At 40.9% G+C, this 57,671-nt stretch carries 48 protein-coding genes (2 of these 48 running past the window's edge); 25 read left to right on the forward strand and 23 right to left on the reverse strand.

Annotated features, from left to right (window positions below; all coding sequences use genetic code 11):
* The 7 genes from gldM to sucD all read right to left on the reverse strand — a co-directional run.
* On the reverse strand, positions 1-994 hold the 5' portion of the coding sequence (gene gldM / locus L0657_RS01050; protein WP_235148471.1) for a gliding motility protein GldM. 599 nt of this gene lie to the left of the window's left edge; the window shows 994 of its 1,593 coding nt (coding positions 1-994); its start codon is at positions 992-994; its stop codon lies off the left edge, out of view.
* Between the two features lie 93 nt (positions 995-1,087).
* Positions 1,088-1,903: a gliding motility protein GldL gene (gene gldL, locus L0657_RS01055; RefSeq protein ID WP_235148472.1), complete on the reverse strand. Its 816-nt coding sequence runs from the start codon at positions 1,901-1,903 to the stop codon at positions 1,088-1,090.
* Between the two features lie 115 nt (positions 1,904-2,018).
* Entirely contained in the window at positions 2,019-3,089 is a 1,071-nt protein-coding gene (locus tag L0657_RS01060; protein ID WP_235148473.1) for an SUMF1/EgtB/PvdO family nonheme iron enzyme, read from the reverse strand.
* Between the two features lie 368 nt (positions 3,090-3,457).
* Positions 3,458-4,432, reverse strand: a complete 975-nt coding sequence (locus L0657_RS01065) for a type IX secretion system membrane protein PorP/SprF (protein WP_235148474.1) — start codon at positions 4,430-4,432, stop codon at positions 3,458-3,460.
* Between the two features lie 135 nt (positions 4,433-4,567).
* Positions 4,568-5,350, reverse strand: coding sequence for a uroporphyrinogen-III synthase (locus L0657_RS01070; RefSeq protein ID WP_235148475.1), 783 nt, complete (start codon positions 5,348-5,350; stop codon positions 4,568-4,570).
* 42 nt (positions 5,351-5,392) lie between these two features.
* Positions 5,393-6,574 carry a DUF4271 domain-containing protein gene (locus L0657_RS01075; protein WP_235148476.1) on the reverse strand — a complete coding sequence of 394 codons (1,182 nt, stop codon included), beginning with the start codon at positions 6,572-6,574 and terminating at the stop codon, positions 5,393-5,395.
* 64 nt (positions 6,575-6,638) lie between these two features.
* On the reverse strand, positions 6,639-7,517 hold the full coding sequence (sucD, locus tag L0657_RS01080) for a succinate--CoA ligase subunit alpha (RefSeq protein ID WP_235148477.1): 879 nt from the start codon (positions 7,515-7,517) through the stop codon (positions 6,639-6,641).
* A 104-nt stretch (positions 7,518-7,621) separates the two neighbouring features.
* Here sucD and L0657_RS01085 point away from each other — a divergent pair, with 104 nt between their 5' ends.
* Together L0657_RS01085 and azu are read left to right on the forward strand one after the other, a co-directional pair.
* On the forward strand, positions 7,622-8,224 hold the full coding sequence (locus tag L0657_RS01085) for a hypothetical protein (protein ID WP_235148478.1): 603 nt from the start codon (positions 7,622-7,624) through the stop codon (positions 8,222-8,224).
* Between the two features lie 101 nt (positions 8,225-8,325).
* Positions 8,326-8,820, forward strand: a complete 495-nt coding sequence (gene azu, locus L0657_RS01090) for an azurin (RefSeq protein ID WP_235148479.1) — start codon at positions 8,326-8,328, stop codon at positions 8,818-8,820.
* A 76-nt stretch (positions 8,821-8,896) separates the two neighbouring features.
* Here azu and L0657_RS01095 read toward each other — a convergent pair whose 3' ends face one another.
* On the reverse strand, positions 8,897-9,442 hold the full coding sequence (locus tag L0657_RS01095; protein ID WP_235148480.1) for a TlpA disulfide reductase family protein: 546 nt from the start codon (positions 9,440-9,442) through the stop codon (positions 8,897-8,899).
* A 202-nt stretch (positions 9,443-9,644) separates the two neighbouring features.
* On the opposite strand from L0657_RS01095, the gene L0657_RS01100 reads away from it, so the two are divergent.
* Complete coding sequence (locus L0657_RS01100) at positions 9,645-10,991, forward strand: tetratricopeptide repeat protein (RefSeq protein ID WP_235148481.1); 1,347 nt, start codon at positions 9,645-9,647, stop codon at positions 10,989-10,991.
* Positions 10,992-11,166: 175 nt separating this feature from the next.
* Here L0657_RS01100 and L0657_RS01105 read toward each other — a convergent pair whose 3' ends face one another.
* Genes L0657_RS01105 through L0657_RS01115 form a run of 3 tightly spaced genes read right to left on the reverse strand, consistent with a single transcriptional unit; the run spans position 11,167 to position 12,828 of the window.
* Positions 11,167-11,877 carry a superoxide dismutase gene (locus L0657_RS01105; protein ID WP_235148482.1) on the reverse strand — a complete coding sequence of 237 codons (711 nt, stop codon included), beginning with the start codon at positions 11,875-11,877 and terminating at the stop codon, positions 11,167-11,169.
* Between the two features lie 25 nt (positions 11,878-11,902).
* Entirely contained in the window at positions 11,903-12,517 is a 615-nt protein-coding gene (gene recR / locus L0657_RS01110) for a recombination mediator RecR (RefSeq protein WP_235148483.1), read from the reverse strand.
* 35 nt (positions 12,518-12,552) lie between these two features.
* Positions 12,553-12,828, reverse strand: a complete 276-nt coding sequence (locus L0657_RS01115) for an ATP-dependent Clp protease adaptor ClpS (protein ID WP_235148484.1) — start codon at positions 12,826-12,828, stop codon at positions 12,553-12,555.
* A gap of 107 nt (positions 12,829-12,935) precedes the next feature.
* Between L0657_RS01115 and L0657_RS01120 the strand changes: the two genes are divergently transcribed.
* The 4 genes from L0657_RS01120 to L0657_RS01135 all read left to right on the forward strand — a co-directional run bounded on the left by L0657_RS01120 (position 12,936) and on the right by L0657_RS01135 (position 16,459).
* Positions 12,936-14,393 carry a sodium:solute symporter gene (locus L0657_RS01120; RefSeq protein ID WP_235148485.1) on the forward strand — a complete coding sequence of 486 codons (1,458 nt, stop codon included), beginning with the start codon at positions 12,936-12,938 and terminating at the stop codon, positions 14,391-14,393.
* Between the two features lie 94 nt (positions 14,394-14,487).
* Positions 14,488-14,976: a GtrA family protein gene (locus L0657_RS01125; protein ID WP_235148486.1), complete on the forward strand. Its 489-nt coding sequence runs from the start codon at positions 14,488-14,490 to the stop codon at positions 14,974-14,976.
* Positions 14,977-15,243: 267 nt separating this feature from the next.
* Positions 15,244-15,822 carry a hypothetical protein gene (locus tag L0657_RS01130; protein WP_235148487.1) on the forward strand — a complete coding sequence of 193 codons (579 nt, stop codon included), beginning with the start codon at positions 15,244-15,246 and terminating at the stop codon, positions 15,820-15,822.
* A gap of 238 nt (positions 15,823-16,060) precedes the next feature.
* Positions 16,061-16,459, forward strand: coding sequence for a hypothetical protein (locus L0657_RS01135; RefSeq protein ID WP_235148488.1), 399 nt, complete (start codon positions 16,061-16,063; stop codon positions 16,457-16,459).
* Positions 16,460-16,531: 72 nt separating this feature from the next.
* On the opposite strand, the gene L0657_RS01140 is transcribed toward L0657_RS01135, so the two are convergent.
* The 7 genes from L0657_RS01140 to galE form a co-directional block, all read right to left on the reverse strand.
* Positions 16,532-16,897 carry an MGMT family protein gene (locus L0657_RS01140; protein WP_235148489.1) on the reverse strand — a complete coding sequence of 122 codons (366 nt, stop codon included), beginning with the start codon at positions 16,895-16,897 and terminating at the stop codon, positions 16,532-16,534.
* Positions 16,854-17,450 carry a DUF3109 family protein gene (locus L0657_RS01145; protein ID WP_235148490.1) on the reverse strand — a complete coding sequence of 199 codons (597 nt, stop codon included), beginning with the start codon at positions 17,448-17,450 and terminating at the stop codon, positions 16,854-16,856. Before L0657_RS01145 ends, L0657_RS01140 begins: the two co-directional genes overlap by 44 nt.
* Before the next feature lie 15 nt (positions 17,451-17,465).
* On the reverse strand, positions 17,466-19,691 hold the full coding sequence (locus tag L0657_RS01150; protein ID WP_235148493.1) for a LysM peptidoglycan-binding domain-containing protein: 2,226 nt from the start codon (positions 19,689-19,691) through the stop codon (positions 17,466-17,468).
* A 35-nt stretch (positions 19,692-19,726) separates the two neighbouring features.
* On the reverse strand, positions 19,727-20,371 hold the full coding sequence (locus tag L0657_RS01155; protein ID WP_235148495.1) for an O-methyltransferase: 645 nt from the start codon (positions 20,369-20,371) through the stop codon (positions 19,727-19,729).
* Positions 20,372-20,465: 94 nt separating this feature from the next.
* Positions 20,466-21,332, reverse strand: a complete 867-nt coding sequence (rfbA, locus tag L0657_RS01160; RefSeq protein WP_235148499.1) for a glucose-1-phosphate thymidylyltransferase RfbA — start codon at positions 21,330-21,332, stop codon at positions 20,466-20,468.
* Between the two features lie 103 nt (positions 21,333-21,435).
* The gene (rfbB, locus tag L0657_RS01165; protein ID WP_235148501.1) at positions 21,436-22,491 is read right to left on the reverse strand and encodes a dTDP-glucose 4,6-dehydratase; all 1,056 of its coding nucleotides are present in this window, start codon (positions 22,489-22,491) and stop codon (positions 21,436-21,438) included.
* Positions 22,488-23,507, reverse strand: a complete 1,020-nt coding sequence (gene galE, locus L0657_RS01170; protein WP_235148503.1) for a UDP-glucose 4-epimerase GalE — start codon at positions 23,505-23,507, stop codon at positions 22,488-22,490. Before galE ends, rfbB begins: the two co-directional genes overlap by 4 nt.
* A 213-nt stretch (positions 23,508-23,720) precedes the next feature.
* On the opposite strand from galE, the gene L0657_RS01175 reads away from it, so the two are divergent.
* Positions 23,721-24,575 carry a transglutaminase-like domain-containing protein gene (locus L0657_RS01175; protein ID WP_235148504.1) on the forward strand — a complete coding sequence of 285 codons (855 nt, stop codon included), beginning with the start codon at positions 23,721-23,723 and terminating at the stop codon, positions 24,573-24,575.
* Here L0657_RS01175 and L0657_RS01180 read toward each other — a convergent pair.
* The gene (locus L0657_RS01180; RefSeq protein WP_235148506.1) at positions 24,572-25,207 is read right to left on the reverse strand and encodes a 4'-phosphopantetheinyl transferase superfamily protein; all 636 of its coding nucleotides are present in this window, start codon (positions 25,205-25,207) and stop codon (positions 24,572-24,574) included. The two genes, L0657_RS01175 and L0657_RS01180, sit on opposite strands and share 4 nt — an antisense overlap.
* Before the next feature lie 184 nt (positions 25,208-25,391).
* Here L0657_RS01180 and L0657_RS01185 point away from each other — a divergent pair, with 184 nt between their 5' ends.
* From L0657_RS01185 to folB, 3 genes are all read left to right on the forward strand, one after another.
* A complete protein-coding gene (locus L0657_RS01185; RefSeq protein ID WP_235148507.1) occupies positions 25,392-26,294 on the forward strand; it encodes a WD40 repeat domain-containing protein in 903 nt (300 codons plus the stop codon).
* Positions 26,295-26,396: 102 nt separating this feature from the next.
* The gene (locus L0657_RS01190; protein WP_235148508.1) at positions 26,397-27,368 is read left to right on the forward strand and encodes a DivIVA domain-containing protein; all 972 of its coding nucleotides are present in this window, start codon (positions 26,397-26,399) and stop codon (positions 27,366-27,368) included.
* A 6-nt stretch (positions 27,369-27,374) separates the two neighbouring features.
* Positions 27,375-27,725, forward strand: a complete 351-nt coding sequence (gene folB, locus L0657_RS01195; protein WP_235148509.1) for a dihydroneopterin aldolase — start codon at positions 27,375-27,377, stop codon at positions 27,723-27,725.
* A gap of 150 nt (positions 27,726-27,875) precedes the next feature.
* Here folB and L0657_RS01200 read toward each other — a convergent pair whose 3' ends face one another.
* Complete coding sequence (locus L0657_RS01200; protein WP_235148511.1) at positions 27,876-29,093, reverse strand: saccharopine dehydrogenase family protein; 1,218 nt, start codon at positions 29,091-29,093, stop codon at positions 27,876-27,878.
* 227 nt (positions 29,094-29,320) lie between these two features.
* Between L0657_RS01200 and L0657_RS01205 the strand changes: the two genes are divergently transcribed.
* Positions 29,321-29,803: a DUF456 domain-containing protein gene (locus L0657_RS01205; RefSeq protein WP_235148512.1), complete on the forward strand. Its 483-nt coding sequence runs from the start codon at positions 29,321-29,323 to the stop codon at positions 29,801-29,803.
* A gap of 132 nt (positions 29,804-29,935) precedes the next feature.
* On the opposite strand, the gene L0657_RS01210 is transcribed toward L0657_RS01205, so the two are convergent.
* From L0657_RS01210 to L0657_RS01220, 3 genes are all read right to left on the reverse strand, one after another.
* The gene (locus tag L0657_RS01210) at positions 29,936-31,351 is read right to left on the reverse strand and encodes an efflux RND transporter periplasmic adaptor subunit (protein ID WP_235148515.1); all 1,416 of its coding nucleotides are present in this window, start codon (positions 31,349-31,351) and stop codon (positions 29,936-29,938) included.
* A gap of 59 nt (positions 31,352-31,410) precedes the next feature.
* A complete protein-coding gene (locus L0657_RS01215) occupies positions 31,411-32,907 on the reverse strand; it encodes a TolC family protein (protein ID WP_235148516.1) in 1,497 nt (498 codons plus the stop codon).
* A 112-nt stretch (positions 32,908-33,019) separates the two neighbouring features.
* Positions 33,020-34,255 carry a nucleoside recognition domain-containing protein gene (locus L0657_RS01220; RefSeq protein ID WP_235148517.1) on the reverse strand — a complete coding sequence of 412 codons (1,236 nt, stop codon included), beginning with the start codon at positions 34,253-34,255 and terminating at the stop codon, positions 33,020-33,022.
* Positions 34,256-34,504: 249 nt separating this feature from the next.
* Here L0657_RS01220 and L0657_RS01225 point away from each other — a divergent pair, with 249 nt between their 5' ends.
* From L0657_RS01225 to L0657_RS01285, 13 genes are all read left to right on the forward strand, one after another.
* On the forward strand, positions 34,505-34,978 hold the full coding sequence (locus tag L0657_RS01225; RefSeq protein WP_235148518.1) for a hypothetical protein: 474 nt from the start codon (positions 34,505-34,507) through the stop codon (positions 34,976-34,978).
* Positions 34,979-35,133: 155 nt separating this feature from the next.
* A complete protein-coding gene (locus L0657_RS01230) occupies positions 35,134-36,153 on the forward strand; it encodes a FecR family protein (protein WP_235148521.1) in 1,020 nt (339 codons plus the stop codon).
* 214 nt (positions 36,154-36,367) lie between these two features.
* Positions 36,368-39,988, forward strand: a complete 3,621-nt coding sequence (locus tag L0657_RS01235; protein WP_235148523.1) for a SusC/RagA family TonB-linked outer membrane protein — start codon at positions 36,368-36,370, stop codon at positions 39,986-39,988.
* A gap of 51 nt (positions 39,989-40,039) precedes the next feature.
* Entirely contained in the window at positions 40,040-41,497 is a 1,458-nt protein-coding gene (locus L0657_RS01240; protein ID WP_235148525.1) for a SusD/RagB family nutrient-binding outer membrane lipoprotein, read from the forward strand.
* 58 nt (positions 41,498-41,555) lie between these two features.
* On the forward strand, positions 41,556-44,615 hold the full coding sequence (locus L0657_RS01245; protein WP_235148528.1) for an amidohydrolase family protein: 3,060 nt from the start codon (positions 41,556-41,558) through the stop codon (positions 44,613-44,615).
* A 391-nt stretch (positions 44,616-45,006) separates the two neighbouring features.
* Positions 45,007-48,039 (forward strand): amidohydrolase family protein, encoded by a 3,033-nt coding sequence (locus L0657_RS01250; protein ID WP_235148530.1) that lies wholly within the window; start codon positions 45,007-45,009, stop codon positions 48,037-48,039.
* Between the two features lie 21 nt (positions 48,040-48,060).
* Positions 48,061-49,614, forward strand: coding sequence for a M20/M25/M40 family metallo-hydrolase (locus L0657_RS01255; RefSeq protein WP_235148532.1), 1,554 nt, complete (start codon positions 48,061-48,063; stop codon positions 49,612-49,614).
* A gap of 333 nt (positions 49,615-49,947) precedes the next feature.
* The gene (locus tag L0657_RS01260) at positions 49,948-52,914 is read left to right on the forward strand and encodes an amidohydrolase family protein (protein WP_235148537.1); all 2,967 of its coding nucleotides are present in this window, start codon (positions 49,948-49,950) and stop codon (positions 52,912-52,914) included.
* Between the two features lie 240 nt (positions 52,915-53,154).
* Positions 53,155-53,715, forward strand: a complete 561-nt coding sequence (locus L0657_RS01265) for an RNA polymerase sigma factor (RefSeq protein WP_235148538.1) — start codon at positions 53,155-53,157, stop codon at positions 53,713-53,715.
* 98 nt (positions 53,716-53,813) lie between these two features.
* Positions 53,814-54,629, forward strand: a complete 816-nt coding sequence (locus L0657_RS01270; protein WP_235148540.1) for a helix-turn-helix transcriptional regulator — start codon at positions 53,814-53,816, stop codon at positions 54,627-54,629.
* Positions 54,630-55,118: 489 nt separating this feature from the next.
* On the forward strand, positions 55,119-56,183 hold the full coding sequence (locus L0657_RS01275) for a glycosyltransferase (protein WP_235148542.1): 1,065 nt from the start codon (positions 55,119-55,121) through the stop codon (positions 56,181-56,183).
* An 18-nt stretch (positions 56,184-56,201) separates the two neighbouring features.
* Positions 56,202-57,443 carry an amine oxidase gene (locus tag L0657_RS01280; RefSeq protein ID WP_235148544.1) on the forward strand — a complete coding sequence of 414 codons (1,242 nt, stop codon included), beginning with the start codon at positions 56,202-56,204 and terminating at the stop codon, positions 57,441-57,443.
* A gap of 7 nt (positions 57,444-57,450) precedes the next feature.
* A protein-coding gene (locus tag L0657_RS01285) for a PIG-L deacetylase family protein (RefSeq protein ID WP_235148546.1) crosses the window boundary here: on the forward strand, positions 57,451-57,671 show its 5' portion. Its footprint extends 523 nt past the window's final position; only the first 221 of its 744 coding nucleotides appear in the window; the start codon lies at positions 57,451-57,453; its stop codon lies off the right edge, out of view.

Below are 57,671 nucleotides of genomic sequence, written 5' to 3' on the forward strand. Positions count from 1 at the left end.
GATAAGTAGGTTTTACTACAAAATATTCTTGTCTCAAATTGACAGTAGTGTCACGTCCTGATGGGGTAGGAAAAGAGATCGATCCGGATAATTCACGGCGAGCAATACCTTCAGCATTGTATCCACCGCCCTGTGCTGTGAACTCAATTTTACCAACACCATTTTCAACTTTCACACCTCCACCATTCAAACTCATACGAGGCGTTATACCGCTAGCCGAAGCAGCGATAAACATATCCCCTTTGAATTTAGTACCGGCAACAACTGTTTTTGCATCAGCACTGATCATAGCAAGAATTCTGTCAAACTTAATATCAGCTGCACCAACTTTGCTGGCCAGATAACTCAAAACTTCACTTTCCATTCTTCGAATGTCTGTTTGCTTCTGGCTTAATACAGCAAGGGCAGCAGCGACAGGAGTTTGTGCAAAATTTAACTCAGCAAAGTCTTTGTTCTTCTGATCAACACTTGTCTTAGTAATCGGATCGTCCTTGCCATCCAAAGCAAGTGATTGGAATTTTGTCGGCGATAACTGGCTCAGCTGACCTGTGAAGGTATCGAGGCTCTGCTTTAATTTATAAGCCTTACCGTTTTTCTGTCCACCGATCATCAACTCCGCAACTTTTCCTTCTTCCTCTGGATTCTTGATTCCGCCTTGCTCATTTAATCCTCCACCAGCATTGGTGATAATTTCCTGTTTAAGACTGTTTATTTCATTAATAATATTAGCCGAGTTCTTCCGTACCTCATCAGCTTGTTTCATCACAGCAACGTCAGCTCCACGATTTCCTGCTTTTTCAACAGCTGCCTTAATTTTAAGTACGGTTTCCTGGTTTATTTTATTGGCTGCTCCGGAAGAAAGTTCCAAAGAATTGTTCAGTAGCATGAATTTTTCTATAATGGCTGAACTTACCTGCAACGCGAGCATTGCCGTAAGCACCAGATACATCATTCCAATCATCTTCTGACGGGGTGTTTCTTTTCCACCTGCCATATTGTTCAGTAATCAGTTATCAGTGATTAAATAGTTAAGATAACAAACAAGAAGTGCCTTTAAGGGTTTACAACTCAGTTTGCCTGGATGAAATTATGCGTTTCCGCGCATTGCAGTCAACATGTTACCATAGATTCCGTTCAGCGACGAGATATTTGTAGTCAGTTTTGACATCTCATTTTTAAACACTTGTGATTCTTTGGTAGCATCAGCCATATTTTCCATAGCAGCAGTAAGGTTGCCATAGAACGCATTCATCGCTTTCAGATGTTTTGTTGTGTCCTGAAGTTCAAGTTCATAAACAGCATTTAAAGCACCCATGTTTTTTGTGATCTGCTGAAACTGGTCTCGATATGCCTGCGCATCTTTCGTAGCATCAGCCATAGATGACATCGCTGTAATTGCAACACCGTAAGACTTGTTCATATCATTCATAGCAAGAGAAGCCGATTTTACGTTTTTAGCGTAATCATTTGTGGCTACTGTTGCGTCAGTCAAATCTGTAATCTTGCCGACAGTGTCTGAAAGGTTTCTGAATCCTTTACCAAGGCTGTCAAATACATCAGGAGAGATCTTCGCATTATCAAGCATGTTATCCAATTTAGCAGTGATGCCGCTTCCTGTTGCAGTAGTTCCGCGTGTGATCGCCGGACCATTGTAATCATCAGAAAGTTCAGGATATACACGTGTCCAATCAGGATCTGGATTAGTAGATTGAGTTAGTGTTTGTAGTGCGTATAATAAAAAGATACCAACTTCTGTTCCCAAACCCAGCGTAAGCATTTCACTACCTCCATCCCAGTGTTGGATTTTAAATAAAGCTCCTAAAATAACAACTGCAGCACCCGCGCTGTATATTGTTGGTACTAGTTTATCCCATAAAAAACTAGATCCGTTACTCTTAGCCATACGAATTGAAATCGGTTATAGTGAATAGTGATTATTAAAAATTGTTGTATTATTAAAACGATGACGCAAAGAAAACACAGCGATACAAAGCTGCAATTTCTTTGCGTAAGATCTTCTAGCGACGTGCACGTCCACCAGCACGGCCATTTACATTATCCATAACACAACGGAAGCCGATAAATGCTCTGCGTTCTGTTTCGTACTCAAATGTACGTGTACCTGTCTGTAAGAAGTATGCAACATCTTTCCATGACCCTCCTTTAACTACTTTCCGAGGCTCGTCCGGATTATCATATCTTGGGTTCATATCCCAAACAATTGCAGTTGCATTATCAGTAAAAGCATCAAGCGTCCATTCCGCCACGTTTCCGGCCATGTTATACAAGCCAAAGTCGTTTGGGTTATATGCATTTGCAGGACCAGTGTAAGGATATCCATCGGCGTCATAATTTCCACGCTGTGGTTTAAAGTTTGCCAAAAAGCAACCTTTTGTGTTCATTGTGTATGGATTACCCCATGGATATTTCGCTACTGCACGACCACCACGCGCTGCCCATTCCCATTCAGCCTCGCTAGGAAGACGGAAACCTGTAGAGTTAAACATTCCTTCTTTATTCTGGAAGTCGTGGTAAAGGTTTGTACGCCATTTAGCGAAGTATTGCGCTCCTAACCAACTCACGCCTACAACAGGGTAAGTATCGAAGCCTGGGTGCTGATAGTAATATTCTACAAATGGATCTCCGTTAGAATAGGCAAAATCTTTTTTCCATGCAGTCGTATCGGGATAATACTTAGTCATTATTTCTTCTTCCCCCAAAACGGATACGGAGTCAACAAGAAGTGCGTTAACGAATTGACGATATTCATTGTTTGTGATCTCGGTATCGTCCATAAAGAAAGAACTGATAGTCACGCGTCTGTTCATATTATTCATGGACGCAGCCATATCTTCATCCGCCTGCCCCATTGTGAAAGAACCCGAAGGGATCATCACCATTCCGGCAGGTGTTGTTTGTTTAAAGCCTTTGCGCGCGGTCGCCGTAATTTCCCCGTTCGAAATACCGACGTCTTCTTTTCCTCCCTTGCCAAATTTATTTTTGATAAACCCGCAACTTTGCATCAGCATAAGAGCAGCTATCAAAAGCAAACTTTTGACTCCATCCCGATAGATCACTTTAACATTCATAGTGGTTTTGATATTTGAAAGAATAAATGTTAGCCTAAAAACGTCAATCGATTAATATATAGTATACTTAAAATAAAAACAAAAGTAACGGGCATTCCAAATGAATTCATGAAGGCTAAGCGCTTTCAGTAGATTTGAGATACATCATTCGTTTTATTCGACTTAACGTAAGAATGCTGGTTGTTGGTATAACACTCTAAAATTTTACAAATATAAATCAAAGTTTTGCAAACTGAACGACATGTATCCAACCGTATTTTTAAAAAAATGATAAATTAAAACGCGATTCCGCCGTGAAATTGCAATGTTTTGCTTTTTGATTGGATATTATTTTGATCACCTCACGGGTGTAAAATTCATAGCCCGGACTAAAATCTGAAACGAGGAGTTCTGATAATGGTTTTCTTTCCAAATTGCGGAGAAGGAAGTGCGTAAGATAACATTACTTCAAAAGAAGATGGAGATTTTATTTTATTTCCACCAATGACCATATCATATGCACCCGATAAACGTAAAGATTGGTCAGCTAATAGATAAATACCTCCCATTAAAATGAAGTAGGTATCCTGCTGCCTGTAAGTTGCACCCGCCCAATACCTTTTGTTAAATGTTACGGTTGCCCCACCTTCGACAGAAACCGTAGTAATATCTGACTTGACCAAAACAATAGGTTGAACGTCCAATAAGTACCCGACCTCAATATTTACACCTGCGTTCAAATAAACTGTTTTCGGTAATGGATTTGTCGCGTTTTCTGAGCCAAGTTGGTACTTTGGCTCCAATAGATGGTTTAAAGAAGCACCAACGTAAAAGGCGTCACTGACATAACGGGCACCCACTGCAAAGTCGGGATTCATTTCAGAAACGGTACCTGTTTGAATTAACGGATCATCTGGATCACGAGCTCGTAATTTTCCATAATCAAGTGACTGGCGGAAAAGACCCGCACTAGCGCCGATATGCAGATTTCCACCGGCAAGTGGAAAGTGATACGAAGCGGAAAGTTTGAAATCCTGATCGTTTCTTGGACCACTTTTGTCATTCAGCGCATAAAATCCTATACCGAAGTTTTTAATCGGCATGCTGTATGAAAACATTTGCGTTGAGAGAGCTCCGCCATCATCTTCATTAGTAGCCTGATAGCCTGCGTATTGAGAGCGGTGGGTAAGACTGAATTTGGTGAGCCCGTCAGAACCAGCGGCCGCAGGATTAAGATAAAGCTGATTCAACGAAAATAAACTGAACTGGGCATCTTTTTGAGCAAATGCACCAGGAGATATAAGTAATATTATACCTACTAAACAGCACCATTGTATGTTACGGTAGATAAACGTTAAGGTCATGCGTATAGATTTTATTTATAAGAACACTTGAGTACTTCAGAGGTTTATTTCAATAACGCATATTCACGAAAAAAATTGACATAATAATAAAAAAGGCCGGGAAATTTTCCCGGCCTTTTTTTGGAGTAAAATGTGTTAGATGTTATTCGCTTTACGAATGTATAATTCCAGAGCTCCGGTCATTGATGGAGCGTTAGGCAAAGGCGCTTGAATATCAAGAATTAAACCTGCGTCTTCTACAGCTTTCGCAGTTGTGGGGCCGAAAGCAGCGATACGGGTTACGTTCTGTTTGAAATCCGGGAAGTTATCCAATAAGGACTTAATTCCCGAAGGACTAAAAAATGCAATAATATCGTAATAAACGTCTTCCAGGTCAGAAAGATCTGAAGAAGCTGTATGATACATAGTAGCTTCGGTGAATTGAAACTCTTCTATATCAGCAAATTCCGGTATTTCATTTTTACGCACATCAGAGCAAGGGTACAAGAATTTTTCTTTCTTGTGTTTACGGATCAGCTCAATGAGCTCAACCGCTGTTTTCGTACCTGCAAAGATCTTACGTTTTCTGATTACGATATACTTCTGCAGATAGTTCGCTGTCTGTTCTGATATACAGAAATATTTCATCGTGGCAGGAACTTCTAAGCGTCCCTCAGCACAGATTCTGAAGAAATGGTCAATCGCATTACGGCTTGTGAAGATCACTGCCGTATGATCCAGGATGTTAATCTTTTGCTTCCGGAAATCCTTATAAGAGATTCCGTCAATCTGGATAAATGGCCGAAAATCCACTTTTATACCATACTTCTTAGCTATCTCAAAATAGGGTGAATTTTCGTCGGCCGGCCTTGATTGGCTTACCAGAATACTGGTAACCTTTTTGAGCCGATCCTGATCAAATTTGATGGTCTCACTCATGTATAATTCTCATTAGTTTAATTTCAAAATGATCCCTGAAACTTACATAGCGAACTTTATGCCGATAATCAACGGGATTATTTCGATGACGCAAAGGTACGAAAATAAATAGAGATTTATAAATGATGTTGGCGGCTTAGTAACTATATATAATGTAATGAATCGAATTCCGTAAAAAATCAGGAAGGGCAATAGTATATACGGCCGTAGTGGAATGAGCCATCTTGCATTGTCTATGCTTAGCATAAAAACAAGAAGAAACAGCGCAACATAAAAGTAGTATGAAGATTGTATTATTTTTAGGAACAGGGTATCTACAAGTTTATCGAGGTTAAGCATTTCCCCCACTAAAACCATAAAGATAAACTTGCCGTAAGTCAGTAAAAAAAAGATCAGTGAAAGCATTAAAAAATCTCCCAGATATTGGATTGTGTTCGTTTCTTCTGACAGAATTGTGGAAACCGAAAAGAGATTTACTTTATTATGCGAAAAAAACATCAGCACAAAACTCATCAGCATAGATACTGTTATGATAAGAAATATCACATTGTTGCTGTATGGTTTATTTAATTTTGAAAGCTGCTCTCTGGGATCGTTGTTGAAAAATTCCAGCGGGTTAATTACCCTTGAAAAAGCCATTGGATTAAGATTGAAAACCCAAACATTCAGGATCAGAATGATCAGCATGGCCAGGATAGAAAAATTTCCAAAAGGCGAAAAATTAATTGGCTTTATGTTGATTAGTGTCGAGGCAGTCTTTTCGAGTGTCTCGGTATAATCCCGCTGTTTTTTATTACATATTAAAACGCTTTTGTCATCGATACCCGCGTTTCCATAAACTGAGAGCAATAACTCTTCTTTTTTATAAATGCGGAAAAGGCTGTCGATATTTAATTCAAGCCATTCGTCTTTAACCAGTTTTTTCTGAAGGGCGCCTTCGAGAAAGAGATAACTTTCATTTTCAGCTTTTACAAGTAAAAAATATCTACGGTTTTTAAGCAGATCAACATACAAACTTACCGATCGTGTGCCTTCATTAATACCTTTTGAAAAAGGAACATAGTTTTTATACTGGTTACTATATACAAGCCAGTCATTCTGAAAATCATAAACAGGGAAAAACTGTTCGGGTGGCAATGCCTTTTCGGCTGCCCGGGCAGCGGTGCCGGTGAAAAGGAATGCCGAAAGAGCGATCAGAAAAAGCAGTGAAAAAATTGACTTCATTGCTACAAGAAAGGGCGGGGTTTCCCCAGCCCTTTCGTAAAAATATTATATTGTGATATGCTTATTACTTTCTTCCTAATGCCATAAGCATAGTTTCGCCGATCAATGCAGGAGATTCCGCTACAAAAATTCCGGATTCTTCCATGATACGGATTTTTGCCTCAGCAGTATCGTCAGCTCCACCAATGATCGCACCGGCGTGGCCCATACGACGTCCTTTTGGAGCAGTTTTACCAGCAATAAATCCTACAACAGGTTTTAGGTTACCGCTTGCTTTGATATAATTCGCAGCATCAGCTTCCATGCTTCCACCGATTTCACCAATCATCACAATCGCCTCTGTTTCAGGGTCATTCATAAGCAATTCAACAGCTTCTTTGGTTGTAGTTCCGATGATCGGGTCACCGCCAATACCGATTGCAGTTGTTTGTCCAAGACCTGCACGTGTCAGCTGATCAACGGCTTCGTACGTTAATGTTCCGGATTTGGAAACAATACCAACTGTTCCTTTTTTGAATATGAAACCTGGCATGATACCGACTTTACATTCTTCGGCAGTAATAACGCCCGGACAGTTTGGACCGATCAAACGAACATTTTTACCTTGAAGATATTGTTTCGCCTGCATCATATCCTTCGTAGGAATACCTTCAGTTATACAAACGATTACGCCAATACCTGCGTCAGCAGCTTCCATAATAGCATCAGCGGCAAAAGCCGGCGGTACGAAAATGATCGCTACGTCGGCGCCTGTAGAACGCACAGACTGTTCAACAGTATTAAACACAGGTCTGTCAAGGTGGAAAAGTCCTCCTTTGCCTGGCGTCACACCGCCAACTACATTAGTTCCGTACTCGATCATTTGCTGGGCATGAAAAGAACCCTCAGAACCCGTAAATCCCTGAACTATAATCTTAGAATTTTTATTAACTAAAACGCTCATGTTGGTAAATCAGTTTTTTTGGTAAAAGTAGCTCGAAAAGGACGAAGTAGCAAAATGAAACTATAATTTGTAAATTGCTTTATCGATAATATTTAAAATTGCCCATGAATATACTGACGAATTCCCATATCTTTTCTAATCTGGTTTTAAGTATAGCTTCTGCATTTGTCTTTTTGAAATATTTCAAGTCTCAGTCTTTAAACAGCAGGTTATTATGGGGCATCTTTTTATTCAGTATATCCATTAATGCTGGTATAGAACTGCTTGTTTTCGCGGGTTGGAAAAAGCTAGAATTCCTGCATTCGATTACACAATCAGCCGGGATGACTTTGGGTGCAATTTGTCTTGTTGTCGCCTCATATAGTTTAATTATGCGTTATCCGATTAGTAATCTGGTATTGATATATACCGTTTCGATCGGCCTTACACTTTTTATCAGCATCCTTTTTTATAAGGTGGAGTACGTAGCGCTGATCATTCAGCCTTTCTGCATAATCATAACGCTCTGCACCTCGTGTCTCGGACTTGCTTATCGTTACAAAAGTGCTTTGTGGGTCGTTTTCGCAATGACACTTCTGGCCATTGCTGCAAAGTCACAAAACATTCCTCTTCCCATGCATCCGCTGGATTTAAACCACTACATAATCGTTTTAGCGCTTGTATGTGTAGGGAAAGCTGTCAGAGATCAGTACAAAATCCTTTTTTGACATTTAATATTCAAACAATTGTTAATGGATTGTTTTTTTATTGTTCCATACACTAACTTGCACCAGTTAATTTTAACAATAAAGTTTATCCATATCCTAATATGAAAATGATTAAGTCCAGCGTATTGCTTCTTGCCGCAGTTATGGCTTTCGGAGCAGTTTCTGTAAGCCCGTTACAGGCAAAATCCCTAGGTACTTCAGAAGTTCGCGATGTTAAGCAGGCAAAAGCTATCGTGATCAAAGGTAGCGATGCGATGCAGTTTGATGTGAAGGAAATTAAAGTGAAAGCCGGACAAAAGGTAAAGCTTACTTTAACTCACTCTGGTAAACTTGCCAAGGCTGCGATGGGTCACAACTTCGTATTGCTGAAAACAGGTACAGACATTGCTTCATTCGCTTCTAAAGCAGCTGCTGCAAGAGAAACTGAATATATCCCTAAGTCGGAGGAAGCCAGCATCATTGCTCATACTAAATTAGTTGGTGGCGGGGAAAGTGATACAATTGAGTTTACTGCTCCTAAAAAAGGAACATACACTTACATCTGTAGCTTCCCAGGTCACTATGCATTGATGAAAGGCACTTTCATTGTAGAATAGTCTTGACAATATTATAGTAAAAAAACGAGGCCCGGATTTTTCCGGGCCTCGTTTTTTATGTCGTTGCGGTCTTGGTTTAAATTTCCGCCAATTGTTTTTCAATAAGATCGATTACCTCCGGACGATCCCACTGTGATGCTCCGATTTCCTCTGCCAGGACTTTTCCGTTATAGATAATGTATGTCCGTGGAATGGCGTTTCCGTCCAGTGCAGGCGGATACGGTCCTGCAAATTGGTAAAATGGAAGTTCATATCCTTTGCGCGCTATGAATGGATTTACCGTTTCAGCATCTTCATCGGAAACGATATAAAAGTCAATTTTATCGTTATCCTTATATTGGTTATATAACTTTTGAATCCCTGGCATTTCCATATTACATGGTCCGCACCAGGTTGCCCAAACATTCAGGAAAACAAGCTTGTTTTTATCCATAGAAACCGGATTCCCTTTCAGATCTGTGAGTGATGTTAAATATACAGAAGTGTTGTTCTGTTTATCTAAAACGGCATTTCCTGTCTCCGATGGCAACTCATCTTTAGGAGCGAAGAGGGCGAAATAAATAGCGATGAATGCCAATATTGATAATCCAAATACTAATATTTTTTTTGGTATACTACCCATGGTGAATGATTGTAATGGTTTAACATAGCGAGTGTTAGAAAGAACTCTATGTGTAAAAGTAAGAATATTATAACAGATATTAATTCTACATATTGTTGTCTAAAAAATACTGCACCCGTTTGTGATGCTCAAACGGAATTTGAATACTTTTATGCGATTATTGAATAACCAAAAATCCTTCGTATTGAAAAACTATACATTCATGAACTTTAAACTTGTACCTGTTTTACTTTTAACTGCTGTTTTATTTTTCCCTATTTTCGGTTTCGGGCAACGGTCTGCCGCAGAGTATTTTGAAGAAGGAAACGCAAAAGCCCGGGCCAGTGATTTTTCCGGCGCTTTGCAGGCTTATAGCGTCGTAATATCCATTAATCCTGAACATGCGCCAAGTTTTTTCAACCGGGGTCTTGCCAAAGCCAATTTAAAAGATCACCGAGGTGCTATTCTGGATTATGACCGCGCCATTGAAATCAATCCCAAGGAAGCACTTTATTATCAAAGCCGCGGTGTGAGCAAAAGTATGCAGGACGACTATCGCGCTGCCATTCAGGATTACACACGAGGAATAGAATTAAATCCGGATGATTCAAAATCTTACTATAACCGCGGTGTAAGTTATGCCAAACTAAATAATCACCGTAACGCCATGGTGGATTTGGACAAGGCATTGACACTTGATCCGAGTGATGTGTCGGCATATTATGCCAGGGGAAATTGCAAGCAATATTTACACGAGTATGCCGGCAGTCTGGCAGATTTTTCGAAAGTCATTGAGATGAGTCCGAAACGTGCAGGAGCTTATGCGGGAAGAGGTGCTGCCAAAATCGAACTGAACGACTTTCAAGGTGCTGCCGCAGATTTTACAAGAGCAATAGAACTGAGTCCAAATGAAGGTAATTATTACGATAAAAGAGGTTTTGCCAAAAATAAAATAGAAGATTATAAAGGAGCTATTTCTGATTACGATAAAACGTTGCAGCTGGAACCGGAAAATTTTCAGGCATATTATGGCAGAGGTTATTCAAAAAATAAACTGAATGATCAAAAAGGAGCGATTCTGGATTTGACGAAAGCGATTGAGCTCAAAAATACTTATGTCGCCGATCCGAAGAAAATTCAGTATACGGGCCCGATTACTAAAACGATTTTGGATGAGTTAAGAAATCAGGTGAAAGAACATGTAAAAATAGATGTTCTAACAGCCGAACGCTCAGAAGCGTATTTTGTTCGTGGAATCAGCAAATCGAAAAGTGGAGATAGCAGAGGTGCGTTGCTGGATATCAGTACAGCAATTGAATTGAACCCAACTTATGCAGATGCTTATTTTTCCCGCGCACTGATAAAATCTTCGATCGGAGATCAAATGGGCGCGGTACTGGATTTTAGCAGTTCAATCAAGTTAAAGACGAATTTTCCTGAGGCGTTTTATCTGAGAGGTATAATTAAACACAGTCTCGGAGAAGTAAATGAAGGCTGCCTTGATTTGAGCAGATCGGGAGAGCTTGGATACATGCCGTCTTATAAGGTGATCAGCACTTACTGTAATTAATTGTTAAGGGTTAATGGGTAATGATTAAGGGTTAATTAATAATTGTTAATGATAAATTGTCAAGGGTTAATGACTGTCTAATAAATATCAATGTTCTGCCGAGGAAAATTGTCCCTTATCCTAGGTCTCAATACTTAACAATTGATCATTAACCCTTGATCATTAACAATTAATATTACGCTTTTTTCATATTGTCTGCTACCTTATCCCAGTTTACGACATTCCAGAAAGCAGCGATATAGTCCGGGCGTTTATTTTGGTAGTGCAGATAATAGGCATGTTCCCATACATCCAGCCCTAAAATTGGTGTCCCCTTAACTTCGGCAATATCCATTAGCGGATTATCCTGGTTTGGCGTAGAGCTTATTTCTAATTTTCCACCTTTTGCCGTCAACCAGGCCCAGCCGGAGCCGAAACGTGTTGTTGCTGCTTTCCCAAATGCCTCTTTAAATTTATCAAAAGAACCGAACTGGGCATTAATTGCATCCGCAACAGCGCCTTTGGGAGCTCCGCCTTTTCCAGCGCCCATTACTTCCCAGAAAAAAGTATGGTTCCAGTGTCCTCCACCGTTATTGCGGATTGCAGCTGGCGCTTTTCCGGCAACTTTAATGATATCTTCAAGCGACTTTTTTTCGTATTCTGTGCCCTTTACTGCGTCATTTAGGTTTTTCACATAAGCAGCATGGTGCTTGCCGTAGTGAATTTCCATGGTCATTTTATCAATGCTTGGTTCCAGTGCTCCAAAATCGTAGGGCAGGGGAGCTTGTTTGAAAGGGGCAGTTTCAATTAATATTCCTGATGCAGTTTCTGCGAATGCATAATCAGCAAGTGCACCAACCGCCAAAGTACTTCCGGCCAGGGTGCGCAAAAAATCTGTTCTATTCATAGTTGATATGATTTTAAATATACAATCAATCGTAAGCCACCCGGCTGACGATACTGCGTCCAAGTGTTATTTCATCAGCATATTCAAGATCTCCGCCGATCGGGATTCCCCTTGCGATCGTACTCACTTTTACTGCGCTGGGTTTGAGCTTTTTTTGTAGATAAAAAGCAGTCGTGTCACCTTCCATTGTCGGACTTAGTGCCAGAATTATTTCCTGGACCTTTTCGTCTGCCGGAGCATTCTCAATTCTTTTCAACAAAGAATCAATATTCAGATCGGATGGACCAATACCTTCAAGTGGTGAAATAATTCCTCCTAAAACATGGTATAAACCTTTGAACTGGCTCGTGGCTTCAATAGCAAGAACGTCCCGTGTGTCGACAACAACGCAGATAATGGATGGATCTCTTTTGGGGTTTTTGCAGATGTTGCATAACGCTTCATCCGAAATATTGTGGCATTGAACACAATAACAAGTCTGGGTGCGCATTTTTAAAAGCGCTTCTGAAAGTCCGCGGGTTTGTTGTTCATCCCGTTTCAGCAGATGTAATGCTAAACGTAATGCTGTCTTTTTACCAATCCCGGGAAGCCGGGAAATTTCACTGACTGCATCCTCAATAAGACGGGACGGATAATTCATGTGTAGCAATAATGTAAGTAACCGGCGGTTTGTGATTAATGAATTTCTGCTGAAATACCTCTCCTGCAAATTTCATTCCTCATACCCGTCAGCTCGTCATATTCACCTTCTTTAACGGAACATTTACCTTTATAATGTATAATTAATGTACATTGTTCCGCCTGCTCGCTTGAATGCTTGCAAACTTCTACCAAAGTGTCTATAACCCAGTCAAATGTGTTAACTTCATCGTTGTAAACGACCAGTTTCATTATATCGGTTTCCACCGTTTTTTCCAGAATTTCCGTTTCTGTATCTATCAGCACTTGCATAACAACCAATTTTCTGTTTGTTTAGCAAATCTAATCAAAAGTGGAGATTATTCGAAGCCTTTTATTACCTCTTTTAATATTCAAGTATTCCTAAAACCTGCTGGTGAATGAATCCGTATGTCTCTTTAATTATTCTTGTCGTCTACTTTGCAATGCTTATTACGGTGTCTGTCTACACCTCGCGCGGCGCAGATACCAATACTTTTTTTACCGCTAACCGTCAGTCTCCCTGGTATTTAGTCGCTTTTGGGATGATCGGCACATCCTTGTCTGGTGTTACTTTTATTTCCGTTCCCGGTGCAGTTGCTAATATACAGTTTTCGTATTTTCAAGTTGTCATCGGTTACATTTTAGGTTATGTTATCATTGGTACTGTGCTGATGCCACTTTATTACCGGCTAAATCTGATCTCCATTTATTCTTATCTCGAACAGCGTTTTGGATTTTGGTCTTATAAAACCGGCTCGGCATTTTTCCTTTTGTCCCGTACCGTTGGCTCTGCTGTCCGTTTATATGTTGCGGCTCAGGTTTTGCAAATTGCGCTGTTCAAGCCACTCGGTGTTCCTTTTGAAGTCGCAGTGGCTATAACGATCCTTTTGATCTGGATTTATACTTTCAAGGGGGGCGTAAAAACAATTATTGTAACAGACACACTGCAAACCTTTTTCTTAATTACAGCGGTGATTCTAACAATCGTGCTGGTATCCCGGGAACTCGATTTACATGGAATATCTGATGTTTGGAATACCGTACAGAGCAGTGGTTATTCAAAAGTTTTTTATTGGGATATCAACGATTCTAAAAATTTCTGGAAGCAGTTTTTTGCCGGCGTATTTATTGCGATCGTGATGACCGGGATGGATCAGGATCTGATGCAGAAGAATTTAACTTGTAAAAATATCGGCGAAGCTCAGAAAAATATGTTCTGGTTCACTGCGGTTTTAGTCGTGGTCAACTTCTTGTTTTTATCATTAGGAGCGTTGTTGTACGTATATGCGTCAGCGAAAGGAATACCTGTAACAGCAAGAACAGATGAATTTTACCCGATGCTTGCTTTGAATCATTTAGGTCTGGCCGTCGGAATAACATTTTTATTAGGTATAACTGCTGCGACCTATGCAAGTTCGGACTCAGCACTTACGGCCTTAACAACCGCTTTTTGTATTGATTTCATGGAGATTGAAAAGAAACCGGAAGCGAAAAGATCCAGTATCAAGTTTTGGGTGCATATCGGATTTTCTGTGCTTTTCTATATTGTTATCCTGATCTTCAATCGAATGAACAATAAGGAGGTGATCACTGCGATATTTGATTTGGCTGGATATACCTATGGTCCATTACTTGGATTATTTACCTTCGGGTTATTTTTAAAACGACCGGTATTAGATCGCTGGGTTCCGATCGTTTGTATCATTGCGCCGATTCTTACTTATTATATCAATGACAATTCCGAGTTATGGTTTAACGGTTATAAATTCGGATTTGAGCGATTAATCATCAATGGCTTAATTACCTTCATAGGACTATGGCTTCTGACAGATTCTAAGTCTAAGCGCCTTGTCTAACAATTAAACTGTATTTGCTCTGTATCAAATGAAACAGAGCAAATACAGCCAACAAATATCCCGTTTTAAGCCACGGGGATCTTTAATTAGCCTGATGGAAAACAAATTACTTAATACAAGGGACATATTTGCATATTTTTTGGTCGCCTCGACCGGAGCATTAATTCAGCTCATTATTGGCACACTTGCGCAAGACTGGTTCGCAATTTCCTATGTACAATCCCTTACGCTGGGCTATTTGGTAGCATCCGTTGCTGGCTTTTTCCTGACTAAAATTTTCGCCTTTAACACTAAAAATAAATCCAAGAGCCATCGGGAAATGATAAAGTTCTCTTTGGTAACTGTGCTTTCTTTCTGTATCACTGTTTATGGTTCCGATGCTTTGTACCAGCTAACACTTCTTACAGTCGGGGAGTATAAGGTTAAAATACCATTTTCAATCAAGCTGGTAGATGTCAACAAGTTATTCAGCCAACTTGCGTGTATGGGAATAAGTTTTTCCAGTAATTACATTCTGCACAAAAAATTTACTTTTAATGATACCGGCTTTTATGACAGACTTAAAAGCCTGCTTAACAAGTAAATTCCTTCTTTTAACCGCAAAATAATTGTCAGAGTATTTAGCGCGGATAATCAATTATTTCGTGCAAGAATTTTTGACTGATCTTCTCCCAAAATATATCAAATCCATGTTAAAATAAGCATTTTTTATCTTGTTTTAATTCTATAAATAGTGTATCTTTCTTTCCGTAAGGAGTTATTTATTCTGGGAATTTAATAAAAATTGAATTCCCAATGAATTATATAAGAGAACCGTAGCGTAACAATTAACAATTTAAATTTCAAGACTATGAAAGTAATATCATTAGTTCTAATTGGCACTTTATTTTGTTTAGCCTGCTCCAAAGACGCCAAGGAAGACGAAGCTGCCCAGGCTGCAAATTTCGAAAATGAAAAAAAAGCGATCAACGCAACAATTGAAAAAGAAACCCAATCTTTCTTTGCAAGAGACTACGAAGCCTGGAAGTCGAATTATGCGCAAACGGATTACGCATTTCAGGCGTGGAGCAATGACGACGGTACCTTCGATTCTAATGTAGGTTGGGCTGATATAAATAAACAGATCGGGCGTTATATCACCGAAAATCCTGAACCGCTTTCAAGTCACCCCAAAGTGGAACGGAAAAATATGAGGTACAAATTTTATGGCGATAATGTTGCCTATCTCACCTGGGACCAATTCAATAGCGATAAACCCGAAAAAAACTTTCACCACAGCAAAGAGGTAAGACTTATGGAGAAGATCGACGGACAGTGGAAAATTGTTTGTGTCTCCGCCTTCTGGGATTATAAAAATCTCATCCCCGCAAGCAGATTACCAATGATTCAGAAAATTGCAAACGAAAGCCGAGGCAAGAACAAAATCTGATATTCGTTTTTAAATTTAAAAATGTTCGTTATCGGAAAATTTTGTTCGGTTATGAACAGTCTTTTTCCATAAGCTAATAGACATTTTAATATTGAAAGTCTACATAAATAATTGATTTTCAGTAGTTTATTAATATGTAGCGGTGGTTCGGCACGACAGAATTAAATTTGGCACAAGTATTTTTAGTATTTAATCAACCATACGATATGGAATGTTAAATCATTAAAAAGAATTAGCCATGAAAATTACATCAATCTCGAAATTAGTTCTGTCTCTGACATTAGCTTTGTCAACTTTATCTTTCAGTTATGCAAAAGAAGAAGGCACAGAGAAAAAAGAAACCAAAGCTGCCGCTGCATTTGGCGCTTCACTTTACAGTCTTGCGAACACGAACAAGGTAAAACTTGCTATCGACAAAATACCTGATGCAAACGTAAATATTGTTCTGCGTGACAATTACGGAAAGGTTGTCTACCACGAAGTGCTTAAAAAGAATAGCGAAGATGTTTACCGCCGGGTATTTGATCTTACGGGAATGGAAGAGGGAACTTACTTCTTTGTGTTAATGGGAAAAAATACCAAGATTACTAAGAGAGTAGAGATCACATCCACTAGCTCGAAAATTGTTGTGTTTTAAAAACACTCACCCTGAAGCACAAAACGGCTCGGTCAAAATTTTGACCGAGCCGTTTTATTTATATCGTAGTAATCATAGCAGCTCCTTTTCCGGGTCCCAAAATGTTTGTTGCCAGTTCTGAACCACGTCATCTTTAACAGTCACACCCTCGCTTTCCAGTCTTTCCTGCATGGCTGTTGGTGTTTCGAAAAGATTTTTAGCACTCAATAAACCATTTCGGTTAACAACGCGGTGCGCCGGAACATTATACTGAGTATGGCTGTTTCCCATCGCCCAACCAACCATTCTGGCCCCTCGCTTTGACCCCAGATATGCTGCAATAGCTCCGTAAGAAGTTACCCGTCCCGGCGGAATTAGTCTCACGACCTCATAGACATTGTCAAAAAAGTCATTTTTAGAATTGGGCTCCTGTACCTTTCCTACCTTCTTTGCGTTCATCTATTTCCTGTGTTAATTCCTTATACCATTTTGGTCCGTAAGCACGGATCAAAGGTTCTTTAAGAAATTGATAAAGTGGCACGCCTAACTGCTGGCCGAAACTGCAAGCCGGGCTGCAGATATCCCAGCGGTCGTAGTTCAGTGCGTGATATTGTTCATATTTTGTAACTCTTATTGGATAAAGATGACAGGAAATCGGTTTTTTGTAATCGATTTTTCCGTCGTTATATGCTTGCTCAATGCCACATTTGAGAATTTTCCGCTCGTCGTAGATCGCATAAGCACATTCTCGGCCGTTAATCACCGGTGTTACATAATCTCCGTCAAAGTCTGTCGTGTAAGTACCTTCCTCCGCGATTACTTTTTTCCCTTCCTCTGTCAAATACGGTTCAACCTGGGAGTAAATACTTTCCAGAATTGCAAGTTCCTCGGTATCTAGCGGAGCGCCGGAATCTCCTTCCACACAGCATGCACCCAAACATTTGTCAAGATTACAAACAAAAAGCTGGTCTTCGATATCATCGCTGATGCATGTATTATCAATAAGTATCACAGTGAAATATTGTTATTATGGTATTTTAAGTTTCTGTCCGACTTTAACAGTGTTGCCAGAAAGTTTGTTCAGTTTTTGTATCTCTTCAACACTCACCTGATAATTTTGTGATATACGGAAAAGTGTCTCGCCGGCTGCAACGGTATGCGTTCTAGGTCCGGATGTGTTTGCTGATCTTTCAACTTCTGCTCCTGATTTCGAAGTAGCAGCCACACCAGATGCTTTCTTAACGATCAGTTTTTGTCCAACACTCAGTTTTACGACATCATTAAGATTATTCAGTGCCAGCAATTCTTTCACAGTGAGATTGTTCATTCTGGAAATGCTGTAAAAAGTTTGTCCCTGCTCCACTGTATGAAACACATTTGATTCTCTTGCTGAGGTAACCGCAGGCTTTTCTTTAACTGGGGGTAAGGGATTATCAAAGGCTACTGGCTGCGTATTAGCTGGTGTTCTTGAAGCATTTTCCGATGGAGTGGAGAATAAATCTGCGTCAGCTGATCTTCTCGCAACAGGTTTCTGAGCTGGCTTCGCAGCAGGTCTTGCCGTTGGTTCTTTTGGTTCATCAGCTGGTTTGAAAGAACCGTCGTTTCCATCCTGCGTAATAATTACGACGCGGTCGTTAGTATTGGTTGAAGGTTTTGAGGCCACAACTGGCACTTCAACAGTTTTTGCAGGAGCACTTGTTGCGGGAGCAGCAGGAGTAACACCTGGCTGAAAAGCCTGGTTTTCCTTCGCGATACTACTTTCGTTTTTATCAACCAGCACAGGCGTATATTTTTTACGGCCAGCGGCGTTCGCAGGAATATCGTTCGTTGCCGATGGCTGCGTTTTTGAAGGAGCTGATGCAATTGCAGGCTCGGTAACTTGTTCTTCCGGTTTTTGTTTAATTATTTCGACAGGCTGGTTTTTCGGACGTTTTTTGTTTAACCAAACCACCTGGCCAGTTTGTATCGGATATGTTTTGCTGATTGTCCGGTTGTATTTCAAAAGATTTACTAAACGCAAGCCATACTGTTGCGAAATACTCTGCCATGAATCTCCGGTTTTTGCTGTGTGAAATGGCGTTGCAGCTTTCTTGTTTTTCTTGGCCAGATAGTAAATATTTCCCGGGATGACAGGCATGTCAGCAGTCAGATCATTAAATCTTCTGAACTTCGCTGTTCTTAGTTTCCCTGCACTTGCCAGCGACTTGTCAGTATCTCCAGCGCGCGCCTCAATACCCGGAAGGCCATTAATTTCAAAAAACGAATAACCACCTTTATCGTTGGACGGAGCTCCGGATTTTTTCAGGCTTGGAAATCCGGTTGCATCGGAAGTTGAACTCGTGGAAGCAAGCGTTGGAGTAGTCTGAGTAGTTTCCGTTTGCTCAGGCAATGATAATTTTGAGCGAACAAATGCCACCTGATTTGTTGCTACCGGAACTGTCAATAAATATTCTCTGTCCGTAGGGATTTTGTTATCACTTACCCAACGGTTGTAACTTTTAAGATCACCTTCTGAAATTTCAAGATATTTTGCGATTTCAGCAAAAGTTTTTCCTTTTCCATATTCAGACTCGATAAGAACCATATTATTAGCCGAACGGTATCTGTCCAGACCAGCTTCAAGTGCTATTTTATGTGCGAAGAAACGAAGCATATAACGGTCTGTTTTTCCAGTCAAAACCACTTCACGCGCATAGGCCCAGTTAGCAGGAACAAGTTTTCTGACCCCACCAACTCCTTGGTAATAAGAATACAAGGCCGAAACCCAGTTGTTGAGCTGTTGATTATTTTTTTTCAGATACCAGGCAGCAGCATGTGTGGATGAACTGATATTTTTTCTTTCGTCAACATCTTTGTCAACTCTCAAATTCAACTCGATCGCGGTTTCCGGTTTGAATTGCCAGAAACCAACAGCGTTTGAACTTGACACGACGTCAGGTTTGAAAGAACTTTCCTGCACAGCCAGATATTTAAAATCGATAGGAACTTCTTCGTCCATCAATATACTTTCAACAATTGGGAAATATAAAATTGCCCGGTCGAGTTTTTCTTCCCAGAACTTTTTGTTTGACATCAGGCTTCTGATATCCTCTTCGATCAGGTTTTGAGCATTGCGGTCAAATTTCACTGTAATTCCACCAAAAAGAACGCTCGGTGGGATCTCTGGAGTCTGCGCTTTTGCCAGATTTACCTGAACAAAAATCAATAGTATTAGTGTGGTCAGTTTAAAGTATGCGCTGGGAATTCTGTTCATAAATAGTGAAAGCTTGGCTTGTTTGATGTTGTGAATTACAGTTTTTGAAGAATCATCAGTCCATCACGGATCGGTAACAAAACATTGGATACACGATTGTCTTCCTGCATCATTTTGTTGAAATCCATTAATGCCTGCGTATCCTTATCAATTTTTTTTAATTCTTTATCGAAGACCTTTCCGCTCCATAGGACATTGTCCGCAAGAATAAATCCGCCTGGTCTTACTTTGTCAAGACATAGGTTGAAGTATGAAATGTAGTTAATTTTATCCGCATCCATAAACACCAGATCAAAAGTATCGCTTAAAGTCGGGATGATGTCAACTGCATTTCCAATGATATAATCGATCTGGTCAGCAAATTCAGACTTGTCGAAATACCGTCTCGTCAAAGTTTCCAGTTCTTCGTTGATATCGATGGTAATTAGTTTTCCATCTTTTTGTAAACCCTCACAAAGACAAAGTGCTGAATAACCGGTGTAAGTACCGATTTCTAAGATTTTTTCAGGACGTACCATCCTGGAAATCATGGATAAAAAACGTCCCTGCAGATGCCCGGAAAGCATCCGCGGATTAAGTACGTTCGCGTGCGTCTCTCTGTTTAGAGATTTTAGCAATTCGTTTTCATTCTCAGTATGAGTTTCGGAATACGCTTCTATTTCCTCTGCCAGAAACTTCATTTAGTGAATGCGTTTTTTTACTATTATGAATTGTAAAAGCAGTTGGCCTTGAAGTTTTTACTCTTCAAACGACCAACTGCTTTATACCTTAAATTTATAAGTGAGCAACCAAGCCCTGAAGATATTTTCCGTATCCGCTCTTAACCAACGGTTTAGCAATTTCCTTCAATTGCTCCACATTGATATAGCCCATACGGTAAGCAATTTCTTCAATACATCCGATTTTTAAACCCTGACGTTCTTCAATCACCTGTACAAACTGGCCGGCCTGCATTAACGATTCAAAAGTACCCGTATCCAGCCATGCAGTTCCACGGTTCAAGACGCCAACTTTCAGTTTGCCTTTTTCTAGATAAACGCGGTTCACATCCGTAATCTCCAATTCTCCTCTTGGAGAAGGCGGAATACTTTTCGCGATTTGTACGACGTCATTATCATAAAAATATAAGCCCGGAACAGCATAGTTTGACTTTGGTATTTCCGGTTTCTCTTCAATAGAAAGCGCATTGAAATCTTTATCAAATTCAACAACACCGTAACGCTCAGGATCATGGACCTGGTATGCGAAAATAACACCTCCGTCCGGATCGTTGTTTGATTGAAGCAATTGCGAAAGACCTGATCCGTAGAAAATATTATCACCAAGAATCAACGCTACCTTATCATTACCAATAAATTCTTCTCCAATGATGAATGCCTGCGCAAGCCCGTCCGGACTTGGCTGAACTGCATAACTGATCGTGCAGCCAAGGCGGGTTCCGTCGCCCAGAAGTTTTTCGAAATGTGGCAGATCGTGTGGCGTTGAAATGATCAAAATTTCACGAATCCCTGCCAGCATTAATATAGACAAAGGGTAATAAATCATTGGCTTATCATAAACTGGCATAAGCTGTTTACTAACGGCCAAAGTAAGCGGATGAAGTCTTGTGCCGGATCCGCCGGCTAAAATAATTCCTTTCATTTTTTAACTTTCAATGTTTGTATAGTTGATGCCTGGATGATTTGTTGGCCTTATCCGTTCAAAATGTTCTAAACTATAAGGTTAATGACTTCAAACTTACAAACTATCTTGTGGAGTACATGCCTTCGTAATATTTTTGATACTCGCCTGAAGTGACGTTGTTTAGCCATTCCTGGTTATCCAGATACCATGTAACTGTTCTTTCCAAACCTTCTTCAAATTGAAGCGATGGTTTCCATCCCAATTCTTCCGAAAGCTTCGTTGCATCAATTGCATAACGCAGATCGTGGCCTGCGCGGTCTGTCACGTAAGTGATCAATTTTTCAGTTTCACCTTCTGCACGGTTCAGTTTTTTGTCCATAACCCGGCATAACAAAAGAACCAGATCCAGGTTTTTCCATTCGTTATGGCCGCCAATGTTATAGGTTTCGCCGTTTTTGCCGCTGTGGAAAATAGTATCAATAGCGATTGCGTGATCTTCTACGAAAAGCCAGTCACGAACATTTTCACCTTTTCCGTAAACAGGAAGCGGTTTGCTTTGTAAAATATTATGGATCATCAACGGAATAAGCTTTTCCGGAAAATGATTTGGTCCGTAGTTATTCGAGCAGTTTGAGATTACAACCGGAAGATTGTAAGTATTGTGGTATGCTCTCACAAAATGATCCGAAGAGGCCTTCGAAGCAGAGTATGGAGAACGGGGATCATAACTTGTCGTTTCTGTAAAGAACGTTCCCGGATCATGTAATTCACCATATACCTCGTCAGTTGAAACATGGTAAAATCTGTGATCTGAAAGATTTTCTTTCCAGGCTTTTTTTGCTGAGTTAAGCAAATTAACTGTTCCAACGACATTGGTCATTACAAATGACATCGGATCAGAAATGGAACGGTCTACATGACTTTCAGCTGCAAGGTGAATAATTCCATGAAAATCATTCTCAGAAATTAGTTTGTCAATGAATTCAGCATCAACGATATCGCCTTTTACAAATGTATAATTCGGCGCGTTTTCGATGTCGCGAAGATTTTCCAAATTACCTGCATAAGTCAGGGCATCCAGATTATAAATGTGGTACTCAGGATGATGAACTACGAATCTGCGAACTACGTGTGAACCAATAAAGCCGGCACCGCCTGTGATTAATATTTTTTTCATTTTGTTTGTGTAATTTTTAATTGCCAATTCCACGCGTCAAGTAGTGCATCTGCCATGGTTTTTTCTGCCGTCCATTTCATTATGGAATTTACTTTGTCTGACTGGGCGTAAATTTTCTCTACATCACCTTCGCGACGGGGACCGATTGAATAATTTAGTTTTACGCCGGTTACTTTTTCAAAGGTATTTATAAGTTCCAAAACCGTATAACCTTGTCCTGTTCCAACATTAAATACATCGTAGTAATTTTTTTCCTTTTCTTCATCCAAAAGAATAAGTGCCTTAAGATGGGCTTTTGCAAGATCCACCACATGAATAAAATCACGCACACAGGTACCGTCGGCTGTATCGTAATCGCTTCCAAAAACGGTTAGAGATTTACGTAGTCCGGCTGCTGTTTGCGTAATGAAAGGGACAAGATTGCTCGGGACGCCATTTGGCAATTCGCCGATTAAGGAAGTTTTATGAGCCCCGATTGGATTAAAATAGCGTAGTGAAAGGGCCTTGATTCCAGGTGCCGCATGAACGTGGTCACGAATGATATCCTCGGCTATTGCTTTCGTGTTTCCGTAGGGAGACGTAGCAGGTTTGCGTGGCGTGCTTTCCGTAACTGGCAGCGCATCCGGTTGGCCGTAAACTGTGCAGGAAGACGAAAATACAAATTTGTCAACATTATATTCTTTCATTACTTTTAGTAACACAAGCAGAGAAAGAATATTGTTTTCGTAGTAAGCAAGCGGTTTTTCTACTGATTCGCCGACTGCTTTAAAGGCCGCAAAGTGAATAACTCCGTCAAATTTTTCCTTTTCAAAAACAGCTCTTACTTTTTCGATATCATTACAATCGATCTCGTAAAAGGGGAAATCTTTTCCCGTAATGCCTTTAATTCCGTTGAGTACTTCGCGATTTGAATTGTAGAGATTGTCAAGAATAACAGGTTCGAATCCTGCCTCATGAAGTTCTACAACAGTGTGTGAACCTATAAAACCAGCGCCGCCGGTAACAAGAATTTTCATAGGAATGATCTTATAAAGAATAGGTGGTAAGTATGAAAATTGTATTTAAAAGATTCATTTGACACTCCTAAAACTATAATTCGAATAAATATTGACTAAAAAGAGCCTATTCAAAATACAATTTTTTTCCGGGCAAAAGTAGAAAATTTGACGTCCATAAAAAAAAAATGTTTTTATTTATCCGTTGGTTGTTAAAAGCAGATTCGACAGAAAATGAACAAGAGAGAAATAAAAGCGCTGATATCATTGCTTGATGACGAGGATCATGAAGTAATTCAGCACGTTGAGGGGAAGATCTTATCATTAGGTGGAAACGTCATTCCGTTTTTAGAAACAGAATGGGAAGAAAGCTTTAATCCAATCCTGCAACGGAAGCTGGAAGAACTGATTCATGAGCTGCAATTGAGTATCATGAACGAAAGATTGCAAGCCTGGAAAAATGGCGGTGGTCTTGATTTACTGGAAGGAATGTGGATTTTGTCAACTTATCATTATCCCGAGCTTTCGCTGGAAAACCTGAAAACTACGGTTGAGCAGCTTTATTATGATATTTGGATACAGTTTCAGGAGGAAATGAATCCGATTGACCAGATCAAACGGATCAATAGTATTTTCTTTGGAACAATGAATTTTGCGGCAAACACGAAAAGTTTTCATTCGCCATCAAATTCCATGATTAATGTTGTTTTGGAAAATCGCAGAGGTAATCCAATTACGTTGTGTGTGATTTATTTGTTGATCGCGAGAAAACTCGGGCTGCCGGTTTATGGTGTGAACCTACCGAATTTATTTGTATTGACTTATAAAGGTGAAAACACGCAGTTTTATATCAATGTGTTTAACCGCGGAATTATTTTTTCCAAAACCGATATTGACCACTATATCGCTCAGTTGAATATAAAGCCAAAAGATATTTTTTATCAGCCATGTACCAACCTTGAAATCATTCAGCGTGTACTTCGGAACCTGATTTTGTCTTATGAAAAAACAGGAGAGCAGGAAAAAATCAAGGAGATAGAAGATATTTTGCGCTCCACGCTGGAAACTTTTGAGGACGATAGTATTTAAATGGATACCGCAAGGCAGTAATCTTCAAACCAGCGGATATGAATAGGAGAATGTATTTTCAGACCATCGTCGTCATCTGTTAATTCACCTTGAATGAGTTTTTGAAAGTTATGGAACGGATTAATATAAATTGAGTTCTTAAAACTGATTTTCTTTTTCCCGTATAATTTGTAGATCGCTTCCTTTGCGCACCAGTACATGCAGAGCGTGGAAAGTTCATTTTCTGCATGTTCAAATTCCGGCTCAGAAAGATATTTTGAAGAAGTTCGCTGAAGCTTTGGGTCAGCTTTTTCCATATCAATGCCGACGGGTGCCGAAGGATTAATGACAGCAGCTACATAATCAAAAGTATGGGTGATGGAAATGTGAGACGCGTTATTGACTAAAAACGCTTTCCCGTGTTCGTCCTTATGTGTTCCTTCGTAACTGAATCCAAATTGCTCTACCAGAATTTTGATTAAAATACGGCTTGCCAACCATTCACGCTTTTTTTGTGGATGTGAAATTGTCTCAAAATCCTCCGAATTGTAAGAAGAACCTAAACTTTGATGCAGTTCTTCTTCTGTTTCTGTCAATTTCCAGAGTAGTAAGGTACTAGTCTCTTCAATCTTTTCGGAATGAACGAGGGGCATAATTATTCTGTTTAGATCGAGCATTTAGCATTAGAGTTCGGCTCAATCGGTGTCGTAATAAAAAGTCAGTTTTCGTAATCTTTTAATTTTACAAAAGACGACTTAATTTTTATATAAATTTACAAAGACAGTTTACTGTTTATAATACTAATTGCTGATAGCCGGCGGCTAAAAGCTCAAAGAAATGATAATTAGCAAAGTAGATACTTTTTCCGGGCACCGTGACAGTGTTTATACAATTATTTCGAATAATTCGTCCCACGGTTTTTATTCTGCCGGAGGTGATGGATTTGTGATCGATTGGGATTTAAAAAAACCAGATATGGGGAAACTGGTTGCACGAGCGGGCGTTTCCGTGTACGCACTTTGTTTCGATCATGCCAGCCAATTTCTCTGGATTGGTCAGAATTTTGAAGGAATCCAGATTCTTGATACCATTAATAACAAGATTGAATACACTTCAAAAGTAACCTCCTCTGCTATTTTTGAAATAAAAATATGGCAAAACAAAGCGTTGCTGGCTTTGGGTGACGGCGTGATTGCAGTAGTGGACGTGCCAACGCTTGCCGTACAAAAGCATATCAAAGTTTCAAACAAAAGTGTCAGGTCAATTTCTGTTAATGAAAAAACAGGAGAATTTGCTGTCGGCGACAGTGATTTTAATGTTAATATCTTCGATTTCGACGGATTTAAATTAAAAAAGACAATTTCTGCACACACTAATTCCGTTTTTTCCGTTCAATATTCTCCGGATGGGAATTTTCTGTTTAGCACGGGGCGTGATGCCCATGTTAAAATCTGGGACGTTTTTAACCATTATGAGCCGGTGACGGATATTGCAGCGCATATGTATGCCGTCAATCATGTTACTTTCAGTCCGGACGGAAAGTTTTTCGCAACCTGCAGTATGGATAAATCAATCAAGTTATGGGACGCAGGAACTTTCAGGCTGAAAAAAATAATTGACCGGTCAAGATTAGCCGGTCATGCCACTTCGGTCAACAAATTGTTATGGACGGATTACGAAAATCAGCTTGTGTCTTGCAGTGACGATCGAATGATTTCGGTCTGGGAAATCGCCATATAATATGGCTTAAAAGTGTAATTATACCAAATACTTTGAAATGTACAGGATATGTCTTTATCTTAGACGACTGTTACGAATTATAATTTAACGCATATATCCATCATGAAAATTTCGGCAATAGACATACGTAAACATACGTTTGAAAAAATTTTCAGAGGCTACAACCCCGATGAGGTTGATGCATTTCTTAACTCATTGTCGCAGGAATGGGAGCGTTTTTCCAGTGAAAACAGCATGTTGAAAATGCAGTTGGAATATGCAGAAAAAGAACTTAGCAAGTTAAAAGATATAGAATCGACGCTTTTCCGTACGTTGAAATCAGCTGAGGATGTGAGTCGGCAAATTGAAAAGGAAGCAATAGAATCTGCTGAAAAAAGGATTGAAGAATCGAAAATTCAGGCGAATAGTCTGGTTGAAGAAGCTGAAAACAGGACAAATCAGATCATTGAGGAAACCGAAAATCGCTTGAAGAAATTCAAGGAAGATTTTGCGCTTGAAATTAGAAATCAGGAGCGTGATTTCCGTGCGATTGAAAATTTCAGGGATAATCTGGTTGTCCAGCTCGCATCACTTGCCAATAACACAATCGAAACCGTTGAACGTTTTGAAAATAAATACGACAAGGAATCGGTACTGAATAAAATGGATGAGATCAAACAGCATGTCGCTGAAATCGAGATTCCGAAAAAAGGTACGCCTGTTCAGCAATATGTGATGCCTGAGTCCGTCGACGAAGAGCCAGTTGCGCAGGTTGAACAAACTCCGGACGTTCCTTTGGAAATTGTCTACGAAGAGGAGCTGGTTGAAGAACCCGTTGCTGTAATTGAAGAAGTAGAAGTCGAAGAAATTGTCGAGCCGGTAATGGTCGTTGAAGAAATTGTCGAAGAAACGCCGGTTCCTGTCGTTCGTGAGAAAGATTTGAGCCCTGCTGGTAAGGCACTTGAAATGGTTGAGGAAATGCGGAAATCCCGGGAGCCTCAGCCTGTCAGAGAAGCGGCGAACACTTTTAGAGAAAAACCTCAGGAATCTTCTGTACCAAAAAGCACAGGCGGATCATTTTTTGACCAAATATAATTTACATTGGGGACGATCTCATTAGAAGGCTTAGAGTTTTTTGCTTACCACGGTTACTATCCCGAAGAGCAAAGAATCGGAAATAAATATGCGCTTGATATCACCATCAACACGAATTTTATCGAAGCTGCGGCCAAGGATAAGTTAAGCGCGACGGTAAATTATGAAACGTTATATCAGATTGCCGCCAAAGTAATGCAGGAACCTGCGAAACTATTGGAGCATATCGGTTTTAAGGTAATTTCAAGTGTAAGAGAACATTATCCGGATGTTCAAATGGTCACAGTAAGAGTTTCAAAGTTCAATCCACCCATAGGAGGAGTATGTACGCGGGCTACGATCACGATGGAGGGATAACTTTTAATGGTTAATTGTTAATGATTAAGGGTTAATGATGGAGTCGGATGTTTTGAGATAAAATAAATTACTGACTATAAATATAAAAGAGGTCAACTTGGGGTTTAACCCGGTGTTGACCTCTTTTGGTTTTAATCTTTACTTTCCTCCTTATGCAGGATATTCGTGTGGAAGCGGAACATTGATTCTTTCGTTCCATGGTAAGCCTTGTGTATTCAAATGTTCCATGAATGGATCAGGGTTTAGTTCTTCGCAGTTCCAAACGCCTGGTTTCATCCATTCTTCGTTGGTAAGCATCAACATTGCACCGATCATGGCAGGGACGCCGGTTGTATAACTCACCGCCTGCGCTTTCACTTCTTTGTAACAAGCAGCGTGGTCACAGTTATTCCAAACATAATAAGTAGTTTCTTCACCGTCTTTTATTCCCTTAATCTGGCAACCAATTGAAGTTTGTCCGGAATAATTTTCTCCTAATGAATCCGGCGCAGGAAGTACTGCTTTCAGGAATTCCAACGGAACGATATCAATACCATTAAACTTGATTGGCTTGATGCTTGTCATTCCTACGTTTTCCAACACATTTAGGTGCGTTATGTAAGCTTGCCCAAACGTCATCCAGAAGCGTGCACGTTTCAAAGTCGGGAAGTTTTTTACCAAAGATTCAAGCTCTTCGTGGTAAAGAACATAACTCTCTTTCGGTCCGATTCCCGGATATTCAATCGGTTTATGAATAGACATCGCTTCGATTTCAACCCATTCGCCATTTTCCCAATAGCGGCCTGGCTGGGTGATTTCGCGGATGTTGATCTCAGGATTAAAATTAGTTGCAAAAGCTTTTCCGTGATCACCGGCGTTACAGTCGATGATATCCAGATAGTGCATTTCGTCGAAAAAGTGTTTGTTGGCATAAGAAGTGAAGACCTGAGTAACGCCCGGGTCAAAACCACATCCTAGTAATGCCATCAGACCAGCATCCTTGAAACGTTGCTGATATGCCCATTGCCAGCTGTATTCAAACTTGGCAACATCCTTTGGTTCGTAATTGGCAGTGTCCAGATAGTGTACACCCGTTGCAAGGCAGGCTTCCATGATCGTAAGATCCTGATATGGCAAAGCAACATTGATCAACAATTTTGGCTGGAAGCGTTTGATAAGCATCACAGTTTCAGCAACGATATCAGCATCAACCTGAGCTGTTTCGATGTCAACTCCGTGCATTTCTTTAATTTCACCAGCTATCTTGTCGCACTTTGATTTTGTGCGGCTCGCTAGCATGATGCTCGTAAATACATGGCTGTTCAATGCACATTTATGCGCCACTACACTTCCGACGCCGCCGGCACCAATAATAAGAACTTTGGACATGTTTTATTTTAATGATAATTGGGTGAATTTTTGAACGTGTAAATCAGCGATAATCGGGATGCCTAATATATTTCAGTGCCTGACCACACCTTTCTACAAACTTCGAACAACAGATCTGATCAATTTATGCAAATGCGTACATGCTAAGATCAACCGCCTTTTCAACCGCAAAGATAGGACGACCAAATGTTTTTTTGTTAATTCATCATTAAATTAACAGCACTGCCATGGATATTTTACTTTTAATTGCCGGGATCGCCTGTCTGCTTACCGGATTGGCCGGAGCCGTGCTGCCGTTGCCTGGGCCACCATTAAGTTTTGCCGGACTTGTTCTGTTGCATATCAGTAAATTCGCGGAATTCAGCAATACGGTACTTTATACGCTTGGTTTTGTAACGATCGTTATTGCTGTTCTTGATTATTACATCCCGATATGGGGTACGAAGAAATTCGGTGGTACTAAATATGGAGCGATCGGTGCGACGGTCGGATTGGTCGTAGGATTTTTCTTTATCCCGGCAATCGGTATGTTCATCGGAACATTTCTTGGCGCTTTGATTGGAGAATTAATCGGAGGATCAAAACTAAATTCTGCATTTAAATCGGCAATCGGTTCTTTCGTAGGTTTTTTAACCGGAATCGTTATAAAAGTAATTCTATGCCTGGTGATGATCGGTTATGCGGTTTCAGAACTCTGGAAATTCATTTAATGTCCTGACAATCAATTAAATTTATGTATTTCTTTTTGATTGAATAATAAAAAATCCTTGCAGCAAAGCCGCAAGGATTTCTTTTTAACCTAAACTAAATCGAACTTATTACATGTTTGTAACGACGCTCTTCTAGTTTTCATTTGATTTTTTTTCGTCTTTTTTTACTTCTTCTTTCTTTTTGTCCACTAAGTCACCGTTGTTTAGTGTTTTAGATACTACTATATAAGGCCCGGAAATGATCTCATCACCTTCTTTTAATCCGGATAAAATCTCAATATTTTCAAAATCGCTGATGCCCGTTTTTACCTCACGCATCTCTGCTTTTCCATTGACACGCACAAAAACTACTTCTTTGATAGCTTCTTCTTTCTGACCTTTTGGTTTTTCAGGTTCTGCATTTTCTTCTGGGTTCTTATCCTTGTCTTCTGGGTTCGTCTTATTGTTACGCGTCGTCACCGAAGCGATCGGAACAGAGATGACTTTATTTTTCCGTTCCGTAACAATTTCCACCGAAGCAGTCATCCCTGGTTTAAAAGGATATGACTTTTTATTGCGGGTAGCCATCAGGTCGCTGAACGATTCGTTCAGGATTTTAACTTTTACTTCAAATTCTGTGACAGCGTCAGACGAAGCACTGCTGGCTGCACTGCTACTGGCAGTAGACGATGCAAGGCCTGCGGCAGTATTAGCAATTTCCTTTACAATACCTTTAAACTTACGGCCTGATGCGCTATAAGCATCCACATCGATTTCTGCCGTGTCGCCAAGGGTTACGCGCACAATATCATTTTCATTTACATTCACCCGGACTTCCATATTGCTTAAATTGGCAATTCGCATCATTTCAGTACCTGCCATTTGCGAAGTTCCCACCACGCGTTCTCCTACTTCTACATTAAGCAAAGAAATAATCCCGCTGACCGGAGCAAAAATTGTTGTCTTACGCAGGTTTTCTGCGGCGTCACGCATACTAGCCTCGGCGCTTTTAATATTGTATAAAGCAGCAGATACGTTCGCTTTTGCAGACTCTACGTCTTGTTTCGCCACGTCATAATTTGAAACAAATTGTTCGAAGTCAGAAGCAGAAATTACTTTGTCCGCATATAACTTTTTGTTACGGTCATAAACAAGTTTTGTTTGAACCAAACGTGCTTCCGCCTGTAAAACCAGAGCTTTTGTTTGTTCATGGCTTGCCTTGCTCGAATTAACAGCAGCTTGCGCCCTTGCCATCAAAGACTCATAATTATCCGGGCGAATTTTAAGAAGCAGCTGGCCTTTCACTACTGAATCACCTTCTGCAACATATAAATTAGTGATTTCCCCGGATACGTCCGGACTTAGTTTTACTTCAACTTCCGGCTGAACTTTCCCGGAAGCGCTGACACGTTCAATGATGTCATTCTTTTTCACCTTCGAAAATTCAACTTCCGTAGGTTTTGGCTGGCCGATCCATTTTAATTCCTTTGCCACGTACAACCCGGCAACGAGAAGGACGATAATGCCTCCCACAATCCACCATACTTTATTTGAAGATTTACGCGCCATAATTTATTTATTGGTTTACGGTAGTTTTATTTTTCAGGCTGAAAAAAATGAATGATATTTTAGAAATCTGACAAAGGACGGTTCATGTAAAAATCCAGGATTTTTGTGCGGAACACGTAGTCGTATTTTGTTTGAATAAGGTTTCCGTTTGCACGGTCAAGATTTGCTTTGGCAATATTGTATTCAACGGAATTAATTGCACCAACATCAAAACGAACTTGTGCAACACGAAAAGCTTCTGTCAAAGCTCTGACCTGGTTTGCCGTTGCTGAATAACGTTTGGCAGCATTGGTCATGTCAATGTAGGATTGTTCAACATTTTTACGGATCGTAAGCTGAACCTGCTGAGCCTGATACTCAGTCGTACGCTGTTGTAACTTCGCATTTGCGACGTTATATCTAACCTGAAAATTCGTAAAAATTGGGATACGCAAACTCAGGTTTACAGAAGAGTTTCTGTTAAAGTTGAGCTGATCCAAATATCCGAAATGACGTAACGAACCACCTGGCGTCGTAACCGTCTGCACGATTGGTAATTGCTGGTCATTTACAATAATATAATCTGTTGCTGATGTTACAACCGTTGTTTGTCCGGTAGTTCCGTCAGAAACAAATCTTTCTTTTGGAGCTACACTTGAAAAAGCAGTATTGATTCCACCATTCAATGATAAGGTCGGCATGGCGGCGCCTCTGATTATTTCCGTATTTCTTTTGGCTGCTTCGATCCTTAATTCGGCTGCTTTCATTTGCGGAAGATTACCCATCGCAGTTTCATAGATCTGCTGGATTGTTGCGTCATAAGCAGTCAAATTTGGATCAGCGACCGGAATTTTCACCAGGTTAATTTCTTCACTTCCCGGCATATTCATCAACTGCTTCAAATTAAGTTTTGCAGTTTCCAGATTATTTTGAGCATTTACCAAAGTCAATTCGTCGTTGGCAAGCTGTGCTCTCAGATCCAGTACATTGCTTTCAGCCAGAGTTCCGGCTTCTACAAGTTTGGCAGTACGATCAACCTGTAATACGGAAGCATCCACCTGACGCTGGGCCACCATAATTAATTCCTCATTGCTTATCACTTGCAGATATGACAGCGCAACATTCAGCATAATATCGTTTCTGGCCGCATCCAGGTCTTTCTGACTTGCCTGAACGTTGATTTCATTTCTTTTAACCGTATTTTTCAACTGAAAACCGCTGAAAAGAATAACACTGGAACCAAGTTGAAACTGGTTCTGGCTGATGTTCTGCTGCACAAACTGGTTCGTAAAAGGGTCAATGTTACGACCCGAATTAAAGCCTTGTGCGGCATTAAAACTTAAACTTGGCCAGCGTTGCCAGCGCGACTGTGCATGAATGTTATTATCACGCTCCACCTGAAGTTCCGACTGTTTTACTTGTGGATTTGTTTCCAGGGCGATCTTAATGCACTCTTCAAGCGAATAGGTATTATCCGCTTTTGCCGGAACATTAGTTTGTCCGTAAGCCGATTGAAATACAACAAGTCCGCATAGCGTCAGCGTGATAAGTGCAGATTTTTGTAACAATTTTATCATATGACCATATTGTGTTAGATATTCAATATTACATGATGCTACAAAAAACAACCATCCATTTAGTACGGACGGTTGCATAAGTAGGTAAATGGGTATTTTACAATAAATTGAATTAATGGAAAAACAGATAACCTAGCCATATGCCGGCAAGAACTCCTATCAGATCCGCGATAAGGCCCACAACAATGGCGTAGCGGGAATTTTTAATTCCGACAGATCCGAAGTAGAGTGCAACTATATACAAGGTTGTATCAGCCGATCCCTGGAAAATACAACCAAGCCGGCCAACGAATGAATCCGGGCCAAATTTTGTCATGCCTTCTATCATCAATGCACGCGCTCCGCTGCCGCTCAGTGGTTTCATTAAAGCAACAGGCAAAGCGTCTGTAAAATCGCTATTGACACCAGAACTTACGATGATATACCGAAGGCCGTCCAGTAAATAGTCCATCGCCCCGCAACTGCGGAATGCACTGATAGCTACCAACATACCCACCAGATAAGGCATAATTTTGACAGATGTTTCAAACCCCATTTTGGCACCTTCAATAAACACATCAAAAACATTTACTTTCTTGTAAAGTGCGCCGAGCAGAAATGAAGTGATAATAAATAATAGAAGCGAATTGCCGACAACGATGGAAATCGTTTCAATTTGTTCCTTGGGCAAACTGGTCAGATACCAAAGCAATAATCCCAGTATCGCCGTAACGCCGCCAAGTCCCAGAATGACGGTTTTGTTGAATAGATTTATTTTTTGCCAGGCTGCCGTAATAATTAAGCTGATTACAGTAGTTACATAAGTGCCAATGACGCAAGGTATAAAAATATCTGAAGGATCAGCAGCGCCGAGAATTGCCCTCTGTGCGATAATGCTTAATGGAATAATTTGCAATCCCGAAGTATGCAACACCAGAAACATAATCTGGGCGTTGGAAGCGGTATCTTTGCTTGGGTTAAGTTCCTGCAAACTTTGCATGGCTTTCAAGCCAAATGGCGTTGCCGCATTATCAAGTCCCAGCATATTGGCGCCAAAGTTCATAATCATCTGTCCGTTAGCCGGGTGATTTTTAGGTACTTCGGGAAAAAGTTTACTGAAAAAAGGCCCGATAATTCTTGCCAGAATATTGATTGCGCCAGCTTTTTCTCCGACGTTTAGAATTCCGAGAAAAAAAGTCATGACTCCCGCGAGTGGCAGCGCAATATCCATCACAGCTACTTTTGACGAATTCAGAATCCCTTCCACAACCAATTTTAACGTTTCGGTGTCGCCGAACAAAATAAATTTGAAAAGAGAAACGACAAAAGCAATGACAAAAAAGGCAATGAAAATGTAATTAAGGGCCATTGGATGAGGTAGAAATTTATCGAAAAAGGGAAATGGATTGCTGGTCAGGAATAATTATAAGTTCGAAAATAAATTAAATTCCTGAGAAACCAGTAATTGGCGAACATTGCCGGATAGACTTCGGTGAAATGCCTTAGAAATCATTCGAATTTTGAAGATAACTTAATCTTAATCCTGGATTGGAATGATTTTTAAGATTGAATTCCTATCTTCAAACTTCTCATACAAACTCGCATTGATTCGTTTCCTATGAAAAAGTATTATTACCTCCTGGCGCTTGTATTATTATTTTCCTGCAACAAAAAAACGGAAAGTGACGGAAAAGATGGTTCGTCAATGACAGTTCTCAACGACACAATCCCAACGAAGCGGAAGGTTGTCACTGAGGTTGCAGTGGCAAGTTATAGTGAGAAAGTGAAAGATAAGGATAATCTTAACGACTGGAAGTTTGCTGTGGATGTTTTCGAAACTGAGGATACTTTTAAATATTTAGTTAAAATAAAATACAAAGAGCTGGAAGCGGAGGACAATCTGACACTTCCCAATTTTGGTATCCAGCCAACAGTGAAGTTAGAAAAAGGTGAGGAAGAACTTACCTGCATCATCGGTTTTCTTGATAAAGAAGGCGCGTTCAAAGAATTCAAAAGAGTAGAGATTGTCGGCGATCAGTTGAAAATCAGACAAACGAAAGGATATGGCCGAAGTGTCGTGAAAGCGAAATGATTAATAGCGATAAGGTATCTTGAAAAGACGGTATTTTTATTTATTTTAAAATATTTTACAACTATTGATAGGGTATGGGCAAATAAAATGACTCTATACATATAGAAATGCCAAAGAAGTTATTTGGGGCGTCTTTCTCACCTGAAAGTTAGATTATGAAAGTGACTAAGGAGTTGGTAATGCTATATTTTCAGGGGAAATGTTCGGATGCTGACGAGGCCATGGTGGAAGTTTGGATGAGCGAAAGTCCATATCACGGTGAATTGGCTGAGCAATGGTTAATGGAGCTTGACCACGAAAATAAAGAATTACTGGTTGAACTGGCAATTTCAAAAAATGATATCTGGAACAATACATCGCAGGAAATAGATAACATTGCAGATGAAGCGTTTTTGAAAATTGAAAACGAGGACAAAATTAATTCCATAAATTTCAACTGGACCAGTTTGGCTGCCGTACTGATGGGGATAACCGTTGTTGCATTTTGTTTTTTTCTTCATTCAAAAAATAAGTCTGTAGAAATCGCTACGGAATTCGGGCAGATCCGGCATATTACTTTGCCCGATAGTTCGAAAGTTGTTTTAAATGGAAATAGCAAAATAAAATATAACAGGTCCTGGGATGAAAATCCACGCGAGATTTGGCTCGACGGGGAAGCATTTTTCAGCATAACCCATTTGAAAAACAACGCCAGGTTTATAGTGCATTTATCAAGCGGAAAAAAGATTGAAGTTTTGGGGACTGAATTTAACGTCATTAACCGCCCGAATCACGATTGTGTGGTGTTAAAGTCGGGAAGTATCAAACTGAGTTTGCCTGAAAAAACAGGTGCAGAAAAAGAAATTTACCTGAAACCCGGCGATTTAATAGAAACTGACGAAACTTTCGCTAAAAAAAGCGACGTAAAAAAAGCCGTAGTAAATCCGGAAACATATTATTCCTGGACAAATGGAAAATGGACGCTCGACGGTACTTCGCTCGGAGAAATGCTCGTGCATGTTGAAGAAAATTATGGCTTGCACGTCGAGGTAGCCAATGTCCAACTTTTGAAAAAACGGCTTTCGGGATCTATTCCGTTATCTGACAACAATCCGGCCCTTTTAATCGAAGATATAGCACATTTATTTCAGTTAAAGTTAGAAAAGAAAGACAACAAACTGGTCTTGGCAGAATAAGCCTGATCAGACACACAAAAGGGAAAATCTTATCCTGAGCCGCAAACTGGAAAGATTTATAGCAAACCCTATTCTTACAGAAACATTACCGCTAGTTTTTAGAAATCCTATGCGATTTCTGCCGCAAACCACATGGATTATCCCGCAATAATCCGTGAGGATTCGTTCGTACGTGTATGCATTATCGTTAATCATTTTCACCCAGTTATTCCTTATGAAGATCACTTCTAAAATGCTGTGTTATCCGATTTTGGGGCTAATTTGTAGTCAGTCGCCAGTAGAGGCGAGGATTATGGCTTCATTTCCCAAAACCACAAATGTTCTTCTTGATGCTAACCAGAAGCGGCCAAATCATGTACTTCTCAGGGATTGTCTGAGAGATCTGGAAACAAAATTCAATGTGTCGATTGCATACCAGACCGAGCTTTTGGAAAATGTCGAGATTGATACGAAAGTGATTAACGCAATTGAAAAAGACGCTACTATCGAAAAGCGGCTTGACAGAATACTGAAAGATTTAAAGATAACTTACCAGAAATCCAGAGAAGGGTTTTATGTATTATATAAAGAAGGGAATTCTCCGAATAAACAAGGACGAAGCACCATCGACCCGTCGGCTTTGTTAAAAGCAGACGCAACGGAATCATATCAAAATAAAGCATTCGGCATATTAGGAAAGGTTGTTGATAAGGTCAACGGCGCTGCAATTCCGGGTGTTAACATCTTGTTGAAAGGCTCAAATATTGGAACGACGACAGATGTAGATGGCGCATATAAATTGGACGTTCCGACAACGGACGGAATTCTGGTTTTCTCATACATCGGTTTTGTTACCCAGGAAGTTCCGATTGCCAATAAATCGGTTATTGATATTGTTTTAAATGAAAACGTACAGGCACTTTCCGAAGTTGTCGTGACGGCTTTGGGTTTTAAAGAGGCCGCTGATCGGCTGGGCTCAACAAGCAGCAAAGTAAGCGGAGACGCGATCACGAAATCTGGCGAAACAAGTTTGATCAATGGATTATCGGGAAAAGCAGCCGGTGTACAAATCTCGCGCGCAGCCGCTGATCCGGGTGCTGCTTCCTTCATTCAGATCCGTGGACAAAATACTTTAACAGGAAATACGCAGCCGCTGGTGGTTGTGGACGGTATCCCGATCAGCAGTACCACAGAAGGTGGGAATTCTGGTGGTGTGGTGCCTCAGTCGCGTTTAAATGATATCAACCCGAATGATATTGCTTCCATGCAGATTTTGAAAGGTGCTTCGGCGGCGGCGCTTTGGGGATCCCGCGCTGCAAATGGAGTAATTTTGATCACGACCAAAAGAGGTGCCGAAGGAAATAAAATGAACATTTCTTTCACTTCAACTTATTCAGCAGATCAGATTAATGGGTATCATCCATTTCAAAATAAATTTGGACAAGGTTCTGCCGGAATTTATAACCCAAACGGAGCAAACGCTTGGGGCGATAAAATCGAGTCGAGAGCAGGAGGCGCGGATGAAGTAAATACATCAGGCCAATATTTTGAAGCAGAAGACGGAACGAAATATTATCCGATCATCAAGAAAAACTCGAAGGAAACTTATAACCAATCCAACTATGACAAAGTTTTCCGAACCGGAAGTTATTATGACAATGCGCTAAGTTTAAGTGGCGGAGATCAAAAGACAACGTTCTTTTTTAGTATTGGTGATGTTCGCCAAAAAGGTGTTCAGCGCGGAAACAGTACCTATAACAGAACGACTTTGCGATTCAATGCGGAAAGGAAATTTAATGATATTGTTCGCCTGGCAGTCAGCGCGGCTTATACCAAAAGTTATTCAGACAGAATTCAACGCGGTAATAACCTTGCCGGTGCCATGGTAGGACTTGCCCGTAATCCGGCTGATTTTGATATCTCGGATTATAAGGGAAGTTATTATTCCAGTCCAACGGCCTCTCCGATTCTGGGCAGGCAACGCGGTTACAGAAGTTATCTGGGTGCGGTAATAAATCCTGCCAACAATAACGCGCTTTGGTCACTATATGAGCAACAAAATTCGACGGATGTAAACCGTTTCATGAACAGTGCGGAATTGGGAATTAAACCTGCCAAATGGCTGGATATCATTGCGAGGGCCGGACTTGATACCTACACCGATGAGCAGATTAATTATTTCCCAGTCAATGATATAACCGGCGCCGGGACAGGTCAGTATCAGGAACAGACAACCCGCGAAGCGCAGGTGAACGGAGATTTACTGGCTCGTGCGACAAAGGATTTTGGTTCGAATTTCACGTCTACTTATGTTATCGGTTTTAACATCAACAACCGGAAGTACAATAATATGGGTGTGACGATCAATAACTTCCTGGTTGCTGACGCACCTGCCAACTTTGCAAACGCTACTTCGCTGAACAGAACGCCTGTAAATTTGAAAACAGAAGTCAGAACGATTCGTACTTATGCAACGGCAAGTTTTGGAGCTTATGACGCCTTGTTTTTAAATCTGTCCGCCGCAGCGGAATCAGCGTCTTCTTTTGGAGCATTGTCCGAAAAAACATTTTATTATCCTTCCGCTGACGTAGCGTGGCTGTTTACAAGACTGAAAGCCATTGAAGATAATCGTGTACTCAATTTTGGTAAACTTCGCGCTTCTTATGGAGTTGTGGGTGTTCAGCCGCTTCCATATCGTTCCAATACGACATTTTCTTCGACAGTTTATACAGCAAATCCATGGGGAGATAACCTGGTCGGATCACAATTCGGAAACGGGGCATACAGTCAGGGCGCTTCATTAGGTGACCAGTATCTGAAACCTGAGCGTAAAACAGAGTATGAAATCGGAGCGGACCTTCGCTTTTTCAACAGCAGATTGCGTACAGGTTTAACCTATTATAACAATAAAATCAAAGACGTTTTGGTGCCGGTAACTCTTGCACCAAGTACAGGTTTTGCGACGAAATATACCAACGCAGCCGAACTTCAAAACAAAGGCTTTGAAGCAGATCTTACTTATGATGTGATCAAAAAAGGAGATTTAACCTGGTCGCTTCGCGGAAATTTCACACGTAACAGAAGCAAGGTGCTGGATTTGGCCGGAACACAATCACTATACCTTGTTGGGGGAATAGAAAACTTCCTTGACGCAAGGGCGGTAGTGGGGCAGCCAACGGGTGTGTTTTGGAGTAGTAAATATGCGCTGAATGACGATGGTACTAAAAAACTGGATGCCAACGGATTTCCGACGGCTGATCCCGTAACAGGCGTGGTTGGTGATCCTAATCCGGATTGGATCGGTGGTTTCGGAACGAGCCTTTCCTACAAGAAATTCTCATTAGACGTTTTGTTTGAAACTTCCCAGGGAGGTGATTATTTCAGTGGAACAAGAGGTGTTATGTACAATTTTGGTACGCATGGAGATACGGGCAATGAAGTTACCCTGACTCAGGATACTAAAAATTATGCAGGAAAAACGCTGACAGCAGGAAGCACGGTTCGTGGTAATTTGCAGGATTTTGGCGCAGGTCCTGTGTTAATGGACGAAAGCTGGTATACGACTTTGGGAAGTGGTTTTGGGTCTTTGAAAGAACAATTTGTTGAAGACGGCAGCTGGACGCGTCTTCGTCAGCTTTCACTTTCCTATCGTCTGGATTCAGAAAAATTCAGAAAAGTTACGAAGCTTCAATCAATCGAATTTTCTGCGACAGGCCGTAACCTGATCTTATGGACGAAAGTCGTAGGAATAGATCCAGATACCAATTTGTCAGGAACACCGGCTGGTCGCAATATGGATTATTTCAATTCGCCTGGTACGAGATCATACATTTTCTCGCTGAAGGTCAATTACTGATCCCGATATTTCACTGATTCAAATGACCCAAATCATTAAACAAAAAATAAAATGAAAAGAGCTAAACTAATCAGGGCGGCAGGACTTTTCCTCATGGCGGGGATGCTTTCCTGCGAGTCGATGGTGGATAATCTAAATACGGATTTAAACAATCCAACAGATGCCTCCGCAAATCTAATACTTACAGGAGCTCAGCTGGGAAATATATCGGTTCAGGAAGGTCACCTGGCACGCGTCGCTGCGATGTGGTCCGGATATTTTACCGGGACGGACCGCCAGTATAAAGATATTTACAGCTATAACGTTACCGGCGCTTCATTCAACGATGTTTGGAAATTTACTTATCAGGGTGTTGTCGAACAAACAAAACTGGTAATTGAAAAATCTGAAGCTACAAATAACCGTTTGGTGCAGGGAATTGCAAAGGTGGTTCAGGCGAATGCCCTGGGTACGGCAGCAGCATGTTTTGGTGATATCCCGTTTTCAGAAGCGTCGGATATTACAAATTTCCCAAACCCTGCGTTCGAACCTCAGATTCAGGTTTATGGAAAACTTCAGACTCTGCTTGACGAAGCGATCGCGGATCTGGAATCCGGTTTGGGAACTTCTCCCGGCGCAGCGGATATTCACTTTGCAGGCGATGCGACGAAATGGAAAGACGCTGCCTATACCTTAAAATCGAGATTTTATTTAGAAACGAAGGAGTATGCACTGGCTGCGACGGCTGCGGAAAAAGGTATATCCAGTGCTGCGAGATCACTTGTGATGACGCACGGAACAACTTTGAATGTCAATGAAAATTTGATGTATGCTTTCATCGCCCGTAGCCGTGTTGGTGATATCAACGCTTCACTTGCGTTGGCTCCAACTTTGTTAAATCCGGCGAGCGCGACTTACAAAGGGAATACGAAAACAGATGAAACCGCTCGCTTTAATCATCATTTCATTACCGTTAGTACCACCGGCGTGGTTATTCCGGTTTCGCCCAATACAAACAGCTCGGCAACTTCTCGCGGGTTATTCGGGCAATCGGCTCCATATCCGCTGGCTACCTATTCTGAAAATGTTTTGACATCGGCAGAAGCTTTGGCCCGCACGACAGGATTTGCAGCTGGTTTGGCGAAATTAAATGTATACCGTGCTTATCTGAACACCGGCGGTGACCTGGATGCGACATATAAAACCGGGACTTTTAAATATAAATACGAACCTTATACAGCTGAAGATTTTGCTTCGGGCGGTATGTTAAACACAACCGGATTGACGGCAGATCAGGCGTTATTAAAGGAGATTTTGATGGAACGTTACATCACTTTCAACGGACAGATTATTGGTTTTAATGACTTGCGTCGTACAAGAAGTGAAACAGTTGGGGTAAAATTAACGCCAAGTGCTGGCGCGACTTTACCGGAAAGAATGCTTTATAGCGAGGCAGAAGTAAATTCAAATACCAGTGCGCCGAATCCGGTTCCAGGTGTTTTTGTCAAAACAGCAGTAAATGCGAAATAAAATTTAGTAGCCTGTCCGGATGGGCAGGCTATATTTTGTTAACAATTGAACAGCGCTTATGATGAACAAATTCAATGCCTATTCCTTCAACGTGCTCAATTCCTTTTCAAAAAAATATTTCAAAACAATACCGTTAATACTGTCTGTTCTACCATTAAATACTGCCTTGGCCGATACGGGTAACATCGCTTCAAAACCAACTTTTGCAGTAGATTCAGTGAAAGTTAAATTAACGGAAGGTACCAACATTGCCCTGACATTATCGCCCGATAAAAAGACGATCGTCATGGATTTGCAGGGGACAATTTACAGCATTCCTTTCTCCGGCGGACAAGCCAAACCATTAACCGATCCGATGGGCGATTGCCGTCAGCCGGTATTTTCTCCCGATGGATCAAAAATTGCTTTTCAGGCTTTCTGGGATGGTAATTTTCATATTTACACCGTGGGCTTGAATGGCGGAACTCCAGTTCAAATCACCTCGGGGGTTTTTGATGACCGCGAACCTTCTTATTCTCCTGACGGAAAAAAGATGGTTTTTTCTTCTGACCGAAGCGGAAATTATGATGTCTGGGAACTTGATCTTGCATCAGGTGAACTGACACAATTGACCAAAGACGCAGCCAATGATTTTTTTCCTTCTTACTCTGCCGACGGCTCTCAAATCGCCTATGTTTCTGAAAGAACTTCCGGCCCGGGAATTTACATTATGGATGCAAAGGGAAAAGAAAAATTATTTCTGACAAGTAAAGGCAAGCTTTCATCGCCGGTTTGGCATCCAAAAGAGCAGAATATAATCTTTAATAATTTTGATCAGGGAAAAAGTTTGCTGGATATCGCAAAAGTTGACGGCGGCGACTGGGAGACTTTATCGGAAAACACAGAAGACGTTTTTCCTTTCAAAGTTGCCTGGATTTCTGAAACTGAATATTTGTATACCTCCGACGGTTTGATAAAAAAAAGAAAGCTGGGTGATAAATCAGTAAGTACAATTCCATTCGAAGTCGGAATGACTTTGTCGCATGACAAATACAAACTGAAAGTGCATGATTTCAATTCTGTTGCTACCAATAAAGTAATGGGAATTCGCGGTCCGGTGGTTTCTCCTGATGGAAACAGCGTCGCTTTTACTGCTTTGGGAGATATGTGGCTTTTGAAAAAAGGTTCTGACAAACCAGTGCAATTAACCAATGATTCCTTCATAGAAATTGATCCGGCCTGGTCAGCTGACGGAAAGCAGCTTGCTTACGTTTGCGACAGAAAGGGAAATATGGATTTATATGTAAGAGATATGGCGACCGGAAATGAAAAGCTGGTTTTGAATGCAACAGATAATATTACATTTCCCGCGTTCTCAGCTGACGGATCCAAAATCGCTTACTATCAAAAAGATCCGGCTGCTTTTGGACGATATTTTCTGAAAATGGTTGAGCTTTCTTCCAACAAGGAAACCGTTTTGTATGCGCCATTATTTGACGGATCGCAGCCAAGCTGGTCTGCGGATGGAAAGTTTGTCGTTATTTCAGCCTTGCAGCCGTTTTCCTCTCGCTACCGTGAAGGTGTCAGCAAATTTCTGGTGATATCAACGGTTGATAAAACTTTCAAATTCATTACGCCGATCAACGAAAAGACACTATCCACGAGAGGGAAAAACGGACCATATTGGTCACCGGACGGAACGAAATTTGCGTTTTCCATGGATGGCGTTTTGTGGACAGTTGCTGTAGATAAGGAAGGGAATCTGTTAAATGCGCCGAGAAGATTAACAAACGAATTGGCAGAAAACCCAAGCTGGACAGGCGATTCGAAAAGTATAGTGTATATGGCGACTGACGTTATCAAGAAAATTTCGCTTGCTGATGGTTCGGTTATAACGCTTCCGATTGATTTAACTTACAAAATTAAACAGCCAACAGGACAGGTTGTCGTTCATGCAGGAAAGCTATTCAACGGGCGTTCTAAGGAATATCTGACCAATGTTGATGTTATTATTGCCGGCAACAGAATCCAGAAAATTGAACCGCACAAGGCTGGAAGAGCTGGTAAACTAATCGACGCTTCGAAGCAAACCGTTATCCCCGGACTTATAGAAATGCATACCCACCAGACTGCTGCTGCTGGCGAGCAATTAGGCAGACTGTGGTTGGGATATGGGATTACAACAATTCGTGAACCGGGCGGAGATCCCTATGACGTTATTGAACGAAAGGAATCCTGGGCGAGCGGTCGCAGAGCTGGTCCACGTAATTTTTACACGGGTGGAATCTTGGACGGAAGCCGGATTTATTATGGAATGAATGTTGGAAACGTAGCCGGTGCGCAGCTTGATCTTGAATTGGAAAAGGCAAAACGGCTGGGGTATGATATGATGAAAACATATGTCCGTATGCCAGACGCCATGCAGCAGCGTGTTACCGTTTTTGCACATAATCTGGGTATACCGGTTTCGTCACATGAAATTTATCCCGCTATGAAATATGGTGTGGATGCGGTGGAGCACATGGGCGCAACGAGCCGACGTGGATATTCTCCCAAATTATCTGCATTAAATAATTCTTATCAGGATGTTGTGGAATTGCTTGTGAAATCAGGCATGAACATCACGCCGACGGCATCACTTCAGGGTGGACTTCCAATGCTGGTACAAAAAGATCCTGACTTTTTTGCTAACAAACAATTTAAGGCTTTTTACAGCGAAGATGCAATTGGCGAGTTAAAGAATATGACGTCGCTTCGGATCAAAAATAATCCTGCATTCCTTTCTTCTTTTGGTAATATACAAAAAACCGTGAAGGCGATGATCGACCAGGGCGGCCATGTTACGCCGGGTACCGATTCACCGATTATTCAGCCTGGACTGAGTTATCACGCTGAATTGCAGTCATGGGTAGATGGAGGGATTTCTCCTTTTGAAACTTTACGTTCCGCTACTTTATTTTCTGCCGAAGCGCTTGGGGTAAGCAAAGATCTTGGTACGCTGGAAACCGGCAAACTTGCTGATCTTGTGATTATTGATGGTGATCCGTTAAAAAATATCAAAGATGTTTTGAATGTGAATACGGTTATCAGAAATGGCGAAATATTTCTGATAGATAGGTTGCTGAAAAAGGCTGATTGACCGGAGTATTTCGGTGCGCTGCACCTTTGGCTTATTTCATAATTTCCGGGTTTTCTACAAATATTACGGTGCTATGCACCTTGTTCTCAATAAGGGTAATTATCAAATGTGCATCGCACCGCAATATTCGTAGTATCGATCAAGAAATTACCAACCAAAATCAAATGTGCATCGCACCGCAATGATTGTAGAAATTAACCAAGGAATATCAACCAAAATTAAAGGTGCAGCGCACCGCGACATTTATAGAAACTAACCACGGAATAATCAATCAAATTCAAAGGTGCATCGCACCGTAATAATTGTAGAATCAAAAACACAACCCCTGTTTAAATTTTAGATTGATTTAAACATGTACCAAAATAAAATAACAAATTAAAGTACGTTTAAAATGATTAGAGCAATCCGGTTACTTCGGTCTTTTTCGAGAAGTATTCACTTCAACCATGTTTTTGCACTAACTGCGCTATCCGGCGCATTTGTGTTTTCCGGCAACGATGCCCAGGCTGCGGCACCTGATTCAACGAAAGTCACGCTGACGGAAGGCACGAACATGGCCACAGATCTATCACCAGACAAGAAATCGATTGCCGTTGATATTCAGGGGACGATATGGAGTATCCCAATTGCGGGAGGCGATGCAAAACCGCTGACCGATGGAATGGGCGATGACCGTCAGCCACGCTGGTCTCCCGACGGAAGCCGTGTTGCTTTTCAATCTTTTCGTGACGGATATTATCATATTTGGGCGGTCAATAAAGATGGTTCAGGATTAACGCAGTTAACTTTTGGTGTTTTTGATGAACGCGAACCGGAATGGTCGCCGGATGGGAAATTTCTCCTTTTTTCGTCAGATCGCGGAGGTAATTATGATATCTGGAAAATGGAGCTTTCTACCAGAACATTAACCCAGCTGACTAATGATCCGGGAAATGATTATTGTCCTGCCTATGCAAGTGACGGTAGCAAGATCACCTTTGTTTCCGAACGTACATCTGGTCCGGGAATCTATATCCTAACGAATGACGGTTCTCAAAAACTGGTCGTAAAAAATGCCGCGAAACTTTCTGCTCCGGCATTTAATCCTGCCGGGACGCATATTTATTTCAATTCATTCACAGGTGCATTCAGCGATCTTGAAGAGGTTGATATTGCAACCGGAAATGCGAAATCTCTAACACAACCGTCAGAAGACGTTTTTCCATTCCGTGCCAGCTGGATTTCTCCACAGGAATATTTATACAGTGCTGACGGAAAAATTAAACGCGTTAAGTTGGGTGAAAAAACAGGCCAGAATGTTGCGTTCAAAGCCGTTGTGACCGTGACCACGCCAGTATATACCCGAAAAACCTATGATTTCAATAGTGGGAAACCTAAAACGGTGAAGGGGATAAAAGGACTAAATGTTTCTCCTGACGGGAAACGTTTCGTTTTTTCCGCATTGGGCGATCTCTGGATTCTGGACAAAGGCGCAACCGTTCCGAAACCAATTACAAAAGACGCAAACCTGGATGCCGATCCGACCTGGTCACCAGATGGAAACACCATCGCATTCCTGACCGACCGCTCTGGCGCTATGAATCTTTGGGTACATGATGTAAAAACCGGAAAACAATCGGAATTGGTTATGCTGGACTATGATATCAACTATCCGGCCTGGTCTCCCGATGGTTCAAAAATTGCTTTTTACCAGGCAGATCCTAGAAATTCATGGGGAAGAGGCACCCTTCAAACCGTTGAAGTGAAAACCGGAAAAGTGGAGAAAATTCATGAATCGCTGTTTGTGCCAAGTCAGCCGAGCTGGTCTCCTGATGGCAAAACGATCGCCGTTTCAGGTTTAGAAGTGTATTCTACGCGCTATCGGGAGGGAATTAACAAAATCTTATTGATTTCTCTGGATAAAAAACCGGACCGTTTTGTGTCTCCAGTGGCTGAACGTTCGCTTGGTATGCGTGCAAAAAATGGCCCGGCCTGGTCTCCGGATGGAAAGTCGATGGCCTATGTGCAGGATGGTTTACTTTGGGTAATCGCTGTGGATCCTTCCGGAACTATTGTTGGACCTCCGAGAGGATTAACACATGAATTGTCGGAGGTGCCGAGCTGGACGGCCGATTCAAAAACGCTGGTTTATATGGCGACGGATACGATCAAGCAGATCAGCATTTCGGATGGGAAAGTTGAGTCAATTCCGATGACTTTTAAATGGGATTACAAACAGCCAAAAGAGACGGTCGTGATCCATGCCGGAAAGGTTTTTGATGGCAGAAATAAAGAATATATCAAAAATGTAGACATTATTATTGAAGGTAATCGTATCAAAGAAATTGTTCCGCATAAAGCAGGTCGACCGGGAAAACTGGTTGATGCTTCTGACAAAACGATTATCCCCGGACTTTTCGAAATGCATACCCACCAACATGCCATGACCGGCGAAAAGCTTGGCCGTTTGTGGCTGTCTTTTGGAATTACGTCGCTTAGGGAAACTGGTGCAGATCCTTACGATGCTTTGGAAAGAAAAGAATCGTGGGACGCAGGCACGCTAACCGGTCCGCGCGAATTTTTCACCGGAGGATTAACAGACGGAAGCCGGATTTATTATGGTCTTGCGAATAGTATCCATTCGACGGCGCAGCTTGATCTGGAACTTGAACGTGCCTCGCGGCTGGGTTATGATATGATCAAAACTTATGTCCGTATGCCGGATATTTTGCAGCAGCGTATCACCAATTATGCACATAAAATTGGAGTGCCGGTATCTTCCCACGAAATCTTTCCTGCGATGCGATACGGTGTCGATGCGGTTGAACATATTGGTGGGACAAGCCGGCGCGGATATTCCCCGAAAATTTCCGCAATGAATTTTACCTATCAGGATGTTACTGAACTTTTGGTGAAATCAAAAATGAATATCACACCAACGGCTTCGTTGCAGGGTGGCTTTTATGTGATGGCCGGAAAAGATCCTGGTTATTACGAAAACAAACAATTCAAGACTTTTTATTCGGAGGAATTCAGAAAAGCTTTGAAAGACGGAGCTTCGCAAATTGAGAAAATGTTTCCGGGTTACACTGCCAATTTTGGAACAATTCAAAAAACGGTTAAAAATCTTATTGCCAGCGGCGCACGGGTTACGGCGGGCACCGACAGCCCATTCATTCCTTATGCGATGAGTTTGCATTCTGAGTTACAATGCTGGGTGGATGGAGGAATAACTCCATTTGAAACCTTGCGTTCTGCGACTTTATGGTCTGCGGAGGCGGTTGGCGTAAGCAAAGATCTGGGGACTTTGGAAAAAGGGAAATTGGCAGATCTGGTAATTGTGGACGGTGATCCTTTGGTGAAAATCGAAGATGCCTGGAATGTAAAACATGTTATGAAAAACGGTATTCTTTTCTCCATTGATGAGCTTTTGAAAAAGCCTTAATTACTTACTAACCCGATGCTCATGTTTTTTAAATTAAATAAAAAATCAAAAACGGTTGTTGCAATGCTCCTGGTATTCGCCGCGGCCGCTTCTGCACCATTAAGTGCTCAGAAAATCCCCGCCGAAAAAAGTGATGCGCTAATTGCAAAAGCGATGTATCCCGCTTTGGAGGAATTGAAAGATTACGTTGCCATTCCAAATGATGCGTTAATTGCAGAGGATATTGAAAAAAATCTGGTATGGTCCGAAAAGGCTTTTGCCAAACGTGGTTTTAAAACGGCAATTTTGAAAACCGGTAAAATGCCATTGTTTTCCGCTGAAAAGACGTACCCGAAAAACACAAAGATTGTTTTATTCTATTTCCATCTTGACGGACAAGCGGTGAGGCCAAATGAATGGTTTCAGAAAGATCCGTATATGACGGTTTTAAAAGAAAAAAGTGCCGATGGTACTTTTAAGGAAATTGACTGGGAGTTATTAAAAAAAGAAAAGATCAATGACGAATGGCGGATTTTTGCGCGTTCCACTTCGGATGACAAAGGGCCGATTGTTATGCTTTTGCAAGCACTTGATATTCTTGCAGGACAAAACCAGCAACCTCCGTTTAATGTAAAAGTGGTACTGGATTGTGAAGAGGAAAAAGGTTCGCCGGGGTTGAAGGCTTCTCTTGCTCAATACAAAAAAGAGTTGATGGCTGATTACCTGATCGTGATGGACGGGCCGATGCATTCTTCCAATATCCCGACCTTAACTTTTGGATGCAGGGGAGGAACTGGTTTTGGACTTACAACATACGGCGCAATTACACAGCAGCATAGCGGACATTTTGGAAATTATTCTCCGGACCCGACTTTTATTCTTTCAAAAATCATTGCTACGATGAAAGATGATGATGGACGAGTTTTGATTGACGGATTCTATGATGGAATTAAATTCGATGCCGAAGCAGAGAAAATCATGGCGGCTGTTCCGGACAATATGAAGGAAATTAACGATCGTTTACAGATTGCGGAAAAGGAAAAAGTAGGTAAAAACTACCAGGAGTCTATGCAGTATCCGTCATTAAATATCAGAGGTTTGAAGGCCGCGGTTGTTGGAAAGGGCGGAGGTTCAATTATTCCGGAAGAAGCGCTTGCAGAATTTGGGATTCGTCTGGTACCTGAAACCGAAGGAACCAGAATGACCAATCTTGTTAAAGCACATATTGAAAAACAAGGATATAAAGTTTTTGATCACGTGCCAACAAAGCAGGAACGTATGGCGAATAAAAAATTGGTTTTCATGAGTGGCGGAGGAGCGGGCAGTCCGGCGTTTCGAACCGAAGTCAATTCGCCGATCGGGAATTGGCTGAGAAAATCAGTAACTGATAATTTTAAACAAGATCCGATCGTGATCAGGATTATGGGTGGCTCGGTTCCGGTTGTTCCGTTCATTCAAACATTAGGGGTTCCAGCTGTTATTGTGCCGCTGGTAAATATGGATAACAATCAGCACAGTCCAAATGAAAATCTTCGGTTGGGTAATTTGAGAATGGGAATAAAGACATGTCTGTCTATTTTGACAACACCGATTTGATTTGAGGTATCGTCTTGGTTTCTCTGGAAGCTCTTGTTCCTAGATGTGGATTAAAGACGTTTGGTTTTTTGCTCCTTCGGAGCCTCCTGTTTATCGCCAGGAATTTGGATGTTTGGTTTTTGGCTCGTTAAAGCCTTCTGGGCATTATCAGGAAACTCCGAAGGAGTTAGGATCGGACCTAATCTGGTGCTTTCTATAAACAGGATACCCCGCTGGGGTGTTTCGGGGATTTGATAGGCATGAGATGTGGATAGGGTATAACCCGCTGGGATGTTTCCGATAAACGCTCTTTTAATATTTTAGAATCTGAATGCTGCAAAATCCAAAACTACAATGAATAAAAAATTCAAACTGTTAATCATTTTTATTTCGCTGATATCCCTTTTTGAATTAAAGGCAATGACATCGGATTCCGTAAAAGTAATATTGACAGAAGGTACCAACATGGCAATTGCCCTTTCTCCGGATAAAAAAAACCTGGCTATGGACATCCAGGGAACGATCTGGCTAATGCCTGTTGCAGGTGGAAAGGCCAAAGCGTTAACCGATGCCTTAGGTGATTGCCGCCAGCCAACCTGGTCAGCGGATGGGAACCAGATCGCATTTCAATCCTACCGTGACGGAAATTTTCATATCTGGAAAGTGAATAAAGATGGTACCGGATTAACCCAATTGACTTTCGGAGTCTATCATGATCGCGAGCCGCACTGGTCACCGAATGGGAAAGAAATTGTCTTTTCCTCAGACAGGAGCGGGAATTATGATATCTGGAAAATCGAACTCGAAAAAGGTATTCTGGCACAATTGACAAAAGACACTGGAAATGACTATTTCCCGTCATACTCATCAGACGGATCAAAACTGGCTTATGTATCAGAAAGAAATACTGCCGCAGGACTTTATCTGCTTGAAGGCAATAGCGAGCCAAAACTATTAGTACATAGCAAAGAAAAATTGTTTTCGCCTGTTTGGCATCCCAATGGTAAGCAGGTAACTTTTAATACGCTGTTGCCAGGTGCGAGCCAACTTGAATTTGTAAGTGTAGGAGGTGGTGATTGGCAAACTTTGTCGGAAAAAACAGAGGATGTTTTTCCATTTAAGGTTAGCTGGCTTTCGGAAACGGATTATTTATATACTTCCGACGGACAGATTAAACATGGAATTTTAGGGCAAAAGAAAACAGCCAGTATTCCGTTTCAGGCTGAGGTAATTTTAGACCGAAAAAAGTATGTTACAAAAGCCCGTGATTTTGATTCAAAAAAAGCACAGCCCGTTCAGGGTATTCGCAGTCCTATCGTGTCACCTGATGGGAAAAGCGTGATTTTTACTGCGCTGGGTGATTTATGGATTTTTAAAAAAGGTACTGAAAAACCGGCTCAGGTTACCAATGACATTTTTATTGATGTTGATCCCGTTTGGTCGCCCGATGGAAAAAAAGTTGCTTACACCAGCGACAAAAACGGTAACATGGATCTTTATATAAAAGATCTTTTGACCGGAAAAGATACCTGCCTGCTTGATGCTCCGGATAATTTGAAATTTCCATCCTGGTCGCCGGATGGATCTAAAATTGCTTTTTATCAGGCAGATCCGAAAGCTTACAGCCGGAACGTTCTCAATATTCTGGATCTGAAATCGGGTGAAATCATAACGGCTTATGGATCACTTTTTGAAGGTTCGCAGCCAGGCTGGACACCTGACGGAAAATTTATTGTGATCTCATCGCTGGATTCTTATTCTACAAGATTCCGTGAAGGATTAAGCAAATTCCTGATTATTCCGCTGGACAAATCGCCTGCAAAATTCATTTCGCCCGTTCCCGAACGTTCATTGGCAACAAGAGGAAAAAATGGTCCGGTGGTCTCGCCGGATGGAAATATGATTGCCTATATTCTTGATAATACTTTATGGGTTGTTCCTGTCGATAAGGAATGCAATATCATCGGTCCGCCGAAAAGATTAACGAATGAACTGGCGGAGGATCCGAGCTGGACTGCCGATTCAAAAACAATTGTGTTTTTGGCAACCGATGTTTTAAAAGAAGTATCTGTGATCGATGGAAAAGTTGAACCGATAAACATGAATTTCACTTGGCAGGTAAAACAGCCGTCAGGGCAATTGGTAATTCATGCTGGAAAACTTTTTAATGGCCGTTCAGAAAAATATCTGGAAAATGTGGATGTGTTGATTGAAGGAAACCGTATCAAAAAAATTACACCGCATCGTGCTGCCGCATATGGAAATGCCAAAGTTATCGATGCTTCCAAACAAGTAATTATTCCCGGACTTTTTGAAATGCATACCCACCAGAATGCCCAGCTTGGCGAAAAAGGCGGTCGACTGTGGCTGGCTTATGGAATCACTTCGATTCGTGAGCCGGGAACCGATCCTTATGATGCATTGGAAAGAAAAGAATCCTGGACAAGCGGAAAGCGACTGGGGCCAAGGACTTTTTTTACAGGCGGACATATGGAAGGAAACCGGATTTATTATAACAGGAATACCAGCAACGTAGGCGGCGCGCAATTGGATATGGAATTAAACCGTGCTGTGAAATTGGGTTATGATATGATAAAAACATACGTCGGTCTCCCGGATAATTTGCAAAAACGAGTGACTGAATTCGCGCATACGAACGGGATTCCGGTTGCCTCACATGAAATTTATCCGGCTGTCGGTTATGGTGTGGACGGTGTGGAACACATGGGCGCCACAAGCCGAAGAGGTTATTCTCCAAAACTGACAGCGATGAATAATACTTATCAGGATGTTGTGCAGCTTATTACCAAATCGGGAATGTACATTACACCGACCATTTCTCTGCACGGAGGTTTTACGTCGTTAGCCAAAAACGATCCTGAATTTTTCAATCACTGGCAGTTCAAAAGTTTTTATTCTGAGAAGTTGAAAGCCGAACTTTTAGGATCGGTGACCAGAATGAGCGAGTCGACCTATTCAAATGTTGAAAAAACAACCTTAAATTTGATCAGGTCAGGTGCGCGTGTGACACCCGGAACGGATTCTCCCATTATACCTTCCGGATTCAGTTATCATGCCGAATTGCAAAGCTGGGTGAAGGCTGGTATCTCGCCATTTGAAACACTACGAGCGGCAACATTGTGGTGCGCTCAAGAAATTGGAGTTGAAAAAGATCTTGGAACAATTGAAACAGGAAAACTTGCAGATATTGTTATTGTAGATGGAGATCCGTTGACGAATATCAAAGATCTATTAAATGTTCAGGGCGTGATTAAAAATGGGGAGTATTTGAATGTAAAAGACTTGAAAAGAGAAAATTAAGTAACTGGTTTCTTGGAATGATATATTAAAAAAACTAGATAAGAGTAATTTGAAAAGGAGAGGCACGCAGAGCTTCTCCTTTTTTGTTTTTGACAAAATTGAAGAAATTTAATATTTTATATAATCGAAAAAAATAAAATTAATTATTGTGTTATATGTAATAATCAATCTATTATATTTATATATATCGATTTTACAGAACAATATTTTGATAGTATTTTTATTTCAAGAATATAATATATGAATAAACCAATTTTTTCAGATGAAGAGCTTTTGAAGCTTGTCGCTGAAGACAATACGGAAGCATTCAAAATATTGTTTGATCAATATTACAATACCCTGGTTCGCGTTTTAATGCGATTCTCTCCGGATCCGGAACAGGTGAAAGACTGGGTGCAGGAGATTTATGTAAAATTATGGGAGTGCAGGAAAAATCTGGATATTGAGTCCATCGGGAATTTCAAAGCATACTTTATGGTAATCGCCAGAAATCATGCGATTAAACATCATACTAAAAAGAAAAAACTGGAACTGGTTTCCAATTATGAATTATCGGATTGCGATGTTTCGGATAACAACCTCGTCGAAAATCTTGAACATGCAGAGTTAATGCACGCTTACCAAAATGCACTTTCCAAATTACCTCATAAAGCGACGGAGGCTTATTTTCTGAATCGTGAAAAAGGCCTGACTTATACCAAAATCTCAGAAGAATTGGGGATTTCTATCAAAACCGTCGAAGCACAAATTTCCAGGGTGATGGCTTTTCTCAGACAAGAACTTGTGGTTTATCTACGATAATTAGCATTTAATCAGGTTCCGGGTAAATTTCATCAGATAATTTTCAGAAGTGTAAAGCCAACAGGTAACTTTGATTGCGAAAATACTAGCAATCCGTCATGGTGTACCAGCAAATTGCTCCGCCAGTTTATTTACAAGATAAGGTCAGATATTTTTGTAGCCTGGAAAATACTTTTTCAGACCAGTCCACGACGACTTTCAAGCCAATTGCCGATGGCTGTCCCGGAATAATGTTTCACCAATCTGAATGTGGCAATTTGGCTCAGTACGATAAAAAACTGCCTGAGATTTTTTTGTACGGGCAAACAACGAAGCCAATAGAAATTGCTGCGAAAGGCATTTTTAAAACGTTCGGAATTGTTTTTCAACCTGCTGCGCTCAAACTTATTTTTGGTCTTGACGCAGATGAACTTACAAATTCATGTGCTGACTTTGATGGTTTATTGGGAAATAAACATACTCGTATTCTTAAAATGTTAGTCAATTCGAATACCTTTTCCGAACAGCGTAATATAATTTCTGCCTTTCTTTTTTCGATTGAAAATAAAATTAAGGTTGACTCGGATAAATCAATTCAATACGCAGTTTCCAGTATTCTGGCTTCCAAAGGACATGTCAGACTTAAAGATCTGTTATCACATTTGCAGCTTTCGGAAAGAACTTTTGAGCGTAAATTCAAGCAATGGGTTGGTATTTCTCCCAAGTTATTCGCGAGAATTTGTCAGTTTCAGGCGTCTCTGGATTCACTACGAACTAATAATTACGAAAAACTTTCCGATATCGCTTTTGAAAATCAATACGCAGATCAATCACATTTCATCCGGGCATTTAAAGAGTTTTCAGGTTTTTCCCCTTGTCAATATCAAAAGGAAGCAAGCTGGGCAACTGAAAATTTTCTGGCTTTCCCCAAATAAAATAGCACATGTTACTACTGTTTGCAGATACGATTTAGCATTGCTGAGTAAAGCAATCCACAGGATTTCCCCAAATTAAATGTTTAAGCTAAAATCAAGATAAGTGCAGGCGCCATTTGGTCTGATTTACAATACTTATTTCTGGCATAGTTGTTTATAGTAGAGCATATTGTTTCGATGCAAAAATGACTTCAGAAGAGAGGTCATTGCCCTGATTCTTAAATATTTTACTTAACAATAGTCTAGATTTTAGTCTCAATATCAAGGAATATATTGCGACTAAATCGGTGACAAATGTCGTAGGCATATCCAGAACTTTTCAGGTCAGGAGTGTTCGTCGCGTTCAATTAATAATTTTTTTTTCATCAACAATTTAAAGATGTATCATCAACTGCTTGAATGAGTAACATTATGATTCAACTACCTAAAAACTTATTGTGCTTTTCGCATTTACGATGGGACTTCGTATATCAACGTCCGCAACATCTGATGACTCGATTTTCTGAGTTTTCATCTGTATATTATCTCGAAGAACCAATCTTTGGTGAAATTGAAAACGCTTTTCTTACATTCTCACAGAGGCTGCCAAATCTTTGGGTTTGCGTACCGCATCTGCCGCATGGAATGAGTAAAATGGAAATTAACAGACAATTAAAATCGCTGTTAAACATTTTCTTTATAAACAAGGATACACAGGATTTTGCTTTTTGGTATTACACGCCAATGGCTTTGGAATTTTCTTTCAAATTTGTTCCTGGGCTTACAGTTTATGACTGCATGGACGAGCTGTCTGCTTTCAAATTTGCTCCGGAAGAATTAAAGGATCTTGAAAAGCGTCTTTTCAATAAAGCAGATGTAGTTTTCACAGGCGGACAATCGCTTTATGAAGCTAAAAAACATCAGCATTACAACATCCATCCTTTTCAAAGTAGTATTGATAAAATGCATTTTGCAAAAGCCAGATGCAGAAAATCTGAACCAGCTGACCAGGCTTCAATAGATGGTGTAAAGTTGGGATTTTATGGAGTAATTGATGAGCGATTTGATATAGATCTTATCAAAGGGATTGCAGATGCTCGTCCGGAATGGCAAATTATTTTGATAGGTCCGATCGTAAAAATTGATCCTGCCGCATTACCTAAAAATAAAAACATACATTATCTCGGATCGAAAAAATACGAGGAATTGCCGCTGTATTTATCAGGTTGGGACGTTGCGCTGGTTCCGTTTTTGTTGAACGAATCGACAAGATTTATCAGTCCGACCAAAACACCTGAATATCTGGCAGGTGGGAAACCGGTAGTTTCGTCTGCAATCAAAGATGTAATTAATCCTTATGCCAAAAATAAGCTTGTTTCCATAGGAGCGGACGCGGATGATTTTGTGATAGCCATTGAAGAATTGTTGGGAAACCCGAATTATGAGGCATGGCTAACGCAGGTAGATAAATTTTTATCAGATTATTCATGGGATAATACTTTTCATTCGATGATGGAACTGATGGAAAATACGATGACAAACAGAAATACCACGGTATCTGTTGTGAGCGAATAATTGGAACGGGTCAACAAAATGAGTCAGATTTTGCAAATGAATAACCAGATTATCGAAAATCCTTTCCAGTCATTCTGGATGGCGGGATTTGAGTGCAGTGATCAATTGAATACCCATGGAGACCGGGTTGATTTTCTTAATATTACGTCTCATCTGGAATTGATTCATGAGGATTACGAACGAATAAAAGAATTCAATTTTCATACAGTACGTGAAGGTGTAAGGTGGAGCCAGGTAGAAACCAAGCCTTATACTTACGATTTTAGTATCCTGAAAGAAATGTTGGTGGCTGGACAAAAACATGGAATCCAGCAGATCTGGGATGTATGTCACTTCGGTTTTCCTGATGATCTCAGTCCGGTGCATCCACATTTCACAAGACGATTTGCAGCACTTTGTAAGGCATTTGTCACTTATTACAAAAGTTTTGACTTTGATCTTCCGCTGATCGTTACACCAATTAACGAAGTCAGTTTTATGTCCTGGCTCGGCGGAGACGTCGCCGGGACATCTCCTTATTGCCGGAATAATGGCTGGGAAGTGAAATACGCCTATATGAGGGCCTATATTGCCGGAGTGCAGGCCATGAAAGAGGTTGATCCAAAAGTCAGAATTTTGACGACAGAGCCGTTGGTAAGTTTGTCGCCAAAACTCAATCCAACGCCGGAGGATATTAATAATGCCAAAAATTGGCATGAGCTGCAATATCAGTCTGTTGATATGTTATGTGGCAGGATTTGTCCCGAATTAGGCGGTCGGCCGGAATATCTGGATATGCTGGGTTTCAATTACTACTATAATAATCAATGGATTGTTGAACCCCATCAGATGCTTGGATGGAATGATCCGGTGCCGCACCAAAATTTGCGGCCGTTGTCAAGTCTGCTGAAAGAGGCGTTTGAGCGATATCATCGTCCCATTGTACTTACTGAAACAAGTCATCCAAGAGAAGATAGGCCGCTCTGGATTAAATATGTGAGCAGTGAAATCCTGAAAGTCGTTCAGGAAGATATCCCTTTCTGGGGCGTCTGTATTTATCCAATTATTGACCGGCCGAACTGGGACAATCTGGATGATTGGCATAATTCGGGTTTATGGGATATGGATCCGGCACTTGGTATTGATAGCAGGGTTTTGCATCAACCTTCGTTAAAGGTGTTACTGGAATGCCAGGAACTTATAGAATCGACCATAGATATTGCTGGAAATCAGAAATATTTCCTATTAGAAGAGGCTGTATCTGAAATACAAGATATTTGAACCAGAAATGATATCAGAAATAACTCAATTGCATAACCAGCTTGGAGAACTTGAAATGATCCAGGTGAGAGACTTGGGCGTGAGCATAGTCATGGCTCCGCATCCTGATGATGAAACATTGGGATGCGGCGGAACAATGGCATTGCTTAGGAAACTGGAAATTCCTGTACATTTTATTTTTGTAAGTGATGGTACAATGTCGCACCCGAACTCGAAAAAATTTCCCGC

This window comes from Dyadobacter sp. CY345 (genome assembly GCF_021502725.1).
Lineage (GTDB): Bacteria > Bacteroidota > Bacteroidia > Cytophagales > Spirosomataceae > Dyadobacter.

Coding starts and splice junctions, on each gene's coding strand:
- gldL (WP_235148472.1), bottom strand. CDS start 1,903: ATGGCTAAGAGTAACGGATCTAGTTTTTTATGGGATAAACTAGTACCA.
- L0657_RS01060 (WP_235148473.1), bottom strand. CDS start 3,089: ATGAATGTTAAAGTGATCTATCGGGATGGAGTCAAAAGTTTGCTTTTG.
- L0657_RS01065 (WP_235148474.1), bottom strand. CDS start 4,432: ATGACCTTAACGTTTATCTACCGTAACATACAATGGTGCTGTTTAGTA.
- L0657_RS01070 (WP_235148475.1), bottom strand. CDS start 5,350: ATGAGTGAGACCATCAAATTTGATCAGGATCGGCTCAAAAAGGTTACC.
- L0657_RS01075 (WP_235148476.1), bottom strand. CDS start 6,574: ATGAAGTCAATTTTTTCACTGCTTTTTCTGATCGCTCTTTCGGCATTC.
- sucD (WP_235148477.1), bottom strand. CDS start 7,517: ATGAGCGTTTTAGTTAATAAAAATTCTAAGATTATAGTTCAGGGATTT.
- L0657_RS01085 (WP_235148478.1), top strand. CDS start 7,622: ATGAATATACTGACGAATTCCCATATCTTTTCTAATCTGGTTTTAAGT.
- azu (WP_235148479.1), top strand. CDS start 8,326: ATGAAAATGATTAAGTCCAGCGTATTGCTTCTTGCCGCAGTTATGGCT.
- L0657_RS01095 (WP_235148480.1), bottom strand. CDS start 9,442: ATGGGTAGTATACCAAAAAAAATATTAGTATTTGGATTATCAATATTG.
- L0657_RS01100 (WP_235148481.1), top strand. CDS start 9,645: ATGAACTTTAAACTTGTACCTGTTTTACTTTTAACTGCTGTTTTATTT.
- L0657_RS01105 (WP_235148482.1), bottom strand. CDS start 11,877: ATGAATAGAACAGATTTTTTGCGCACCCTGGCCGGAAGTACTTTGGCG.
- recR (WP_235148483.1), bottom strand. CDS start 12,517: ATGAATTATCCGTCCCGTCTTATTGAGGATGCAGTCAGTGAAATTTCC.
- L0657_RS01115 (WP_235148484.1), bottom strand. CDS start 12,828: ATGCAAGTGCTGATAGATACAGAAACGGAAATTCTGGAAAAAACGGTG.
- L0657_RS01120 (WP_235148485.1), top strand. CDS start 12,936: ATGAATCCGTATGTCTCTTTAATTATTCTTGTCGTCTACTTTGCAATG.
- L0657_RS01125 (WP_235148486.1), top strand. CDS start 14,488: ATGGAAAACAAATTACTTAATACAAGGGACATATTTGCATATTTTTTG.
- L0657_RS01130 (WP_235148487.1), top strand. CDS start 15,244: ATGAAAGTAATATCATTAGTTCTAATTGGCACTTTATTTTGTTTAGCC.
- L0657_RS01135 (WP_235148488.1), top strand. CDS start 16,061: ATGAAAATTACATCAATCTCGAAATTAGTTCTGTCTCTGACATTAGCT.
- L0657_RS01140 (WP_235148489.1), bottom strand. CDS start 16,897: ATGAACGCAAAGAAGGTAGGAAAGGTACAGGAGCCCAATTCTAAAAAT.
- L0657_RS01150 (WP_235148493.1), bottom strand. CDS start 19,691: ATGAACAGAATTCCCAGCGCATACTTTAAACTGACCACACTAATACTA.
- L0657_RS01155 (WP_235148495.1), bottom strand. CDS start 20,371: ATGAAGTTTCTGGCAGAGGAAATAGAAGCGTATTCCGAAACTCATACT.
- rfbA (WP_235148499.1), bottom strand. CDS start 21,332: ATGAAAGGAATTATTTTAGCCGGCGGATCCGGCACAAGACTTCATCCG.
- rfbB (WP_235148501.1), bottom strand. CDS start 22,491: ATGAAAAAAATATTAATCACAGGCGGTGCCGGCTTTATTGGTTCACAC.
- galE (WP_235148503.1), bottom strand. CDS start 23,507: ATGAAAATTCTTGTTACCGGCGGCGCTGGTTTTATAGGTTCACACACT.
- L0657_RS01175 (WP_235148504.1), top strand. CDS start 23,721: ATGAACAAGAGAGAAATAAAAGCGCTGATATCATTGCTTGATGACGAG.
- L0657_RS01180 (WP_235148506.1), bottom strand. CDS start 25,207: ATGCCCCTCGTTCATTCCGAAAAGATTGAAGAGACTAGTACCTTACTA.
- L0657_RS01185 (WP_235148507.1), top strand. CDS start 25,392: ATGATAATTAGCAAAGTAGATACTTTTTCCGGGCACCGTGACAGTGTT.
- L0657_RS01190 (WP_235148508.1), top strand. CDS start 26,397: ATGAAAATTTCGGCAATAGACATACGTAAACATACGTTTGAAAAAATT.
- L0657_RS01200 (WP_235148511.1), bottom strand. CDS start 29,093: ATGTCCAAAGTTCTTATTATTGGTGCCGGCGGCGTCGGAAGTGTAGTG.
- L0657_RS01205 (WP_235148512.1), top strand. CDS start 29,321: ATGGATATTTTACTTTTAATTGCCGGGATCGCCTGTCTGCTTACCGGA.
- L0657_RS01210 (WP_235148515.1), bottom strand. CDS start 31,351: ATGGCGCGTAAATCTTCAAATAAAGTATGGTGGATTGTGGGAGGCATT.
- L0657_RS01215 (WP_235148516.1), bottom strand. CDS start 32,907: ATGATAAAATTGTTACAAAAATCTGCACTTATCACGCTGACGCTATGC.
- L0657_RS01220 (WP_235148517.1), bottom strand. CDS start 34,255: ATGGCCCTTAATTACATTTTCATTGCCTTTTTTGTCATTGCTTTTGTC.
- L0657_RS01225 (WP_235148518.1), top strand. CDS start 34,505: ATGAAAAAGTATTATTACCTCCTGGCGCTTGTATTATTATTTTCCTGC.
- L0657_RS01230 (WP_235148521.1), top strand. CDS start 35,134: ATGAAAGTGACTAAGGAGTTGGTAATGCTATATTTTCAGGGGAAATGT.
- L0657_RS01235 (WP_235148523.1), top strand. CDS start 36,368: ATGAAGATCACTTCTAAAATGCTGTGTTATCCGATTTTGGGGCTAATT.
- L0657_RS01240 (WP_235148525.1), top strand. CDS start 40,040: ATGAAAAGAGCTAAACTAATCAGGGCGGCAGGACTTTTCCTCATGGCG.
- L0657_RS01245 (WP_235148528.1), top strand. CDS start 41,556: ATGATGAACAAATTCAATGCCTATTCCTTCAACGTGCTCAATTCCTTT.
- L0657_RS01250 (WP_235148530.1), top strand. CDS start 45,007: ATGATTAGAGCAATCCGGTTACTTCGGTCTTTTTCGAGAAGTATTCAC.
- L0657_RS01255 (WP_235148532.1), top strand. CDS start 48,061: ATGTTTTTTAAATTAAATAAAAAATCAAAAACGGTTGTTGCAATGCTC.
- L0657_RS01260 (WP_235148537.1), top strand. CDS start 49,948: ATGAATAAAAAATTCAAACTGTTAATCATTTTTATTTCGCTGATATCC.
- L0657_RS01265 (WP_235148538.1), top strand. CDS start 53,155: ATGAATAAACCAATTTTTTCAGATGAAGAGCTTTTGAAGCTTGTCGCT.
- L0657_RS01270 (WP_235148540.1), top strand. CDS start 53,814: ATGGTGTACCAGCAAATTGCTCCGCCAGTTTATTTACAAGATAAGGTC.
- L0657_RS01275 (WP_235148542.1), top strand. CDS start 55,119: ATGACTCGATTTTCTGAGTTTTCATCTGTATATTATCTCGAAGAACCA.
- L0657_RS01280 (WP_235148544.1), top strand. CDS start 56,202: ATGAGTCAGATTTTGCAAATGAATAACCAGATTATCGAAAATCCTTTC.